48 protein-coding genes and 3 pseudogenes (1 of these 51 running past the window's edge) are annotated in these 57,671 nt (G+C 60.9%); 34 read left to right on the forward strand and 17 right to left on the reverse strand.

Annotated elements, in window-relative coordinates; all coding sequences use genetic code 11:
• Both N554_RS0122865 and N554_RS36250 read right to left on the reverse strand, forming a co-directional pair.
• Nucleotides 1-254: transposase (locus N554_RS0122865; protein WP_029585681.1), on the reverse strand; the 254-nt coding region annotated here is incomplete at its 3' end.
• 106 nt (nt 255-360) lie between these two features.
• Nucleotides 361-757 (reverse strand): annotated as a pseudogene (locus tag N554_RS36250) (5-carboxymethyl-2-hydroxymuconate Delta-isomerase).
• A gap of 427 nt (nt 758-1,184) precedes the next feature.
• Here N554_RS36250 and N554_RS0122880 point away from each other — a divergent pair.
• From N554_RS0122880 to N554_RS0122910, 7 genes are all read left to right on the forward strand, one after another.
• The gene (locus N554_RS0122880; RefSeq protein WP_029585625.1) at nt 1,185-2,330 is read left to right on the forward strand and encodes an ABC transporter substrate-binding protein; all 1,146 of its coding nucleotides are present in this window, start codon (nt 1,185-1,187) and stop codon (nt 2,328-2,330) included.
• Between the two features lie 157 nt (nt 2,331-2,487).
• On the forward strand, nt 2,488-3,363 hold the full coding sequence (locus tag N554_RS0122885) for a branched-chain amino acid ABC transporter permease (RefSeq protein ID WP_029585627.1): 876 nt from the start codon (nt 2,488-2,490) through the stop codon (nt 3,361-3,363).
• A complete protein-coding gene (locus N554_RS0122890) occupies nt 3,360-5,141 on the forward strand; it encodes a branched-chain amino acid ABC transporter ATP-binding protein/permease (protein ID WP_029585628.1) in 1,782 nt (593 codons plus the stop codon). Before N554_RS0122885 ends, N554_RS0122890 begins: the two co-directional genes overlap by 4 nt.
• Entirely contained in the window at nt 5,141-5,869 is a 729-nt protein-coding gene (locus N554_RS0122895) for an ABC transporter ATP-binding protein (RefSeq protein ID WP_029585630.1), read from the forward strand. The genes N554_RS0122890 and N554_RS0122895 overlap by 1 nt, the downstream gene beginning before the upstream one ends.
• A 114-nt stretch (nt 5,870-5,983) precedes the next feature.
• Entirely contained in the window at nt 5,984-7,069 is a 1,086-nt protein-coding gene (locus N554_RS0122900) for a malate/lactate/ureidoglycolate dehydrogenase (RefSeq protein ID WP_029585631.1), read from the forward strand.
• A gap of 120 nt (nt 7,070-7,189) precedes the next feature.
• Nucleotides 7,190-7,966: an HpcH/HpaI aldolase family protein gene (locus N554_RS0122905; RefSeq protein ID WP_029585633.1), complete on the forward strand. Its 777-nt coding sequence runs from the start codon at nt 7,190-7,192 to the stop codon at nt 7,964-7,966.
• Between the two features lie 101 nt (nt 7,967-8,067).
• The gene (locus tag N554_RS0122910) at nt 8,068-9,591 is read left to right on the forward strand and encodes a UxaA family hydrolase (protein ID WP_029585634.1); all 1,524 of its coding nucleotides are present in this window, start codon (nt 8,068-8,070) and stop codon (nt 9,589-9,591) included.
• 79 nt (nt 9,592-9,670) lie between these two features.
• On the opposite strand, the gene N554_RS0122915 is transcribed toward N554_RS0122910, so the two are convergent.
• Entirely contained in the window at nt 9,671-11,443 is a 1,773-nt protein-coding gene (locus tag N554_RS0122915; RefSeq protein WP_051677643.1) for a methyl-accepting chemotaxis protein, read from the reverse strand.
• 350 nt (nt 11,444-11,793) lie between these two features.
• Between N554_RS0122915 and N554_RS36255 the strand changes: the two are divergent.
• The 4 genes and pseudogenes from N554_RS36255 to N554_RS0122935 all read left to right on the forward strand — a co-directional run bounded on the left by N554_RS36255 (nt 11,794) and on the right by N554_RS0122935 (nt 18,267).
• Nucleotides 11,794-13,175 (forward strand): annotated as a pseudogene (locus tag N554_RS36255) (ethanolamine ammonia-lyase subunit EutB).
• 120 nt (nt 13,176-13,295) lie between these two features.
• Nucleotides 13,296-14,882, forward strand: coding sequence for a B12-binding domain-containing radical SAM protein (locus N554_RS0122925; RefSeq protein ID WP_029585636.1), 1,587 nt, complete (start codon nt 13,296-13,298; stop codon nt 14,880-14,882).
• Nucleotides 14,883-14,888: 6 nt separating this feature from the next.
• A complete protein-coding gene (gene eutC / locus N554_RS0122930) occupies nt 14,889-15,689 on the forward strand; it encodes an ethanolamine ammonia-lyase subunit EutC (RefSeq protein ID WP_029585637.1) in 801 nt (266 codons plus the stop codon).
• A 202-nt stretch (nt 15,690-15,891) separates the two neighbouring features.
• Nucleotides 15,892-18,267 carry an efflux RND transporter permease subunit gene (locus N554_RS0122935; protein ID WP_029585638.1) on the forward strand — a complete coding sequence of 792 codons (2,376 nt, stop codon included), beginning with the start codon at nt 15,892-15,894 and terminating at the stop codon, nt 18,265-18,267.
• Nucleotides 18,268-18,297: 30 nt separating this feature from the next.
• On the opposite strand, the gene N554_RS0122940 is transcribed toward N554_RS0122935, so the two are convergent.
• Complete coding sequence (locus N554_RS0122940) at nt 18,298-18,798, reverse strand: hypothetical protein (RefSeq protein WP_029585639.1); 501 nt, start codon at nt 18,796-18,798, stop codon at nt 18,298-18,300.
• Between the two features lie 517 nt (nt 18,799-19,315).
• Between N554_RS0122940 and N554_RS36260 the strand changes: the two genes are divergently transcribed.
• From N554_RS36260 to N554_RS0122975, 6 genes are all read left to right on the forward strand, one after another.
• Complete coding sequence (locus N554_RS36260; protein ID WP_036053860.1) at nt 19,316-19,552, forward strand: hypothetical protein; 237 nt, start codon at nt 19,316-19,318, stop codon at nt 19,550-19,552.
• A 195-nt stretch (nt 19,553-19,747) separates the two neighbouring features.
• The gene (gene hpnC, locus N554_RS0122955) at nt 19,748-20,626 is read left to right on the forward strand and encodes a squalene synthase HpnC (protein WP_029585641.1); all 879 of its coding nucleotides are present in this window, start codon (nt 19,748-19,750) and stop codon (nt 20,624-20,626) included.
• The gene (gene hpnD / locus N554_RS0122960) at nt 20,623-21,465 is read left to right on the forward strand and encodes a presqualene diphosphate synthase HpnD (protein ID WP_029585642.1); all 843 of its coding nucleotides are present in this window, start codon (nt 20,623-20,625) and stop codon (nt 21,463-21,465) included. Before hpnC ends, hpnD begins: the two co-directional genes overlap by 4 nt.
• On the forward strand, nt 21,465-22,718 hold the full coding sequence (gene hpnE, locus N554_RS0122965) for a hydroxysqualene dehydroxylase HpnE (protein WP_029585643.1): 1,254 nt from the start codon (nt 21,465-21,467) through the stop codon (nt 22,716-22,718). The genes hpnD and hpnE overlap by 1 nt, the downstream gene beginning before the upstream one ends.
• Before the next feature lie 32 nt (nt 22,719-22,750).
• A complete protein-coding gene (shc, locus tag N554_RS0122970) occupies nt 22,751-24,715 on the forward strand; it encodes a squalene--hopene cyclase (protein WP_051677650.1) in 1,965 nt (654 codons plus the stop codon).
• Nucleotides 24,712-25,446: a phosphorylase gene (locus N554_RS0122975; RefSeq protein WP_029585645.1), complete on the forward strand. Its 735-nt coding sequence runs from the start codon at nt 24,712-24,714 to the stop codon at nt 25,444-25,446. The genes shc and N554_RS0122975 overlap by 4 nt, the downstream gene beginning before the upstream one ends.
• On the opposite strand, the gene hpnH is transcribed toward N554_RS0122975, so the two are convergent.
• Nucleotides 25,387-26,535: an adenosyl-hopene transferase HpnH gene (hpnH, locus tag N554_RS0122980; protein WP_029585646.1), complete on the reverse strand. Its 1,149-nt coding sequence runs from the start codon at nt 26,533-26,535 to the stop codon at nt 25,387-25,389. The two genes, N554_RS0122975 and hpnH, sit on opposite strands and share 60 nt — an antisense overlap.
• A gap of 35 nt (nt 26,536-26,570) precedes the next feature.
• Nucleotides 26,571-27,497: a 4-hydroxy-3-methylbut-2-enyl diphosphate reductase gene (gene ispH, locus N554_RS0122985; protein ID WP_029585647.1), complete on the reverse strand. Its 927-nt coding sequence runs from the start codon at nt 27,495-27,497 to the stop codon at nt 26,571-26,573.
• Nucleotides 27,498-27,929: 432 nt separating this feature from the next.
• On the opposite strand from ispH, the gene N554_RS0122990 reads away from it, so the two are divergent.
• Nucleotides 27,930-30,518 (forward strand): hopanoid transporter HpnN, encoded by a 2,589-nt coding sequence (locus N554_RS0122990; RefSeq protein ID WP_029585648.1) that lies wholly within the window; start codon nt 27,930-27,932, stop codon nt 30,516-30,518.
• Here N554_RS0122990 and N554_RS0122995 read toward each other — a convergent pair.
• The gene (locus N554_RS0122995) at nt 30,486-31,145 is read right to left on the reverse strand and encodes a DUF2147 domain-containing protein (protein WP_051677644.1); all 660 of its coding nucleotides are present in this window, start codon (nt 31,143-31,145) and stop codon (nt 30,486-30,488) included. The genes N554_RS0122990 and N554_RS0122995 overlap by 33 nt on opposite strands.
• A gap of 91 nt (nt 31,146-31,236) precedes the next feature.
• Here N554_RS0122995 and hpnO point away from each other — a divergent pair, with 91 nt between their 5' ends.
• Nucleotides 31,237-32,628: an aminobacteriohopanetriol synthase HpnO gene (gene hpnO, locus N554_RS0123000; RefSeq protein WP_029585650.1), complete on the forward strand. Its 1,392-nt coding sequence runs from the start codon at nt 31,237-31,239 to the stop codon at nt 32,626-32,628.
• Nucleotides 32,629-32,635: 7 nt separating this feature from the next.
• Here the strand turns inward: hpnO and N554_RS0123005 are convergent, their stop codons facing one another.
• The 4 genes from N554_RS0123005 to N554_RS0123020 all read right to left on the reverse strand — a co-directional run bounded on the left by N554_RS0123005 (nt 32,636) and on the right by N554_RS0123020 (nt 35,356).
• Nucleotides 32,636-33,397: an anti-sigma factor family protein gene (locus tag N554_RS0123005; RefSeq protein ID WP_029585651.1), complete on the reverse strand. Its 762-nt coding sequence runs from the start codon at nt 33,395-33,397 to the stop codon at nt 32,636-32,638.
• Nucleotides 33,394-33,954 carry a sigma-70 family RNA polymerase sigma factor gene (locus N554_RS0123010; protein ID WP_029585652.1) on the reverse strand — a complete coding sequence of 187 codons (561 nt, stop codon included), beginning with the start codon at nt 33,952-33,954 and terminating at the stop codon, nt 33,394-33,396. The genes N554_RS0123005 and N554_RS0123010 overlap by 4 nt, the downstream gene beginning before the upstream one ends.
• A 91-nt stretch (nt 33,955-34,045) precedes the next feature.
• On the reverse strand, nt 34,046-34,393 hold the full coding sequence (locus N554_RS0123015) for a cupredoxin domain-containing protein (protein ID WP_029585653.1): 348 nt from the start codon (nt 34,391-34,393) through the stop codon (nt 34,046-34,048).
• 15 nt (nt 34,394-34,408) lie between these two features.
• A complete protein-coding gene (locus tag N554_RS0123020) occupies nt 34,409-35,356 on the reverse strand; it encodes a metallophosphoesterase family protein (RefSeq protein ID WP_029585654.1) in 948 nt (315 codons plus the stop codon).
• A 191-nt stretch (nt 35,357-35,547) separates the two neighbouring features.
• Here N554_RS0123020 and N554_RS40210 point away from each other — a divergent pair, with 191 nt between their 5' ends.
• On the forward strand, nt 35,548-35,796 hold the full coding sequence (locus N554_RS40210) for a hypothetical protein (protein WP_156042046.1): 249 nt from the start codon (nt 35,548-35,550) through the stop codon (nt 35,794-35,796).
• Nucleotides 35,797-35,935: 139 nt separating this feature from the next.
• On the opposite strand, the gene N554_RS0123030 is transcribed toward N554_RS40210, so the two are convergent.
• The 3 genes from N554_RS0123030 to N554_RS0123040 all read right to left on the reverse strand — a co-directional run bounded on the left by N554_RS0123030 (nt 35,936) and on the right by N554_RS0123040 (nt 38,221).
• Entirely contained in the window at nt 35,936-36,532 is a 597-nt protein-coding gene (locus N554_RS0123030) for a superoxide dismutase (protein WP_029585656.1), read from the reverse strand.
• 193 nt (nt 36,533-36,725) lie between these two features.
• Nucleotides 36,726-37,358, reverse strand: a complete 633-nt coding sequence (locus N554_RS37475; RefSeq protein WP_156042048.1) for a hypothetical protein — start codon at nt 37,356-37,358, stop codon at nt 36,726-36,728.
• 56 nt (nt 37,359-37,414) lie between these two features.
• Entirely contained in the window at nt 37,415-38,221 is an 807-nt protein-coding gene (locus tag N554_RS0123040) for a chromate resistance protein ChrB domain-containing protein (RefSeq protein WP_029585658.1), read from the reverse strand.
• A 286-nt stretch (nt 38,222-38,507) separates the two neighbouring features.
• On the opposite strand from N554_RS0123040, the gene N554_RS0123045 reads away from it, so the two are divergent.
• The 10 genes from N554_RS0123045 (at nt 38,508) to N554_RS0123095 (ending at nt 49,676) form a co-directional block, all read left to right on the forward strand.
• On the forward strand, nt 38,508-39,080 hold the full coding sequence (locus N554_RS0123045; protein WP_029585659.1) for a c-type cytochrome: 573 nt from the start codon (nt 38,508-38,510) through the stop codon (nt 39,078-39,080).
• Between the two features lie 117 nt (nt 39,081-39,197).
• Nucleotides 39,198-39,434, forward strand: coding sequence for a PepSY domain-containing protein (locus N554_RS0123050; RefSeq protein ID WP_029585660.1), 237 nt, complete (start codon nt 39,198-39,200; stop codon nt 39,432-39,434).
• Nucleotides 39,435-39,995: 561 nt separating this feature from the next.
• On the forward strand, nt 39,996-43,211 hold the full coding sequence (locus N554_RS0123060; RefSeq protein ID WP_081851368.1) for an efflux RND transporter permease subunit: 3,216 nt from the start codon (nt 39,996-39,998) through the stop codon (nt 43,209-43,211).
• 36 nt (nt 43,212-43,247) lie between these two features.
• Entirely contained in the window at nt 43,248-44,489 is a 1,242-nt protein-coding gene (locus N554_RS0123065) for an efflux RND transporter periplasmic adaptor subunit (RefSeq protein ID WP_029585662.1), read from the forward strand.
• Nucleotides 44,490-45,205: 716 nt separating this feature from the next.
• Nucleotides 45,206-45,592, forward strand: a complete 387-nt coding sequence (locus tag N554_RS37480; RefSeq protein ID WP_051677647.1) for a hypothetical protein — start codon at nt 45,206-45,208, stop codon at nt 45,590-45,592.
• A gap of 163 nt (nt 45,593-45,755) precedes the next feature.
• A complete protein-coding gene (gene ada, locus N554_RS0123075; RefSeq protein ID WP_036053864.1) occupies nt 45,756-46,862 on the forward strand; it encodes a bifunctional DNA-binding transcriptional regulator/O6-methylguanine-DNA methyltransferase Ada in 1,107 nt (368 codons plus the stop codon).
• 354 nt (nt 46,863-47,216) lie between these two features.
• A complete protein-coding gene (locus N554_RS0123080; protein ID WP_029585665.1) occupies nt 47,217-47,777 on the forward strand; it encodes a methylated-DNA--[protein]-cysteine S-methyltransferase in 561 nt (186 codons plus the stop codon).
• Nucleotides 47,778-47,856: 79 nt separating this feature from the next.
• Nucleotides 47,857-48,156 (forward strand): methylated-DNA--[protein]-cysteine S-methyltransferase, encoded by a 300-nt coding sequence (locus N554_RS36265; protein ID WP_029585666.1) that lies wholly within the window; start codon nt 47,857-47,859, stop codon nt 48,154-48,156.
• A 115-nt stretch (nt 48,157-48,271) separates the two neighbouring features.
• Nucleotides 48,272-48,724 carry an ester cyclase gene (locus N554_RS0123090; RefSeq protein ID WP_029585667.1) on the forward strand — a complete coding sequence of 151 codons (453 nt, stop codon included), beginning with the start codon at nt 48,272-48,274 and terminating at the stop codon, nt 48,722-48,724.
• A 475-nt stretch (nt 48,725-49,199) separates the two neighbouring features.
• Nucleotides 49,200-49,676: a hypothetical protein gene (locus N554_RS0123095; RefSeq protein WP_156042050.1), complete on the forward strand. Its 477-nt coding sequence runs from the start codon at nt 49,200-49,202 to the stop codon at nt 49,674-49,676.
• Here N554_RS0123095 and N554_RS0123100 read toward each other — a convergent pair.
• Nucleotides 49,651-50,574 carry an alpha/beta fold hydrolase gene (locus tag N554_RS0123100; protein WP_029585669.1) on the reverse strand — a complete coding sequence of 308 codons (924 nt, stop codon included), beginning with the start codon at nt 50,572-50,574 and terminating at the stop codon, nt 49,651-49,653. The two genes, N554_RS0123095 and N554_RS0123100, sit on opposite strands and share 26 nt — an antisense overlap.
• On the reverse strand, nt 50,571-52,199 hold the full coding sequence (locus tag N554_RS0123105) for a GMC family oxidoreductase (RefSeq protein ID WP_029585670.1): 1,629 nt from the start codon (nt 52,197-52,199) through the stop codon (nt 50,571-50,573). The genes N554_RS0123100 and N554_RS0123105 overlap by 4 nt, the downstream gene beginning before the upstream one ends.
• Before the next feature lie 139 nt (nt 52,200-52,338).
• On the opposite strand from N554_RS0123105, the gene N554_RS0123110 reads away from it, so the two are divergent.
• Both N554_RS0123110 and N554_RS0123115 read left to right on the forward strand, forming a co-directional pair.
• A complete protein-coding gene (locus tag N554_RS0123110; RefSeq protein ID WP_029585671.1) occupies nt 52,339-53,511 on the forward strand; it encodes a M20 aminoacylase family protein in 1,173 nt (390 codons plus the stop codon).
• A gap of 205 nt (nt 53,512-53,716) precedes the next feature.
• Nucleotides 53,717-54,220, forward strand: coding sequence for a YciE/YciF ferroxidase family protein (locus N554_RS0123115; protein ID WP_029585672.1), 504 nt, complete (start codon nt 53,717-53,719; stop codon nt 54,218-54,220).
• Nucleotides 54,221-54,371: 151 nt separating this feature from the next.
• Here N554_RS0123115 and N554_RS0123120 read toward each other — a convergent pair.
• Nucleotides 54,372-55,019 (reverse strand): annotated as a pseudogene (locus tag N554_RS0123120) (UdgX family uracil-DNA binding protein); the annotation flags it as partial.
• A 281-nt stretch (nt 55,020-55,300) separates the two neighbouring features.
• Between N554_RS0123120 and N554_RS0123125 the strand changes: the two are divergent.
• Together N554_RS0123125 and N554_RS36270 are read left to right on the forward strand one after the other, a co-directional pair.
• The gene (locus N554_RS0123125; protein ID WP_051677648.1) at nt 55,301-56,185 is read left to right on the forward strand and encodes an ImuA family protein; all 885 of its coding nucleotides are present in this window, start codon (nt 55,301-55,303) and stop codon (nt 56,183-56,185) included.
• A protein-coding gene (locus N554_RS36270) for a Y-family DNA polymerase (RefSeq protein WP_036053862.1) crosses the window boundary here: on the forward strand, nt 56,076-57,671 show its 5' portion. 60 nt of this gene lie beyond the right edge of the window; only the first 1,596 of its 1,656 coding nucleotides appear in the window; its start codon is at nt 56,076-56,078; the stop codon falls past the right edge of the window. The genes N554_RS0123125 and N554_RS36270 overlap by 110 nt, the downstream gene beginning before the upstream one ends.

Below are 57,671 nucleotides of genomic sequence, written 5' to 3' on the forward strand. Positions count from 1 at the left end.
CATTTGTAGAAGTAGTACTGAACCGTCGAACACGGCGGAAAGTCCTTCGGCAGCGCACGCCATTGGCAACCGGCGGTCGCAATGTAGAGGATCGCATTCATGACCGCTCGCAGATTGATCTCACGGGGACGGCCGCGCCGGGATGGCGCAGGCATCAACGGTTCGATCAATTTCCACTCCGCATCCGTGGTGCCGCTTGCATAACGCAGTCCGTCGCGCCGATATTGACGTCGGGTGATTTCAGTCCAACACATGTTGTGCTCCCTCGAGTCTTCGCAAACACGAAGGAATCACAACGGGCTGGAATCACTCAACTTTCTTTTTCGGTCAGGCTCTGAGGGTATCCCCAGGCGTTGAATCTTATCCATGCACGGCTTCTGTCTTCAGAACCTCGTGGATGTTGTTGCGCTTCCAGCTGGTTTCCTTGTCGTTGATCTGCATGTCGAACGACAGCGCGAACTGGCTTTGCGCAAACACGGGATCGAGATGGTCGGACAGGAGGCGGAAAATATGCTCGCCGGCTTTCTTGCGCGTCGCAAGATCGCGGCCCTCGCCAAGACGCAGCACCATGTCGAGAAACCCGAAATTCGCCCGGCCGTCGGCGATGGCGTAATGCTCGCAACGGATCGCACGGACTCGAATGCCGCCGAGCGGGAAAGATCCCGGTTTCCACCGCGGCTTTGCGGACGACCTCGACGACCTTGCCCATATCGATGCGGGCGAGATTGGCTGAATACTCTATCGTGAAATGCGGCAAGTTCGGATTACTCCAAACGATTGTTCAGGGAACGCATCAGGCGAAGTAACAGCTCACGCTCGGCAGCGACCATAGTCGGCTTGAATCGTGAAGGGAATGCCGAAGTCGGCACGCCCAGTGAATGCAAATATGCATGATGTCGTGAGCGCATCGCATAGCTCGCGTGATGCTGATGGTTTGAGCTAGGCGTCGGGCTCAATTTGACCAAACTGCGCCCGGAATTCATGCGGCTTCCGCAAGCGTTGATCGGTCGCTTGACGGGCGAACGCATCGGCGCGTGCGAACGGAATTTGACGCCTGCGAACGCGAATTTGATGCGATATCAATTTACTCTTGCTGCAACACGCCGTAGACACGCAAGCGGCTTTTCGTCAAAACTATAAACTTAAAAGAAGGCCAACACTGAAGTTGGCCTCGGGAGGACTAGATGAAGCTTACGAGACGCGACTTCGCGGCTGGGTTGGCCGTTGGTATTACCGCACCTTATGTGATTGGCAGCGCGCGCGCGCAGGGCGCGACCATCAAGATCGGGATGTGCGTGCCGGTGACCGGTCCCGCGGCCGAGCAGGGGCTTTGGGCGCAGAACGGTGCGAAGCTCGCGCTCGCCGCGGTCAATAAGGCCGGCGGCATACTCGGCAAGCAGGCCGAACTCGTCATCGAGGACGATCAGACCACCAATCCAGGCATCGTGCTGGCGTTCTCAAAACTGGCCGCGCAGCGAGACATCGTTGGATTCCTGGGGTCGATCCGCTCGACCCAGGTGCATGCGATGGCACCCGATGTTCTCAAGCTCGGCAAGCCGGTGATGATCGGCGGAACCGATCCCGCCCTCACCCACATGGGCAATCCATGGTTGTTCCGCTTCCGCCCCAACGACAGCTATTCCGGTCGTGTCATCGCCGACTACGGCGTCAACACGCTCGGCAAGAAGAAATGGGCAATCGTTCATTCGACCGATGCGTTCGGGACGGCAGGCGGAAAGGCCCTAGCCTCGGCGCTCGAAAAACTCGGCACCCCGGCGGTTCTTGATCAGGGCTATGCCAACCAGAGCCAGGATTTCACGCCGGTCGTGTTGGCCGTGAAGCAGTCCGGCGCGGATATTCTCGGCACCTATTTCACGTTCGAAAACGACCTCGGCATTTTCGCCCGGCAGTTGCGCCAGCTCGGTGTCAACATTCCCTGGGTGGGCTCGCCCTCGGTGGTGGCGGTTTCATCGACCAAGCTGGCAGGTCCAGCGCTGTATGGCACCTATGGGGTAGCGGACTACGCGGAAGATTCCAGCGAGGCTTCGAAGGCCTTCGGCAAGGCCTATCGCGACGCCTACAAGACCGCGCCGGATAACCAGAGCGCCTGGCCTTACGATGCCGTCACCGTCCTGGCGGCGGCGATCAACAAGGCGGGCTCGACCGATCCCACAAAAATCCGTGAGGCGATTCTCTCGCTAAAGAAATTTCCTGGCGCGGAAGGCGAGTATAATTTCGACCAGAATGGCGACGGTTTGCACGGCTACAACGTCGTGAGGAACGAGAAGGGGAAGATCGTTTACGACAAGCATATCGACTTCGACAATTGATCGCGTGGCCGGCTCCTCCTGATGCGGAGAGGCCGGCGCGTTTTCGATCCGGAGTCGATGAGCAGCGCGGTACCGCGTGGCCGGCGGCCGTCAAAAGCCCTCCAAGCCAATTCCGTAGCCGGAAACGGCTTGCAGCTTCTCTTAACCGAGCGTTTCAATGGATCTCGCACTACAACTGTTGTTCACTGGAATCGGCATTGGCGCGGTTTATGCACTGGTCGCGCTCGGTTTCGTGCTGATCTTCCGCGCCACCAACGTGGTGAATTTCGCGCAGGGCGAATTCTCGATGGTCGCGGCGTTTCTGATGGTCGTATTCGCCGTTGATTTGCAATGGCCGTACTGGCTGTCGTTCCTGCTGGCGCTGGCCGGCATGGCGCTATTGGGCGCGATCTTCAATCTCGGCGTCTACTATCCGCTGCGTCATCGCACGTTTTTGCCGGTCATCATCGCGACCATCGGCGCGTCGATCCTGCTCGCCAATTCGGTGCTGGCGATCTACGGCCCGCAGCCGCAGGTGCTGGAGGGATGGTTCGAGACCCCCGGCATCCAGCTCGGGCCGGTCTATCTCGACAGCCAGTACCTGCTGATCATTGCGGTGACGATGATCCTGGTTGTGTTCAATTACTGGTTCTTCGAGCATACGATGCTCGGCAAGAAGCTGCAGGCGACCTCACAGGACAAGGAGATGGCCTCGCTGCTCGGCATTTCCGTTTCGACCATGATCATGATCACCTTCATGTACTCGGCCGTGCTCGGCGGTCTCGCCGGCATTCTGGTGGCGCCGATCCTGTTCGTCTCGATCCAGATGGGCTCGACGATCGCGCTTAAAGCCTTTGCCGCCACCATCATTGGCGGATTCGGCGACGTCGCCGGCGCGATCATCGGCGGGCTAGCGCTCGGCATCATCGAAACCTTCGGCGCGGCGTATATATCGGTGCCCTACAAGGATGGCTTCGCCTTCCTTGTGCTGGTGCTTTTTCTGGTGTTCCGGCCTCAGGGCATCTTCGGCGAACGTGTTGCGGAGAAAGCATGAGCGCTCCCAGCGAGAATATGCCGGTCGCCGTGGCCGTGCCGCGTGCAAAGCCGCTGCTGTTGCGTCACCTGCCGTATTTCATCGGCGCCGCGATCCTGGTGGCGCTCACCGCCACGATGCAGTTCGACGGCTATATCCACAATATCCTGATGCAGGCGACAACCTTTGCGATCGCGGTGTTCGGTCTCTCGGTGGTGCTCGGCCTGTGCGGCCAGATCAATCTGGCGCAAGCGGCATTTTTTGGTTTGGGCGCCTATGCCGTCGGCTTGGGAACGTCGGACTACCAACTCAGCTATTGGCTGTGCCTTGTGGCCGGTTGCGTCATCGCGCTTTTGGCTGGCGCCTTGCTGGGCATGTCGACGCTGCGGCTCGGCGGGCATTATTTGGCGATGGTGACGATCTCGTTTCAGCAGATCGTCACGCTGGTCATGATCAACACGATCTGGCTCACGCATGGTCCGGACGGCGTATCGCGGATCGGCCGGCCCGACCTGTTCCAGTCCTCGCAGTCCTATCTTGCTTTCTGCGTGGCCATGCTGGCGCTGGTTGGCTATGTCGTCTGGCATCTATCGGACACGCGGCTCGGGCGCGCCATGCGCGCGGTGCGCGATAACGAGCTTGCCGCGGGCGTCGTCGGCATCGACGTATTTCGCACCAAGGTTTCCGCTTTTGCGCTCAGCGCGGTGTTGGGTGGATTGGCTGGCGGTCTGTTCGCGGGCGGTTTTGCTTACGTCAGCCCGGATCAGTTCTCATTCGCCGAGTCGGTCGTATTCCTCACGATGTCCTTGCTTGGCGGCGTCGCTTCGCCGATCGGTTCAGCGATCGGCACCGGCCTGCTGATCCTGATTCCGGAATGGCTGCGGTTTCTGAAAAGCGTTCCCGGGCTTTATCTCGCGATCTACGGTTTGTCCGTCATTCTCATCATCCGCTACATGCCCGACGGCATTTGGGGATTCGTCAACCTTGCAACCGAGCGCTGGCGCAGCCGGACCAAGACGCCCGCGGCGGCGGCAGCGCTGCAATTGAAGCCAGCCAACGTCGGCGGCGATATTGTGCTCGAAGTCAGGGGCCTTTCAAAATATTTCGGCGGCCTCAAAGCCGTCGATGGCGTCGATATCTCGGTGAGGCGCGGTGGCGTTCACGCGCTGATCGGACCGAACGGCTCCGGCAAGACCACGACGCTGAACGTGATCTCCGGGCTCTATAAGGCGACCGCCGGCAAGATCCTGCTCGACGGCACCGACATCACCGACATGCCGCCGCATCAGCGCGCAGCGGCCGGATTGGGACGGACCTTTCAGAATATCCGGCTGTTCCGCTCGATGACGGCGCTGGAAAACGTGGAGATCGGCGCCGAGCGGCCCGGCAACCCGCTGATCGGGCAGGGCGGTGAAGCCGCGCTGACCGAACGCGCGATGGAAGCGCTGACCTTCGTGGGCCTGGGCAGTCGCGCCAACGAACTGATCTCGAGCTTTTCCTATGGGCATCAGCGATTGATCGAGATCGCGCGCGCGCTCGCCGCCAATCCCACCTTGCTGCTGCTTGACGAACCGGCGGCCGGCTTGAACTCGAGCGAGAAGCTCCAACTCCATGAGTTGCTCAAGCGCATCGCAGCCCAGGGCCTGACCATCCTGATCATCGATCATGACATGACGCTTGTCTCTGAGGCGGCCCAGCACATCACCGTGCTCAATTTCGGGCGCCGCATCGCGGACGGCGAATCCATGGCGGTGCTGCGTCACCCCGACGTCGTCTCCGCCTATCTCGGGACCGACTAATGCCGTTGCTCGAAATCAACGATCTGATTGTGCTCTATGGCGAGATCGAAGCCTTGCGCGGCGTGTCGATCAGCGTCGATGAGGGGCAGGTGGTGACCTTGCTCGGCGCCAACGGGGCCGGCAAATCGACGACGCTGCGGGCGATCTCGGGGCTTGCAAAGCCGGCGGCAGGCGAAATTGTCTTCGACGGCAAGTCGATCGCCGGCCTTGGGCCTGAGGCCATTGTCCGTCTCGGCATCTCTCACGTTCCCGAAGGGCGACGGATTTTCCCAGGTCTGTCCGTGAAGGAAAACATCATGCTCGGCGCGTCAAACCGGCGCGTCGCAAAATCCGAATTGTCGCGCGAAGCCGACGCCATGTTCGATCTGTTTCCGGACATAAGGTCGTTTTCCAATGCGCTCGGCTGGACCTTGTCGGGCGGGCAATTGCAGATGGTCGCGGTGGCGCGCGGCCTGATGGCGAAGCCGCGGCTATTGCTGCTGGACGAGCCCTCGCTCGGCCTGGCGCCGGTCATCGTGCAGGCGGTGTTCCGGATCATCTCGGAGATCCGGCGCAACACCACGGTCTTGCTGGTCGAGCAAAACGCCCGCATGGGGCTTTCGGTGGCCGACCACGGCTACGTCCTGGAAACCGGCCGCATCGTATTGGGCGGCAAGCCCGACGAGTTGTGGGGCAACGAAGCCATTCGCGCCGCCTATCTCGGCGGTCATGCTAAAGTAAGCGCTTAGCGCACAATCCCGAAAAGTGATGCCGGTTTTCGGAAAAGATCATGCGCGAACAAAATGATAAACGAAGGGTCTAATTCAGACACTGAAGCAGACCCTAAAGCGGGCTAGGAATTCATGGTCACTGTACAGGTTCAAAATCTCATCAACTTCGTGGCGGACGTTTTCGCCCATGCGGACTCCTCACCCGAAGAAGCCCGGCGCATCGCCACATATCTCACGACCGCAAATCTTACCGGACACGACAGCCACGGCGTGATCCGGGTGCCGGTCTATATCAGATGGAAGAAGATGGGTTCGATCGTTCCCGATCAGACGGTTGAAGTCGTAGTCGATACGCCCTCGCTTGCGGTGGTCGACGGCAAATTCGGCTATGGACAGACGGTTACGCCGCAAGCCGTCAAGATCGGCATCGAGAAGTGCAAGAAATCGGGCCTTGCCGCGGTGGCGCTGCGCAACGCAGGTCATATCGGCCGCGTCGGCGACTGGGCCGAAATGGCAGCAACCGAAGGGCTGGTATCGGTCCATTTCGTCAATGCCGCCGGCTCGGTGCTGGTGGCACCCTATGGCGGCGTCGAGCGGCGGCTATCCACGGCGCCCTATTGCGTCGGCATTCCGCGCGACGGGCAGGGGCCGATCGTTCTGGATTTTGCCACCTCGATTGTCGCCGAAGGCAAGGTGCTGGTCGCCAGCCGCGGCGGCAAGAAACTGCCGAAAGGCGCGCTGATCGATCTCGACGGCACCTTAAGCGAAGATCCGGCGGTACTGTATGGGCCGCATCAGCCTGAGGGTCCGCGCGACCACGGTCAGGGCAAGGGCGCGATCCGGGCGTTCGGCGAGCACAAGGGTTCGGGTCTGGCGTTGATCTGCGAGCTTCTCGGCGGCGCGCTCACCGGAACCGGCGCGACCGGGCCGAACCGGCGGTTTGCGAACGGCATGTTCGCCGTTTATGTCGATCCCAAAGTGCTCGATCCCGGCAATTTCTTCGACGGCGAGATTTCGCGCTATGTCACCTACTTCAAGGATACCAAGCCGGCCGCCGACGTCGATGCCGTGCTGATCCCGGGCGAACCGGAAGCAAGGATGCGCGCCGATCGGACCAAAAATGGCGTGCCCTTGCCCGATGATACCTGGGCGGCGATAGTGAACACCGCCCGCGAAGTCGGCGTGAGCGAGGTGAGTATACAACGGGCAACGGCGTGACTTGCACCGTCATGGCGCGCGCAGCGAAGCAATCCAGAGCTGCAATCACAGCCTGCATGCTTCGTCGCTACGCGCCTCGCAATGACGGCGGGTGTGGATATAAAGGGAAGGGAACACAGAGTGGCAAATAACGTCAAGAAAGTCTGGGCTTCGGGCAAGGCCGTCGTGAACGCCTGGCTTGCGATCCCATCGGGGTTTTCCGCCGAGGTGATTGCGCAATGCGGTTTCGACAGCGTCACTGTCGACATGCAGCACGGCGTGCAGGATTACCAGTCCATGGTGCAATGTTTCCAGGCGATGAACGGGCATCCGGTGACGCCGATGGTCCGCGTGCCCTGGAACGAGCCGGGCATTATCGGCAAGGTGCTGGACGGCGGCGCTTATGGCGTGATCTGCCCGATGATCAACACCAAGGAAGAAGCGGAAAACTTCGTCTCCTACTGCAAGTATCCGCCGCGCGGCACCCGCAGCAACGGCCCAATCCGGTCCGGCATGTACGGCTCGGCAGGCGCGTATCAGGAAACCGCGAACGACGAGACGCTGTGCATTCCGATGATGGAGACCAGGACCGCGGTCGAGAACATGGAATCGATCCTCGATGTCGAGGGCATCGCCGGCGTCTATGTCGGCCCGTCCGATCTCGGCTTCTCCTACGGCCTGGTGCCGAAGCTCGATCGCGAAGAACCGGAGATCATGAAGATCTATGAGAAGCTGGTGAAGGAATGCGGCAAGCGCGGCGTCTATCCCGGCATTCACTGCAGCGGCGCGGTCGGCGCGGCCAAGGCGATCAACATGGGCTTCAAGCTCGTGACATTGTCCAATGAAAGCGGGTTGATGGCGACCTACGCCAAGATGCAGGTGGCGCAGACCCGCAAGGATGCCGGCGGTAAGGCGTGATAAGATGCGAGTAGCGAATGGCGAATAAGGAGTAGCGAGTAGGGGAGCCCTATTCGCCATTCGCTACTCGCCATTCGCCCACTTCAGCAAGGAGACTCCCCATGGCCCCAGCACCGGTCATCCGACTGCATCCCGATGATGGCGTGCTGATCGCGCGCTCGAGCCTGCCGTCTGGCACTGTCGTGGCGGAGGGCGTGGCCACGGTCGAACGCATTTCGGCGGGCCACAAGGTGGCGATCCGCCCCATCGCGGTCGGCGAGCCGATCCGCCGCTATGGCCAGATCATCGGCTTTGCGACGTCGCCGATCGCGCCGGGCCAGCATGTCCATACCCAGAATTGCGGCATGGGCGATTTCGCCAAGGACTATGCGTTCGGTGTCGACGTCACGCCGACGCCGAACTTCGATCTGCCTGCGACCTTCGACGGCATCCGCCGCCCCGATGGCCGGGTCGCGACCCGCAACTATATCGGCATTCTCACGTCAGTGAATTGCAGCGCGCATGTCGCCGGCATGGTCGCGGATGTTTTCAAGAAGAATCCGTTCACCGGCGACAATCCGCTGGCCGATTTCCCCAACGTCGATGGCGTGGTCGCGCTCACCCACAAGACCGGCTGCGGGATGACGCAGGACGAACCGCTGACGATTTTGCGCCGGACGCTTGGCGGCTACGCACGGCACGCGAATTTTTCCGCCGTCGTCGTGCTCGGGCTCGGCTGCGAGGTCAACCAGATCGGCGGGCTGATGAAAGAGCAGAAGCTCGCCGGCCGCCTGCGCGAACTGGAAATTCAGGAAATCGGCGGCACCCGCAAGACCGTGGAAGCCGGCGTCGCCTTTGTGCGGGAGGCGCTGACCGATGCGAACAAGGTCAAGCGCGAACCCTTGTCGGCCAGCGAATTGACGGTGGCGCTGCAATGCGGCGGCTCCGATGGTTATTCCGGCGTCTCGGCCAATCCGGCGCTGGGCGCGGCGAGCGATCTGCTGGTACGGCACGGCGGCACCGTGATCCTGTCGGAAACACCGGAGACCTATGGCGCCGAACATCTGTTGACTCGCCGCGCGGTGAGCCGCGAGGTCGGCGAGAAACTGGTGGCGCTGATGCGCTGGTGGGAAGAGTACACCGAGCGTGAAGGCGCCGAGATGAACGCCAACCCCAGCCCCGGGAACAAGGCCGGCGGCCTCACCACGATCCTGGAAAAATCGCTCGGCGCGATGGCGAAGGCCGGCAGCACCAACCTAGTCGATGTCGTGAATTACGCAGAAGCCGTCACCAAGAAGGGTTTTGTGTTCATGGACACGCCGGGCTACGACCCGGTCGCGGCGACCGGCCAGGTGGCGGGCGGCGCTAACCTCGTCTGCTTCACCACCGGCCGCGGCAGCGTGTTCGGCTGCAAGCCCGCGCCGTCGATCAAGCTTGCCACCAACACGCCGATGTACAAGCGCATGGAAGACGACATGGACGTCAATTGCGGCACCATTCTCGACGGCGAGGAAACGGTGCAGCAATGCGGCCAGCGCATTTTCGATCTGATGCTGAAGACAGCATCGGGACAGCCGACCAAGAGCGAAAGTTTTGATTTCGGCGGCGCCGAATTCGCACCGTGGGTGCTCGGCGCGACGATGTAGTTGCCGCGGGGCATTGTGGCGCGGGGGATTTGCACTCGGCATAGCAATCGCTGCCCGTCGTTAGCGCGTTCGCCCTTCCTCACCTAGCTGCGCTAACAGTCCGCAGTGGGGCATCGCCAGGGCGGGCGAGCGGGTCGGCCCGCAGGTTTTGAAAGAATTTTTCTACCTCGCGCGACAGAATTTCCGCGGTAGAATTCAGTTCGCTGGACGCCGAGAGCACTGATGTCGCCGCCTTGTTGGTCTCCCCGATGGCGTCGCTGAGCGAACTAATGTTGGTAACCAAAGTCTCGTTGCCCTGAGCCGCCAGTTGCGCATTCGCAGAGATCTCGCGGGTCGTAGCATCCTGTTGCCCAACGGCACTAGCGATCGCCGACGTCACGTCATTGATGTCGCGCACGGCGTTGCCAATTTCGCGTACGGCATCGACGGCATTCCGCGTCGACGCCTGGATGTGGCTGACGTTCTGGCCTATTTCGGAGGTCGCCTTGGCTGTCTGTTCAGCGAGAGCCTTGACTTCGTGGGCAACCACCGCGAAGCCGCGACCAGCGTCGCCAGCGCGAGCCGCTTCGATCGTCGCATTAAGCGCCAGAAGATTGGTCTGCTCGGCGATCGTCTGGATCAGATTGAGCACGCCGTCGATGCGCTGGGTCGCTGCCGCGAGACTTTCAATTTCGGCGATCGACTTTTCGGTCCGAAGACCGGCCTGTTCGACCACGGCAGCCGATTGACGGACCTGGCGGCCAATCTCCTCGACCGAAGTCGATAGCTCTTCGGCGGCACTGGCAACGGCATAGACATTGCTGGAAGCCTGCTCGGTAGCACCGGCGGCGGCCGCGGCGCGTCCAGTTGCATCTGACGCTACTTTGGTGATCGACTGCGCCGTATCGCGCATCGCGGACGCACTGTCGGTGACCGCGCACAGCACGCCTCCGATGGCGCCTTTGAATGCTTCGACCGAGGCTTCAATGTGCTGGGCCCGTCCTTCGCGCGCCTGGGAGTCGAGCAAGACCTGCGAATTAAGATTGCGGTTGCGCTCCATCGCCTCCTGGAAGACGCGGATCGCGCGTGCCAGCGAACCGATTTCGTCGGCCCGATCGATATGCGGAACCTCGACGTTTTCGGAGCCCTCGGCGACGCGCTTGATGGTGGCGGTGATGACGGAGAGCGGGCGGGCCACCGAGCGGGCGATAATCAGGACTCCCATGCCGACCAAAATCAGCGCCAGGCCGCCGAGGCCAGTCAGAACGAGGGCCATTGCGCGGTTGATCTCGGCTTGCTCGGCGATCTGCTTACTGCGTTCCGCGTAGATATTGGAAAGCGCTTCGAGGTCCTTGTTGAGGGTCGAGCGAACGGCGCGATTTGCGTCGTTGTCGCCCCATTCGCGGCCCGCTGCGCCACTAATCTCGATGCCCCGGCGAACCAGTTCCTTGCGGAAGTCGACGAACTGCTCGATGCGCTTTTTGAAAAGGGCGAACTGTTCGGCGTCATCTGCCTGGACAATGAATTCCCACTCCTTGACCACCGCAAGGATCTTGTCATTGAAGTTGAGAAGCCCATCACCAAACTTCTTCACCTGGGCGGGTTCCGTCGACATATAGACGCCCCGGGATTCCATCACGACGGCATAGACCAGCGAATTGATGCGTTCGACGTTGAGTGCCTCGCGGCTTGCAGTCTCGATCGCTTCCGTGAGTTCCGCGCTCCGGCGCGTGTTATAATGGGATAGGCTGGCGATCGCCCCTATCAGAACAGCGAACAGGGCGAAGATCGAATACAGCTTGGTTGCGAGCGAAAACCGGGACGCAATGGCGTAGCCGGAAGAAGGGCTACCGGATTTCGACGTTTCAGACATCGCACGGCCTCTTCAGAGAGGCCGGTCAGCACCGCCGGCCGCCCAAGAATTATGCAAAATGTTCGTGTATAAGTGCTTAAAATCTTACGTAATTCATACCGCTGCGCGAAATTTGTGTGGCCGATATAGCCGCTGGCGGGAAACGCCAAGGCGCCGTACTGACCTGTAAATTGCTGGTTGGTTTCAATCGCTTGTGCAGTAATTCTAAACCACAAACTCTCGGGGAAAATGTGGATGCGCTCTCGAGTTAAGAACCTCGCCTTCAACCTGAATTAGAGCAGCCAAGTGCGCCTCGCTGCGTCTAATCTTGCGCGGGCTTTGCGCACCAGCGCTGATGGCCTGGAGCCGCCATGGTCTATCGCCATACCATCGATGCCACCACGTATGTCTTCAATGATCTGCGCGAACTTTTGGCCAAGGCCACGCCGCCACGCTCCGGCGACCGCCTGGCAGGGATCGCAGCCGAAAGCGCGGAGCAGATGATTGCGGCGCGGATTGCGCTGGCCGACGTTCCCTTAAAGCAATTCCTGCATGAGACGGTCATTCCCTATGAAGCGGACGAAATCACCCGCCTGATCGTCGATACGCACGACGTCTCAGCTTTTGCCGCCATATCCTCGCTGACGGTTGGGTCGTTCCGCGATTGGTTGCTTTCGGATGCGGCTACCGGTGAAGTTCTCAAGCAATTGTCGCGCGGGGTTACGGCCGAAATGGCCGCGGCGGTGTCGAAGCTGATGCGCAATCAGGACCTCATCCTGGTGGCGAAAAAGTGCGAAGTAACCACCGCCTTTCGCAACACGATTGGCCTGCGCGGGCGGATGAGCGTGCGGCTGCAGCCCAATCATCCCTTCGATGACGCCAAGAGCATCACCGCGTCGATCCTCGACGGCATCCTGCTGGGATCCGCGACGCCTGCATCGGCATCAATCCGGTGAGCGACGATCCGGCTGTCATCGGCGGACTGTTGCGTCTGCTCGACGAAATCATCATGCGGCTGCAGATTCCGACCCAGAGCTGCGTCCTGGCTCATGTGACGACAACGCTGGGATTGATCGAGCAGGGCATGCCGGTCGATCTGGTGTTTCAATCGATTGCGGGCACGCAAGCGGCCAACCGGAGTTTTGGCATCGATCTCGCGACCCTGAGGCAGGCTCATCAGGCGGGATTGTCGCTGCGGCGCGGTAGCGTCGGTAACAACGTGATGTACTTCGAAACCGGGCAGGGCTCGGCGCTTTCGGCCAACGCCCATCACGGCGTCGACCAGCAAACCTGCGAGGCCCGCGCCTATGCGGTTGCGCGCGCCTTCGATCCGCTGCTGGTCAACAGCGTGGTGGGCTTCATCGGCCCGGAATATCTCTACGACGGCAAGCAGATCATCCGTGCCGGGCTCGAGGACCATTTTTGCGGCAAGCTGCTTGGCCTGCCGCTCGGCGTGGACGTCTGTTATACCAATCACGCCGAGGCCGACCAGGACGATATGGACAATCTGCTGACGCTGCTCGCCGCCGCCGGCGTGACCTTCATTATGGGGGTGCCCGGAGCGGACGACGTCATGCTGAACTACCAATCGACCTCGTTCCACGACGCGCTCTATGTCCGCGATCTGTTCGGCCTGAAGCGGGCCCCCGAATTCGATGATTGGCTGTTTCGCGCCGGGCTCGCCGACGCCGACTTTCGCCTCGCCGGCAATACGGGTTTGCTGCCGGATTTTGCGGTGCGATTGCTTGTCTGAGGCATCGCGGAACGCAATTATCCGGCTGCTCAGCGATGGAGCGGTTGCCACAATCTTGAAGAATTTGTAGCCCAGCCTCCAAGGCCATGCTTAGGTTGCGGGTCGGGTAGAGGAAGTTCGATGAGAGCTGAGGGCATTGAGACGGTACGGCGCATTTTGTGCATCTTCCCGCGCTACACGTCTTCTTTTGGCACGTTCGAATATGCCTATCCACTGACCGATGGCGTCCAGGCCTTCATGCCGCCGCAGGGGCTGCTGCTGATCGCAGCCTATCTGCCCGCGCATTGGCCGGTCCGTTTCATCGACGAAAACATCCGCGCCGCCACGGCCGAAGATTTCGAATGGGCGGAAGCCGTGCTGGTCAGCGGCATGCATATCCAGCGTCAGCATATGAACGATATCTGTCGCCGGGCGCATGCGTTCAATCTCGCCGTTGCGATCGGTGGACCTTCGGTCAGCGCCTGCCCGGATTACTATCCTTCGTTCGACTATCTCCATGTCGGCGAGCTCGGCGATGCGACAGACGAACTAATCGCGCGGCTGGCGCGCGATCCGTCGCGTCCTGAGCAGCAGGTGGTCTTGAAGACCGCCGATCGTATCTCCATGACGGACTTTCCGATTCCGGCCTATGAACTTGCCGAGGTCAAAAGGTATTTCCTCGGCAGCATCCAGTATTCAAGCGGCTGTCCTTATCAGTGCGAATTTTGCGATATCCCGGGCCTTTACGGCCGCAATCCGCGCCTCAAGACGCCGCAGCAGATCATTGCCGAGCTCGACAGGCTGCGCGAATGCGGAGTGACCGACACGATCTATTTCGTCGACGACAATTTCATCGGCAACCGGAAAGCGGCGCTCGACCTGCTGCCGCATCTGGTCGAGTGGCAGAAAAAAACCGGTTACGTGGTTCGCCTGGCCTGTGAGGCGACGCTCAACATCGCCAAGCGGCCCGAGATCCTCGAAAAAATGCGCGAGGCTTTCTTTGTCACGATCTTCTGCGGCATCGAGACACCCGATCCCGACGCGCTGAAGGCGATGCACAAGGACCACAATATGATGGTCCCTATTCTGGAAGGCGTCCGCACCATCAACAGCTACGGCATGGAGGTCGTCTCCGGCATCATCATGGGGCTTGATACTGACAAGCCCGAAACAAGCCAGGCGCTGCTCACCTTCGTCGAGGAATCCCGGATTCCGCTGCTGACAATCAACCTTCTGCAGGCACTTCCCAAGACGCCGCTGTGGGATCGACTGGAACGTGAAAATCGTTTGATCCACGACGAGGGCCGGGATTCGAACGTCGATTTCCTGTTGCCTTATGATCACGTCATCGGTTCGTGGCGCAAATGCATGGAGATCGCTTTCGAGCCCGAAAAGCTGTATGCGCGCTATCAGCATCAGTGCGATTTCACCTATGCCAACCGGCTGAAGGTGCCGGTGAGCGCGGAAAAGAGGAGTTGGGCCAATATCAAGCGCGGGCTGATCATGCTCCGGAACCTTTTTTGGCAGGTCGGCGTGTTCGGCGACTACCGCAAGGTGTTCTGGAAATTTGCGCTGGGGCGTCTGCGGCGCGGCGATATCGAAGGCCTGATTGGCTCGGCGATGATCGCCCATCACCTGATTTTGTTCGCGCGCGCCGCCTCGGTCGGTCAGCAGAATGCATCGAATTATTCAATCCGGCTGCGCGAGGCGTCTGTCCCTGCCGAGTAGCAACAAATGAAAACGCCGGCGCCGCCGTCCCGTTCGACTATCGATTTGCGGGACCTCACGCCGGCGCGAGTAGGGCTTGGCCGGACCGGCGCGAGCATGCCGACGAAAGCGTTGCTTGAATTTACGCTCGACCATGCGCGTGCCCGCGACGCGGTTCATGCCGCCTTCGACGCGCCCGCCATCGTTTCCGGCCTCAACGACCTTGGTCTTGAGGCATGTAATGTCTCCAGTCGTGCCCGCAATCGGAACGACTATCTCAGGCGTCCCGACCTCGGACGAACGCTCGATTCGGATTCGCAGCGTTTGCTGGCGAGCCGCGCCGGCAGCGCGTGTCAGCTTGCAATCGTCGTCGGCGATGGCCTGTCGCCGACCGCGGTCCATGCCCACGCAATCGAACTTTTCCGAAGCCTCATTTCGCGACTGGCCATCGAGCGGATCGACATCGGCCATGCCGTGGTTGCGTCGGGCGCACGGGTCGCGCTGGGCGATGAAATCGGCTCTATCCTTGGCGCCCGCATGATTGTCATGCTGATCGGCGAGCGGCCGGGCCTGTCAGCCCCGGATAGTCTCGGTGCTTATCTCACCTTTGGGCCCAGGGTGGGCCTCACCGACGCCGAGCGCAATTGTGTCTCCAACATCCGCGGCTCGGGCCTCGGCTACGATGACGCGGCTTTCAGGATTGCCTGGCTGGTCCGCGAGGGCCTGGCGCGGAAAGTCACCGGCGTTTCGTTAAAGGATGAGAGCGGCGGAGGAACGCCCCAGCGCGTCATCACAAATTCAAGCCAGCCTGACAAAACCGAGAACTGAGACCCATATTGCCGCATCAGCGGTGATTCTGCACTGCGGTGCGTGCTTGCGAGACGGCGTAAAGACCTGCTACACCTCGGGCGGCAATTTTATTGTAATGTTTTCAAGTACTAGCGCCGATCATGTAGCGTTGATTGAGGGCCTCATTGCGCCCCGGAACTTAAGCTATACAAATTGAGCCGATGTGAGAAATGGACGAGGCATGCTCGAAAAGAACAGCGACAGTGAGGTCCATGTCGAGAAGATTGAGCAACGGCCGACGGCGAGCATTGCCTTCGGACTGGAGCGATTAGGGCTTATCGCGGTCCAAGCGCCGATCCTGTCCTGCATCGTTCTCGTCGCGCTGATGATCGGCGCGATCTTCGGAATCCAGCGCATCAAGATCGATGATTCGCTTAGTCAGCTGTTCCGCTCCGATTCCAAGGAATACCGGCAATACGAAGCCGTCACCAAGCGCTTTCCGGCGACGGAATTCGACGTCCTGGTGGTGGTCGAAGGCAAAACGCTGCTTGCGCGCGACAATCTGGAAAAGCTGCGCGATCTCGTTACCGATCTGCAGCTCGTCGACGGCACGCGCGGGCTGATTTCGCTGTTTTCGGCGCGCCAGGCGCCGGCGCCGGGCAAATTGCCGGCGGCGCTGTTCCCGTCGGACCTGCCGCAAGGCGCCGACTACGACAAGTTCATCGAGACTGTCAAAACCAACGAGATCATCCGCGGCAAGCTGTTGTCCGAAGACGGCACGCTGGCCCTGATCGTGCTCTCGCTCAAGCCCGAAGTTGTCGGCAGCAACCAGCTCACCAAGGTGGTCGGCGACATTCGCAAGCTGATGGCAGATGATCTGGCGGGCAGCGGACTGAAGGCCGAACTATCGGGCGTTCCCGTCATGCAGCTCGAAATCCGCAACGCTGTCGAGCGCGATGGGCTCACCTACAACATCCTCGGCATTGTGGCCGGCTGCATCATCGCGATCATCTTCTTCCGCAAGATATCGTTCATGGTGGTCGCCGCCTTCCCGCCGATGATCGCGATTTTACTCGCGCTCGGTGGGCTTGGATGGGCCAATTTCAACCTCAACATGTTCTTGAACGTGATGACGCCGCTGATCATGGTGATCAGCTTTTCGGACTCGATGCAGCTGACCTTCGCGGCGCGCGACCGCCTGATCGCGGGCCAGGATAAATACACCGCATTCAGGAATGCCGTGCTGGTGGTCGGGCCGGCCTGCGTGCTCACCCATGGCACCGCGGGGATATCGTTTATCGCCCTGCAATTTTCGGATTCTGACCTGATCCGCAAATTCGGCGAGGCGGGACTTGCCGCCACCATTATCGCGTTGATCGCGGTGCTCTCCCTGGTGCCGGTGTTCGGAGTGCTGTTCGTCCGCAACGAAAGACTTTTCGCGGTGAAGTTCCAAAGCGCCGACGCCGGGGTTCAGGCGTTGCGCAATTTTTGTTACTGGATCGCGGTGCGCATGGTCAGCCGTCCCGGGCTGTTCAGTCTGCTGGCGGTAATCCTTGTCGGCGGTCTGGCCGTTGTCTATGCCAGCCTTGAGCCGCGCTATCGGCTTGCCGACCAGGTACCGGACAAGCAACAGGCAGTGGCGGCAAGCGGGCGTCTTGACGCCAAGCTGACCGGTGCCAATCCGATCGACGTTCTGATCGAATTCCCCAAGGGCGCATCGCTCTATGCGCCGGAGACCTTGCAGACGATCGCGGAGGTTCATTCGACGCTCGAGAAACAGGCCGGCGTCGGCAATGTCTGGTCGCTGGAGACGTTGCGCCGCTGGCTCGCCGAAAAGGTCGGCACTGCCGATGTTGCGACGTTGAAGGAATATGTCAACTTGCTTCCGGAGCATCTGGTCCGGCGCTTTATCTCAGCCGATCAAAATGCGGTCGTGGTTTCGGGCAGGGTGCCGGACCACGATTCGAGTCAGATCCTGCCGGTGGTCGAGAAGCTTGACGCAGCGCTGAACGATGTTCGCAAAAAGCATCCGGGCTATGAGATCGCCGTCACCGGCCTTTCCGTGATCGCCGCGCGCAACAGTGCCAACATGATCGAGAAGCTAAATCACGGACTGACGATCGAGTTCGCGCTGGTTGCGATCTTCATCGGGCTGGCGTTCCGCTCGGTGGTCGTGATGCTCTCGTGCATCCTCCCTGGCATCTTCCCGGTGGTATTGTCGGGCACGGTACTGTGGTTGCTTGGGGAGGGGCTGCAGTTCGCAAGCGTTGTCGCGCTGACGGTGTCATTCGGCCTCGGTCTCAGTGCGACGATTCACTTCCTCAACCGGCTGCGGCTTGAGACCAAGCCGGGCGTCAGTCCGGCACTGGCGGTCGAGCGCGCGACCGTCCTGGTTGGTCCGGCGCTGATCCTGACCACTGTGGTGCTGGCCTGCGGGCTCGTGGTGACGGTGTTTTCCGACCTGCCGTCGCTGCGGCTATTTGGCTGGCTCAGCGCTTTCTCAATGGTCGCGGCACTGGTTGCGGATCTCTTTATCCTGCGGCCGACGGCGATGTTCCTGATCAACCTGTCGGAGCGGCTTCGCGGGACGTCAGGTCACGCAAAGCCGGCGGAGTGAACTCGAGCGGAATAACTGGCCGGGCCGGCGTCAGCTCTTTACCATCGTAATCGACACGCCTCTGATCTCGCCCTTCGAGTTGATCTGTACGGTCTGCTTGTTGCCGTTGGCCCGCAACGTCAGGTTGGCGGCAAATCCCGAAGCCTCGACGAACACCTCGATCTGGCCGCCACCCGCTGTGCCCTGAAGATAGCCGAAAATATTCCGGCTCGCTTCGCTCCAGTTGCCGGAGATGCGCTCACCGTGGCTCGTCACATCGCTGGTCAAATCGAATTTATAGCTATCGCTGGCGCAATGGAGATTTTGCTTTAAACCAAGGCCAGTGCCGTTGACCTTGTAGTCGGCCTTGCACCGGATGCGCTCGGTCGTTCCGTCGGAAAGGGCTACCGTTCCGTTGCCGGACCATGCTCCTTCAAAACCGGCAAACGGACCGGACTGGGCATGGCCCGCCGACAGCGACAACAAGAGGATGACGCCGACACCAGCAGTTCTGATCGCCTGTCCAAACAAGCTAGAATCAAACAGTTTCATATCGGATTTCCCCATTCGAATTGACGTTCTTAATGCAAGATCCGTCGCGCCGCATCGAAGACTTAGTATCGCCGCAGTGTTTAAGGTTCAAACGACCATCCGCTACCTGTAATTGCCTCACCGGTCGAAGCCGATCGATCAATATCTGCAAAATACACAAACCTAACGGCACAGGCGACCGATCCTCCAGTTTAGCGAAATCAAAAAAGCTGCGGAGATCGCCAAGTCTGTTCCGGGAAAACATCTAGCTGGCGCCTGCGCTCATCTGCAATACATAATTGCGAAAAACAAACAATTACTAAATCCGTCGTTATATCAAGTGGTTGCATGCACCATTAAGTTCCGGATCAAGGCCCCGGTATTCAGGATCGTACCGCCGCAAATTTGGCCGCATTTGCCAGCGCTTCTGGTTCGCTCGCTGCTGCGGTTCGCGGCACTTGCAATCTGAAAATTCTGTTCCCGGTCATGCCGTGCTATTTGGGGATGGGATTCTCTGCCGTCAGAATGAAGGAACACGATGAATAAGCTTTTCCTGCCCCTTACCCTGTTGTCCCTATCGATTTCCACCGCAGCCGTCGCCCAGCAGCAGCGCAGCGGCACACCAGAGGAGCAGGCGGCTTGTTCGCGCGACGTTCAGCGCTTCTGCCGTCCGGTGATCGATCAGGGCGACTTCACGATTCTGGCTTGCCTTCAGCAACACCGTCCCAAGCTGAGTGCGGCCTGCAATCAGGTGCTGAAAAACCACAGGCAATAAACGCAGCATTCGCATCCGATAATTGCCGCTGCGGGCCGTTCATTGGCTTGATTTGGCCGGTCGGCGTGTGCGAGCGGCCGCTAACGGCATTGGTTTTAGCAACGTATTCCCCTATATGGGGATCGCGACCTGTGGGCATGCGCGGATTACCAAAGCATCCGAAGTCGCGGTGCCCAGATGAATGTAGCCAGTTTGATGACAAGCGCGAGCGAACTGCGATCCGGTAAGACTCACCGTGACGAGAATTTTCCGGTTGCGTCGTGGATCATTCATCCGCGTCACCGGGCGCTGATCCTCGCGTTCTACAATTTCGTCAGAACTGCCGACGATATCGCTGACCACGCGACGCTTAGCGAGGGCGACAAGCTTAACTATCTCGATCTGCTTGAAGCCGAACTGCTGGGGCAGGGCGACAGCCAGCCGGAGGCTGTCAATCTGCGGCGTGCGCTGGCGGAGCGGTCGATGCCGCCGCGCCACGCGCTGGACGTTCTGACCGCGTTCCGGATGGATGTGACCAAGCTTCGCTACGAGAACTGGGACGAAGTGATCCACTATTGCCGCTATTCGGCGATGCCGGTCGGACGCTTCATGCTCGATGTCCACGGCGAAAGCGCGTCGACCTGGGCGGCTTCCGATGCGCTCTGCGCCGGTCTGCAAATTAACAATCACCTTCAGGACTGCGGCAAAGACTATAGAGACCTTAATCGCGTCTACCTTCCGCGAGAAGCGCTTGCAATTCACGGGGCTTCCGTCGAGGAGCTCGGGAAACAGCGCGCATCGGCGGCGCTGCTGCAATGCCTGCATTCGCTCGCGGCGCGGACAGAAGGCCTGCTCAATGAAAGCAAATCGCTCAGCGGCGAAGTGAAAGATTTTCGGCTCGGGCTCGAGATTTCGGTGATCCAGACTTTCGCCGACAAAATCGTTCGTCTGCTTAAAGTGCGCGATCCGCTCAGCCAGACCGTGCATCTCGGCCCGGTCGAACTGCTCGGGTACAGCCTCGCTGGGGTAGCAAGCGAGATGACCCGCCGGGCGACGGGACGGCGGCCCGTGTCAAATCCGGCGGCCGGCGCATGACGCTTGAGGCGGCGGCAGCCAACGCAAACTACGGGACATCCGCGTCCGGCAGTTCGTTCTACGCGGCGATGCGCATTCTGCCGCGCGCGCAACGCGAGGCGATGTTTCAGATCTACAGCTTTTGCCGGCAGGTCGACGACATCGCGGATTCCGATGGCCCGCGTCCCGAACGGCTCGCCGCGCTTCAACAATGGCGTGACGATATCGACGCGTTGTATCAGGGTCGCCCGCCGGCGCGACTGCGGGACTATGTCCCCTCGGTTCGAAGATTTGACCTGCAGCGGGAGGATTTTCTGGCCATCGTCGACGGCATGGAAATGGACGTGCCGCAGGACATCCGGGCGCCGGATTTTGCGACGCTCGATCTTTATTGCGACCGCGTGGCCAGCGCGGTCGGACGTCTCTCGGTGCGGGTGTTCGGCCTCGCGCGGGATGACGGCATTTTGCTCGCGCATCATCTTGGCCGTGCGCTGCAATTGACGAACATCCTGCGCGACATCGACGAAGATGCGGCCATCGGTCGGCTGTACCTGCCGCGCGAAGGATTGCTGCACGCGGGGATCACCAATTTTTTCGATCCTCTGCAGGTCATCTCCAATCCGGCGCTGCCGAAAGTGTGCGCTGCCCTCGTCGAGCGGGCGCGGGCACATTTTCAGAAAGCCGACGAAGTCATGAGTCGCAACCCGCGGCGCGTGGTGCGCGCACCGAGGATCATGTCGAAATATTATCAGGCGATTCTCGAATTGCTGGTCGTCAGGGGCTTCACACCGCCGCGCGGTCCGGTTCGCGTCAACAAGGTGGCCCGCATCGCCATTCTTCTTCGCTACGCTTTCATCTGATGCAAAAGACTGTTCACATCATCGGCGCTGGAATTTCGGGCCTCTCGGCAGCCGTTCGGCTGGCGAATGAGAATTTCAATGTGCACGTCCATGAGGCCACGCAACAGGCCGGCGGCCGCTGCCGTTCGTATTTCGACGCCGCCACTAACCTGACGATCGATAACGGCAATCATCTCTTGCTGTCAGGCAATCGTCACGCGTTGGCTTACGCAAGGTCGATCGGTACCGAGGCAGGGCTGGTCGGGCCGAAGCGCGCGCAATTTCCATTCGTCGATTTGACGACAGGACAGCGATGGCAGCTCGATCTCGGAGACGGCCGGCTGCCGCTATGGGTGTTCGATGAGGCCCGTCGTGTGCCTGACACCGGCTTGCGCGACTATCTCGCATTGATGCCCCTGATCTGGGCAGCGCAAGGCAAACTGGTCCGCGATGCGATTCCCTGCAAGGGAACGCTTTACGAGCGACTGGTGCAACCGCTCTTGCTTGCCGCGCTGAACGTCGATCCGCCCGAGGGCTCCGCAGGCCTTGCCGGCGCGGTGGTGCGGGAGACCCTGCTGGCGGGTGGCCAGGCTTGCCGGCCGCTGATTGCGCGCGAAGGCCTAAGCGCGGTTCTGGTCGAACCCGCCATCAAGCTCTTGCAGGACAAGGGCGCCAGCATCCGGCTCGGGCATGAGTTGCGCGGGCTCGTTATGTCGGCCGATAGCGTCGGTGAATTGAAGTTTGGCGACGACACCGTCACAGTCGAACCCGGCGATGCCGTGGTGATGGCGGTTCCACCGCGGCCGGCTTCCACCCTGCTTCCGGGCCTGAAGACGCCGTCCAAATTCCGCGCGATCGTGAATGCGCATTTCCGCTTCGATCCGCCGAAGGACATGCCTCCGATTCTCGGGGTTGTCGGTGGACTGGTGGAATGGCTGTTCGCGTTCCCGCAGCGCCTGTCGGTCACGATCAGCAATGGCGACCGCCTGGTGGACATGCCCCGTGAAGAACTCGCGCAAGCGATCTGGCGCGACATCTGCAAGGCGGCGGGCGTACAGGGCGAACTGCCGCCCTGGCAGATCGTGCGCGAGCGTCGCGCGACATTCGAAGCGACCCCGGAGCAAAATGCGCTAAGGCCCGGCGCGTCCACGAGCTGGAAAAACCTGTTTCTTGCGGGCGATTGGACTGATACGGGGTTGCCGGCAACCATTGAAGGATCGGTGCGATCGGGAAACCGCGCAGCGGATCTGGTCCTTGCCATGCGGCAGGCCTGATCGGGACGGACAAGCAGGGGATGTCGAGCGAGATGCATTCCACCATTGACACTGTCGGAGTTGAGACCGGTGGCTCCCTGGATGCGAGCATCGCGTCGGCGACGCGCGGCTTGCTCGACTACCGACGACCGGACGGACACTGGGTGTTCGAACTGGAAGCCGATAGCACCATCCCTTCCGAATATGTGCTGCTTTGTCACTATCTCGGCGAGGCGGTCGACGCGGTCCTGGAAGGCAAGATCGCGAATTACCTGCGCCGGGTTCAAGGCGCCCATGGCGGCTGGCCGCTGGTGCACGACGGCGATTTCGACATGAGCGCCAGCGTGAAATCCTATTTCGCGCTGAAGATGATCGGCGATTCGCCCGACGCCCCGCACATGGTGCGGGCGCGCGAGGCGATCCGGTCGCGCGGCGGCGCCATCCACAGCAACGTTTTCACGCGGTTCATGCTGGCGATGTTCGGCGTGCTGACGTGGCGGAGCGTGCCGGTGCTGCCGGTCGAGATCATGCTGCTGCCGATATGGTCGCCGTTTCATATCAACAAGATGTCGTACTGGGCGCGGACCACGATCGTGCCGTTGATGGTTTTGGCGGCGCTGAAACCGCGGGCAAAAAACCCCAGCGGTGTCGGCATCGATGAGCTGTTTTTGCAGGAGCCGCATTCGATCGGAATGACGAGCAAGGCGCCGCATCAAAGCTGGGGCTGGTTTCTCTTTTTCCGGGCCCTCGACAGCGTATTGCGGGCGATCGAGCCTTTGTTTCCGAGGAAACTGCGTGCCCGTGCGATCGATACCGCTGTTGCGTTCATCGAAGAACGGCTGAACGGCGAAGATGGTCTAGGCGCGATCTATCCGCCGATGGCCAACACCGTGATGATGTATGAGGTGCTCGGCAAGCCGGCGGATTATCCGCCGCGCGCGGTCACGCGAAGGGGGCTCGAAAAGCTTCTGGTAATCGGCGAAGACGAGGCCTATTGCCAGCCTTGCGTCTCGCCGGTGTGGGACACCTCGCTGACCTGTCATGCCCTGATCGAAACCGGCGGCACGGAGGCATTACCTCCGGCCAAACAAGGTCTGGACTGGCTGCTGCCGAAACAGGTGCTGGATATCAAGGGCGACTGGGCCGTGAAGCGGCCCGACGTTCGCCCTGGCGGTTGGGCCTTCCAATACAACAATGCCTACTATCCCGACCTCGACGACACCGCCGTCGTGGTAATGGCGATGGATCGCGTGCGGCGCGCCAGCCAAAGCCATGAATACGATGCCGCGATCGCCCGCGGCCGCGAATGGATCGAGGGCATGCAAAGCCGCGATGGAGGCTGGGCGGCGTTCGACGTCAACAATCTCGAATATTATCTCAACAATATTCCTTTCTCCGATCACGGTGCGCTGCTCGATCCGCCTACCGAGGACGTCACCGCCCGCTGCGTCTCGATGCTGGTCCAGCTCGGCGCGACCGCGCAAAACAGCAAGGCGGTTGCGGACGGGGTCGACTATCTGCGCCGGACCCAGCTTGCGGAGGGATCTTGGTATGGCCGCTGGGGCCTAAATTACGTCTACGGCACATGGTCGGCACTATGCGCGCTCAATGCCGCAGGCGTGGACCACCAGGACCCCGCGATTCGCAAGGCCGTGCACTGGCTTGTATCGATTCAGAACAAGGACGGCGGCTGGGGCGAGGATGCCACGAGTTATCGACTCGATTATAAGGGCTACGAGGGTGCCCCCACGACAGCCTCGCAAACGGCATGGGCCTTGCTTGGATTGATGGCAGCAGGCGAGGTCGGGCATCCAGCGGTCGGGCGTGGCGTGGAGTGCCTAATAGCCACACAGAACAAAAAAGGACTGTGGGACGAGCAGCGTTACACGGCAACAGGCTTTCCTCGGGTGTTTTATCTGCGCTATCATGGATATCCGAAGTTCTTTCCGCTCTGGGCGTTGGCGCGGTACCGGAATCTCAGGAACACCAACAGCAGGGTGGTAGGGGTCGGAATGTGAATTTGGGGGCGGGGGACGATTCGTCCGTGGGGAGCTCAATTGACCCGCGGCCGGTACTAATTGTTACCGGTCTGGTCCAGGAGGCCCGCATTGCGGCCGGGCCTGGGATGACCGTTATCTGCAGCAGTAGCGATCCACAGCAATTGCGTGCGCTTCTGACGGTCTTTGATCCATCGACGATCAGGGGCGTGATCAGCTTCGGCGTTGCGGGTGGACTGGATCCCACCTTGAAATCAGGCGACGTCGTGGTGGCGACCGAGGTGCTCGCCGGCGATACCCGCTGGCTGGCCGGTCTGGCGCTGAATGAAGAGTTGATCGCTAGTATCGCGCTGGGGGGCCGGCGCGTCGTCCGGGGCGGTCTTGCCGGTGTCGAGGAGGTTGTCGCCGCCCGGTCGGTAAAGGCTGCGCTGCGGTCGGAGACGGGCGCGGCTGCGGTCGACATGGAGAGCCATATCGCTGCAGCCTATGCCGCCGAGGCGGGCCTTCCGTTCGCGGCTCTGCGCGTCATCAGCGACCCCGCCAGCCGCGCGTTGCCGGCGCTGGCGATGACCGCGATCAAGCCGAACGGCGATATCGATCTGCGCAAGGTACTGAGCGGGGTCGTGCGGAACCCGCTCACGCTCCGTTCGCTGGTCTCGACAGGCATCGACTTCAATCGCGCACTGCGCAGCCTACGCGGCTGTCGAGGCTTTCTGCTGGGCGGCGAGGGCCTCGTCGCGGCGGATCTCTGACAGACGCTTCTGCACTTCCGCCGAGAAGATGTACTGCGCGGGGCGCTGGTTTTCGAGACTGATCTCGGGAGCCATCGGACCTGTGGTCCGAACGCCGCGCAGCGCCACCCACATCGCCTTTAGCGGATTGAGCAGGGCTGCCTCCGCAGCAGTCGGCTCGTAGCCGCAATGGGCCATGCAGTCGGCGCATTTCTCGTACTTGCCGGTGCCGTACGAGTTCCAATCCGTCGTCTCCATCAGCTCCTTGAAGGTCTTGGTATAGCCTTCGCCGAGCAGATAGCAGGGCTTCTGCCAGCCGAAAATGTTGCGCGCCGGCATGCCCCACGGTGTGCATTCGTAAGCCTGATTGCCCGCCAGGAAATCCAGGAACAGGCCGGAATGCATGAAATTCCACTTCTTGCCCTTGCCCAACGCGAACACGTCGCGGAACAGCTTCTTGGTCTTGGTGCGGTTGAGGAAATGCTCCTGGTCGGGCGCGCGCTCATAGGCATAGCCCGGCGACATTGAAACGCCGACCCCGAGCTCGGTCGTGAAGTCGAGGAATTTGGCAATGTCCTCGGCCGCATGTCCGTCGAAGATCGTGGCGTTGACGTTGACCGTGAAGCCCCTCGCTTTGGCGGCCTTGATCGCCGAGACGGCGCGGTCGAACACGCCCGCTTGCGAGACCGCCTTGTCGTGGTGGTCTTTCAGACCGTCCAGATGCACCGAGAAAAACAGATATGGCGACGGTTCGAACAGGTCGAGCTTCTTTTCCAGGAGCAGCGCGTTGGTGCACAACGACACGAACTTCTTGCGCGCCACCAGACCGCGCACGATCTCGCCGATTTCCTTGTGGATCAGCGGCTCGCCGCCGGGGATTGCCACCATCGGCGCGCCGCATTCGTCGGCGGCATCCCAGCATTCCTGCGCCGACATGCGGCGATTGAGGATTGCGTCGGGATAGTCGATTTTGCCGCAGCCGACGCAGGCGAGATTGCAGCGAAACAACGGTTCGAGCATCAGCACCAGCGGATAGCGCTTCCGGCCCAGCAATTTCTGCTTGATCAGATAGCTGCCGATACGCAGTTCCTTGAAGAAGGGTATTGCCATTACAAGTTTCTTTCTGGACTCACGAGAGAGGTGGATCAGCCCGCCGCCAATTCAGCCGGAAGCCGGAATTCGATATTTTCTTCCCGCCCGGGCACTACCGACACCGTGACCGGCCCGATACGCCGCAGGGCCTCAATCACGTCATCGACAAGAACTTCGGGCGCCGAGGCGCCGGCGGTGATTCCGACGGCTTTGGCATCCTTCAGCCAATCCGGGTTCAGTTCGCTGCCATCGGCAATAAGGTAACTCGCGACGCCGACCTCGGTGCCGATTTCGCGCAGCCTGTTTGAGTTGGAACTATTGGTGGCCCCCACCACCAGGATGACGTCGACAAGCTTGCTAAGGTCCCTTACCGCAGATTGGCGGTTTTGTGTCGCATAGCAGATATCCCGGATGTCAGGGCCTTGAATATCTGTAAAACGCTGCTGAAGGGCCGAAATTATGTCCTTGGTGTCATCCACGCTGAGGGTGGTCTGGGTGATATAGGCCACCGGGGTGTCCGCGGGCATGGTTAAGGCCGCCACGTCGTCCACATTCTGGACCAGAAGCACGGGGCCGGGAACCTGACCCATGGTTCCCTCGACCTCGGGGTGGCCGGCATGCCCGATCAGAATCAGCGCCCGTCCTTTCGACATGTAGCGCTTGCCCTGATTGTGGACCTTGGTCACCAGGGGACAGGTCGCATTGAGGACCGGCAGGCCGCGCGCGGCGGCTTCCTCCTCTACGCTCCTGGCGACGCCGTGAGCGCTGAACACGGTGACGGCGAGCGGTGGCACTTCCGACAGATCCTCGACGAAGATGGCGCCCTTATTCTTCAGGCTTTCGACCACGTATTTGTTGTGCACGATCTCATGCCGCACATAGACCGGCGGGCCATACTTTTCGAGCGCGCGCTCGACAATCTCGATCGCCCGCACCACGCCCGCGCAAAATCCGCGGGGCTGCGCAAGATACACTTCCATGGGACGCCCGTTAAAACTCATTCAGTATCTCCGCGCAGCTTAAGATAGTTGCAATATCCGCACCGCCAACCGCTTTCCCGTCCTAAACCTGCCAAGTGCATGGCGGGACAGGGCTTTGTGTCAAAAAATGATCGCTTAGCAAAGCCGGATGGCGAGACGACCCGTCAAAAGCGCAGGGTGGTGGAGGTATTATGATATGTATTTAATGGAATTGCGGCAAAACGGGCCGCGGAACCCTCACTTCTTCGTCACTTTACCGCCATCAATCGGGTTATATCAGCCCCAGCGCGGTCTCGGCCTTTTTCGCGCCGTTGCTCCGTGCTCTGGAAGAAAAACCGCTCAAAACAACGTTACGTCATTACCTCGGCCCGTGGAACTCCGGTAGATAACGGGCGTTTCCGGCATGCCGCCCAACATGAGAAAGAAAAAACTGTGCTGACAGGTATTGTCGTATCGATTGTCAAAGCTTGCACGCGGTTTGCCCTTCTCACGGTTCTGGTCGCGCTCATCCTTGCGGTAGCCGGGGGCTTCTATACGGCCCGCCACTTCGCGATCAACACCGACATCAACACGCTGATTTCGCCCGATCTCGATTGGCGCCAGCGCGATATCCAGTTCGAGCAGGCATTCGATCGGGAAAGGACCATCCTTGCCGTGGTCGAGGGCCCGACGCCGGAGCTCACCAACGCGGCGAGTACCGCGCTCGAACGGAAATTGTCCGGCGATACCAAGCATTTCGAATCGGTTCAGCCTCTCGGCTCCGGCGAATTCTTCGAAAAGAACGGGCTGTTGTTCCTTCCGGTGTCGGAGGTCGCCCGGCTGACCGGGCAATTCGAATCCGCCGCGCCGCTGATCGAAATCATGGCCGGAGATCCCAGCATACGGGGACTGACCGGCGCGCTGGAAACCGGCCTTGCCGGCGTCAAGCGCGGGCAAATCAAACTGGACAGCACCGAACGCCCCTTCAACCTGATCGCCCAGACGGTCGAAAACGTGTTGAGCAAAGGTAACGGGACGTTCTCCTGGCGCGAACTCGTCAGCGACAAGCCCTTGACCGATTCCGATCGCCGCTCCTTCATCGAGTTCAAGCCGATCCTTGATTACAACGCGCTGGAGCCTGGCAAGGAGGCGACCGATGCCATCAGGCTGGCGGCCTTCGATCTCAATCTTGCCGGTGAATACGGCGCGCGGGTCAGGCTGACCGGGCCGGTTCCAATCGCCAACGAAGAATATGCGACCGTTCAGGACGGCGTCATCGTCAATGGCATCGGTACCGTGCTCGTCGTGTTGGTCATTCTCTGGATGGCGCTGCATTCATCGAAGATCATCTTCGCGGTATTCGTGAATCTCTTTATCGGCCTTTCCATCACCACCGCCATCGGATTGATGATGGTGAGTTCGCTGAATCTGCTCTCGATCGCGTTTGCGGTTCTGTTCGTCGGATTGGGCGTCGATTTCGGCATTCAATACAGCGTTCGTTACCGCTCGGAGCGCTTCAAGAGCGACGATCTGCGGGCCGCGCTGGAGAGGGCCGCCGAACGCTCCGCAGTCCCGCTTTCACTGGCCGCCATGGCGACGGCGGCGGGTTTCCTCTGTTTCCTGCCCACCGACTACAAAGGCATTTCGGAACTCGGCAAGATTGCCGGCGCAGGCATGCTCATCGCGTTCATATCCAGCATCACCGTGCTGCCGGCGTTGCTGAGGTTGCTCAACCCTCCCGGGGAAGGCGAGCCGGTGGGATATGCGTTCCTGGCGCCGCTCGATGAGTTCCTGGAGAAGCATCGCGTCGTCATTATCGTCGGAACGCTCCTGGTCGTGGTCGCCGGCCTGCCGCTGCTTTATTTCCTCCGCTTCGACTTCAATCCGATAAATCTGCGCAATTCCAAGGTTGAGTCGATCGCAACCTTCCTCGATTTGAGGAAGGATCCGAACACCGGCGCCAACGCCATCAATGTGATGACGAACTCGGATGCCGACGCCAGGAAGATCGAGGAGCGGCTGTCCAAGGTGCCGGAAGTCCTCCGCGTCATGTCGCTGGAAAGTTTTGTGCCCGAAGACCAGCCGGCAAAATTGAAGCTGATCGCCCAAGGCGCCAAGGTTCTCAATCCCGCGCTCAATCCGGAGTCCATCGACGCACCGCCAAGCGATGAGGAGAATGTCGAGGCCTTGAAGGGATCGGCAAGCAGTCTGCGCAGGGCCGCCGGCGACGCCAAGGGTCCAGGTGCCGTGGCGTCGCGGCGGCTCGCGGATGCGCTGTCAAAACTTGCCGAATCCAATCAAGTCACGCGGGACAAGGCACAGGCCATTTTCGTCACGCCGTTGAAGTTGGTGCTCGACCAGCTCAAGAACTCGCTGCAGGCGCAGCCGGTCAGCGTGAAAACCCTGCCGCCCGAACTGATGCGTTCGTGGAAAACCAAGGACGGTCTGCAGCGCGTCGAGGCCCTGCCGCTCGGCGATCCCAACGACAACGATACGCTGCGCAGGTTCGCCAGCGCGGTCCTCGCCGCCGAGCCGACGGCGATCGGCGGACCGGTATCGATTCTCAAATCCGGCGATACCGTGGTGAAAGCCTTTGTCCACGCGGGCATTTGGGCGCTGCTGGTTATCAGCCTGCTGCTGTGGCTAGCGCTGCGGCGAATAACCGACGTGCTGCTGACGCTAGTTCCGCTTTTGGTGGCGGGGGCGGTGACGCTGGAAATCTGCGTGCTGATCGGAATGCCGCTCAACTTCGCCAACATCGTCGCGCTGCCCCTAATGCTCGGCGTCGGCGTGGCTTTCAAGATCTACTATGTAACCGCATGGCGATCGGGCAAGACCAATCTGCTGCAGTCGAGCCTGACGCGGGCAATATTTTTCAGCGCGATGACGACCGCCACGGCGTTCGGAAGCCTGTGGCTGTCCACTCATCCCGGTACCGCGAGCATGGGCAAGCTGTTGGCGCTCTCGCTTCTCACGACGCTCGCGGCGGTGCTGCTGTTTCAGCCAGCGCTAATGGGTAAACCGCGCGATGTCGGGGAGTAGACAGATATCGCCGACCGGGTCGGCCGGCTGTGCGGCCGTTGCCGGTTTCTGAGCTGATGCCTTGGGGGGCGGGTTGACGGAGCCGGTGGTCTTGGGCGTGGCTGTCGTGGTCGGCGCGGCGGTTTTCGGGAGCGTACCATCCGTGCTCTTTGGCGCGCCCTTGGCCATGCTGTTGCTCGGGCTGGAGGGAATCGGACCGCCGACGCGGGTCCAGGTTTCGCCGCCGCAGAGAAAGCCCAAAACGCAGCCTTGAATCTCCAGTTGATCGGAACCGATCGCCTTGATCGTCGAACTGTAGGATTGTCCGTCTTTGGCGTTGTAGACTTGGCCTTCCCATTGATCGAGACCAGGCTTCTTCTTCATGTCGATCAGAATCGGCATTCCCAGGCTCGGCCTGTTCTGTTTCGAGACATCGGGATTGTTCTTGTCGCGGCCGCCCGGCGTTTTCTCCCAGGCAACCGCGCCCCACATACTTCCCTTGCATTCCGCAACCCGGATGTTGGCGACGCCGTCCGCCACTCTCCAGTCGCCCGTCGGATCCGCCGCCAAAGCCGACGTTAGGCCTGTCGCCAAAAAAATTCCGGAATACAATATGGTGCGCGTGACATCTCGTGGGCAGTGCAACATGATTCAGACCTGTGCTTAAGTAGCTGAGGGCAAAACGCCGCATTGAGCGTTTTCAGTTGACGAAACGGCCATCAAACGAAGTATGTAGCTGATGTTGTATTCAAATCTAGACGTTTCCGAGATGTTTGTGGACCGCCAGTCGCAGCGCAGTTCCATGCATGCGCGCCATTTGAATGAGCAGCTTGTACGGGTCCTCAAGACAATTGGTTACGATGTCGGTTTTCAAAAGGGTCAAGGCCAATACCTCTTCGATCGCGACGGGGTGCGCTATCTCGATTTACTGAGCGGTTTTGGCGTTTTTGCGATTGGCCGGAATCATCCGGCGCTGCGCCACGCATTGAAGAGCGTCCTCGATAGCGATCTGCCCAACCTTGTGCAACTCGATGTTTCGACGCTGGCCGGCGTGTTGGCCGAACGCCTGCTGAGATATGTGCCTTACCTGGACAAGGTGTTTTTTGCGAATTCCGGGGCGGAATGTGTCGAGGCTGCGATCAAATTCGCACGCGGCGCGACGGGCCGTCCGGGCATCGTCTATTGCGCGCACGCCTATCACGGATTGACCTATGGTGCGCTTTCGCTCACCGACGATCCCAACTTTCGCGGCGGCTTCGAGCCGCTGCTGCCCGGGTGCACGACTGTTCCCTTCAACGATCTTGCTGCCCTGGAACAGGCGCTGTCGTCCCGCCAGGTTGCCGCCTTCATCGTCGAGCCGATCCAGGGCAAAGGCGTCAACATACCAGCGGACGAATTTCTGCCGGGCGCCGCAGCGCTGTGCCGTAAGTATGGCACGTTGATGGTCGCCGACGAAATTCAGACCGGAATGGGTCGAACGGGGAGGTTCCTCGCAGTCGAGCATTGGAACGTCGAACCGGATATCGTTCTGCTCTCCAAGGCGCTGTCTGGCGGTCACGTCCCGGTCGGTGCGCTGCTCACGCGCAAGAGCATCTTCGACAAAATCTTCAATCAAATGGACCGCGCGGTCGTGCACGGCTCGACCTTTGCGAAAAACGATCTCGCGATGGCGGCCGGCATCGCGACGCTTGAAGTGATCGAGTCCGAGAAATTGGTCGAGGCGGCCGCCAAACGCGGCGCCGAACTTCGGCTGGCGCTGACGCGCATGGTTCCCGGCTACGAATTGCTGAAAGAAGTTCGCGGCAAGGGACTGATGATCGGCGTCGAGTTCGGCGCGCCGAAGTCGCTGCGGCTGAAGGCTTCGTGGAACGTGCTCGAGACCGCCAGCAAGGGACTGTTCTGCCAGCTCATCACGGTGCCGCTGTTCAAGGATCACAAGATCCTGACCCAGGTCTCGGGCCATGGCAGCCACACCATCAAGCTGTTGCCGCCGCTGACCATCACCGAAGAGGATTGCAGGTGGATCGAGACGGCGTTCGACAGCGTCATCGCTTCCAGTCACAAGGTCCCCGGCGCGATCTGGTCACTGGGCAAGACGCTGGTCGACAACGCGGTGCGCAAATCGGCGTAATCCTGGTCTAGCCCGGAGTGCTGGTCCGCAGCGCGGTTTCGAATTTCTCGCCGAAATCGGCGAGTTCGTCGGCAGCGAGATCGCTGATCGCCCAGTAGTTCAACCCCCGTTCGCTCCAGCGCCTGATATTGAAGCCCTGGATCGTTTCGATCTTGGCTGCGTGGCGTTCGGCGCTGGCGGTCTGGGCGACGAACAAATTGATCACGTGCGAACGCCGGCGGTAGAGGATGGCGCCGATCGGGCGGGTATCGACATAATCGAGCCGGCCGCCGATCAGCGTAAAACCCTGCGCGGTCAGGTCGACCACCGGCGGCGCCACGTCCAGCTTGCCGTTGAACCACGGCTTCACCGTATGCTGGTCGGTCGAAAGCACGTCGGTGAGATGTCCCGGCTGCAGCGAGCGCAGATGCGCCGAAACAACTTCAGACATAATGCGCTGTTCGTCATCGCTGCGCAGCACGATGGCGACGAGACCGGTCGCTGCAATCGCGGAAACCGCCGATCCCATCGCAAAGCCCCTGAGTACCGCGCGCCGGCTCGGCGCCTGCGTTTTCGGCAGTGACGCCTCGATGCGCCGGCGCAGCTCGGGCGGAGCCGTGTAACGCAGATCGGAACCTGCAATGGCCTTGCTCATCTCGCGATAGGCGGCAAGCTGCGCGCCACAGTCCGGGCAGTTTGCAATATGCTGTTCGACCTCGCGCGCATGCCCGGCGTCGAGTTCGCCGTCGATCATTGCGTGAAGAAGAATTTCAGCCTCTCTGCAAGTCATTTCCGTTGCTCCTCTTCCGCTATCCATGCCGACCGCAGCATGGCGCGGGCCCGCGCGAGACGGGACATCACAGTGCCAACCGGCACTTCCGCGACATCGGCGATTTCGCGATACGAAAGATTGTTGATTTCACGCAGCACGAAGGTCTCCCGGAAGGGTTCGGCGAGCGCGGTGATGAGCCGCCGGATCGTGTCCGCGTCCCAGCGGCGCAACATCTGCGCTTCCGGCGTTTCCTGCGCTTCGTGCCACAGCGGCGCCTGCTCCTCCTTGTCGGCCACGTCTTCGATGGTGCCGGTCGGCGAACTGGCGCGCCGGGCAAATTCGGCGTGACAGACGTTGCGCAGGATCGCGAACAGCCAGGGCTTCATCGCCGGCCCGCGATAGCTGTCGAAATGCTTGAACGCGCGCAGATAGCATTCCTGCACCGCGTCCTCGGCGTCGGTGGCGTCGCGAAGCAGATAGCGCGCCAGCGTATAGGCATCGTCGAGATACGGCAGCGCCGCGTCGCGAAAACGGCGTGCCTTCTCGGGATCGTCGTTTGCAGCGCTGACCCGCATCGCCCTTTGCCCGGCTTCTGCAGAAGATGCGCGTGCCCGGCCGGCTTCGATCCACCGGCCGGGCATCGTTGTGCCGCCTTGGTTTTGCCCGCTACTCAACCTTGATCATACCTGTCATATGCGGGTGCAGCGAACAAAAGTATTTGTAATCGCCCGCTGCCGTGAACGTGAACGAATAGCTGTCGTCGGTATCCAGCGCTTTCGATCTGAACTTACCCGCGGAGACCACGATGTGCGGAATGTCATCGCGGTTCTTCCAGGTGACTGTGGTGCCGACCTTCACCGTGAGCTGTGCCGGTTCGAAGGTGAAATTGTCGATCATCACGTTGGTCTCTTCTGCATGAGCATGAGCGCCGCCGAGTTGCAGAAGTATTGCCGCAGCGACGGCCAGTCGAATGCCAAGGCTTCTAACATCAAGGCTGCGAAGAGTTACTGACATCATCATGAACTTCCTCTAGCCCTGCAGCGGCGTGTCGATGATCGCGAGGCGCTGATCGCCAGGTTTGAAGTTGATGCTGGCGACGCCGAGCAGACCGCGAAGCTTGCCGTCGGCCACCTTCATCGGACCGGGCGAGGGGGCGGTGCCCGGCGCCGGCTGCGGGAAAGCGGTCGAGCGCGCGGTGTGGAATGTGACGTTGCCCTCGACCTTCTGCATCACCTGGTGGATATGGCCGTTCAGCACGGTCACCGAGCCGAAGCCCTTGAGGTAATCCAGCGCACGGGCGCCATCTTCGGTGCCCCAGCCCCAGGTCGGATAAACCGTCCACAGCGGGATATGCGCGAAGACGACGATCGGTGTGGATTTAGAACGCCCTTTGAGGTCGTCCTCCAGCCATTCGAGCTGCTCGGTGCCGAGATTGCCGAGGCCGCCGGCCTTGAGGTTCACTACATTGACAAGGCCGATGAAGTGCACGCCGTTGGCATCGAACGAGTACCACCCGACGCCTTTGGTGCCGCGCCCATAGCGCTCTCGATAGAGTCTGACCTCTTCATCGATGAAATCGTGCTCGCCCGGCACGTAGTGCACGTCGAGCTTGGCCTGCGAGATGATGCGTTCCGCGTTGTCGAACTCGGATGCCTTCGACAGATGGGTGATATCGCCGGTGTGAATCATGAACGACGGCTTTGCAGGCATCGACTTGATCTTGTTGATCGCTTCCTCGAGCGTTCCGATCGCGTTCGGATTGGCAGGTTTGTCGAAGCCGATGTGGCTGTCGCTGATCTGCAGGAATGTCAGGCCAGCCGGCGCGGCGGCTTGCGCGGAACCGACAAGTCCCAGCGAACGGGGCACGCCGCCCGAAATCGTCCAGAGTACGCCGGTGCCGGCCCACGTCATGCATTCCAGCACCCGGCGGCGGCTGACGCCGCGGCCTTCATCGTGATCGTGATCGAACTCGCTCATCGCCAATCTCCTTTGGACCCGTGATTGGGTTCCGGAGACTTGATCGGGCGAGGGCACGGATTATTCCCGGGAATTTATCGCAATTCGAGAATCGTAGCCCAGATGGAGCCAACGGGTCGGCGCGAAGCGCCGCCCGATGACAGGCTCCGCGAAATCCGGGCTCGAACGGGCACCGGCCCCGGATTTTCGCTTTGCTCCAGCCGATCGTTCGCGCCATCAAACCATCGTGCATGAGCCTTGGCCTCAATGAACGCCCGCATACGGTCGTGAATTTTCCGAATGAAATCATTCGGCGGAACGATAGTGATGCAAATGCAAACGCCATCGGGCCGGAGATAGCTGACCCAATGGGAGCTGTCGGTAATGTCATTGCCGACCACTCTCGCGCCGATTTCCTTCTCGCCAAGCAGTTTGAAGTTTTCCTGTGCGTGTCCGGGTGATCCAGAAATCGTCGCAGGCACCAGAATTGTCAGTGCAAGGATTTGTGACGTTCGGCAGCTCATGATCGAATTCCGACGTAAGCGTGCCGCACCGTCAGCCAATTGTGCATCTCTGCGCAGGGTATCTCGCACGCAGCCACTAGCTTTCGCGGCTGTACTGATCGTACAGCTTCACAGCGTTGTCCCAGCGGATTGCCTCCATATAGATGTCGACATAGCGCGCCGCCGCCGCACCATAGTCCATATGATAGGCGTGCTCGTACATGTCGAGCACCAGCACTGCACGGCCGCCGGCAAGTGTCGTGGTGTGGTCCGCCGCCCATTGATTGACGAGGCGTTTGTCGCGTGGCGAGTAGGACAGGATCACCCAGCCGGAGCCGCCGCCTTCTGCCTTGCCCATCGCGACAAATTCCGCGCGCCAGCGCTCGAGGCTGCCGAAATCGCGGGCGATAGCCTCCGCCAGCGCGCCGCTCGCACCGGCGCCACCACCGAGCCCGTCGAAATATATCTCGTGCAGGATCATCGAGTTCGCAGCGATCAACTCTTCACGTTTCAAGCCGTTGATCATGAAATTCGGCGCCTTCGCGAAATCAAGCTCGGCCAGCTGTGTGCCGATCGCGTTGAGGCGCTTTACGGCGCCGACGTAGTTATTTTCATAATGGCTTAGGAGAACCTTCTCCGAGATGCCCTTGATCGACTTCGGGTCGAGTGACAGGGGTTTTGCTTGATACGGCATCGTTTTGGCTCCGCTCGGTTGGTTGGTCTGGGCGAATGCAGGGCTCGCCGCCAGCGTTGCTGTTGATGCGGCGGCAGCAACGAGTCCCGCTCCCTGAATGAAACTTCGGCGTTCGGTTGTGATGGTCATGGCAATCTCCTGGTGTTGACAGCCCCGAAAGGTGCGCGCGGCAGATGGCTAGTTCATTGCGGACTCATGGCAAGGGTGCGATCTCGATCTGGTCGAAGCGAGTGACGCTGTCGCCTTTGGTCCAAAGTGCGATGCGTCCCGCCTGGGATAGAGTCTTATCGAATCCCGTGAAGACCCAAATCCCGTCGAGCGAGACGACAAATTCGTCGTCCTTGGCCCGAACTGTCAGCGTATGCCAGGCGTGCGAAGCTACATCCGCATCGACGCCTACGATCTCCTCTGATACGCCGGTGTGCACGAGCGAGAGAAGAACTCTGTCCCTCAAGGCATCTAGCTGGACGAGGTAGTAATCTTGCGGGCTGCTCAGCCGCACGGCGACCCCGCCGCCCTGATTTGACTTGCCGCCGGCTGCGTTGAGGCGAAGACTGATCTCGGCATTCTTGAGCGACGCAGGCTTGTAGATTGCGAGCGGGAATCGGTCTTCGGCGGACTTTACGCCGGCCTGCTCGATAGCGACGCCGGTTTTGGCCGTTGCGTCACGGACGACTGTCCACGACCCTTGTTTGACTTCGCCTGATGGCGACAGATCGAATTCGCCCGGCGGAGCGCCAATTTCGCCTTGTTCGAGGTCGATTTTCGTTGCTGTGTCTGGCGCGCTTACGCCCGATTCCGGGCACATCACGCATGCGATCGCCAAGAGCACGCCAAAAGTGCATGCTCGCCTCCACATAGGTTCGCGTCTCGGTGTCACCTTCAGGCCCCCACGGCGCGCGCCGGCCAATTGTGCGTCTCGGCTTGCAGAGAGCGGCACCAGGTGTAGAGCGCGTCATAGATCACCATGCCGTGCTTCAGCATTTCGTGGTCATCCGGGAAGTTGGCGGAGAGGCCGAGCGAGATCGCAAACAGGCCGCCGCGTTGTCGGCTTAGATCGTGCCGTGAGGTATCGGCGCCCCGGACAATCGTCGCCAGATGATCGAGCGCCGGATTCTTGATCTCGTAGATGCGCAGGATAGTGTCGAACGAGCAGCGTTCCCCCTCATGCGTGAATTCCACGCCGTCGATGTCGTAAGGGACCCCGCCGGTTTCTTGGGCAACGGCGAGGACTTGATCCTTCGGGACGTAGATGAATTCTGCATTCGGATCGATGAAGCGACGGATCAGCCAGGGACAGGCAATTCGGTCGATCTTCGGGTGTTCGCGTGTCACCCACTTGCTCGGGGTCGAGCCGATGTTGCGACGGGTGGGCAATCCCTGCTCAGTCCAGTCAGCAATACCGCCCTCCAGAAAATCCGCCTCCACGCCCATGAGGCGCAGTGCGGCGGCCACCCCCTGGCTGACTTCGCGTCCGTGAATGCAGTAGGTGACGATTTGGCGGCCGTTCGGCAGGTCGGTTCGCCATTGTTCGACGAGATCCGGCGAGCGATGAAACGCATCAGCCACAAGTGTCTCGGCACCGGCGAAATGGGCGTCGCGCCGCACGTCGACGATGATCGGCGCCGCGTCGGAGCCAAGCCGCGCGTAGAGGATTTCTGGTGAAATGGAATGTTTACGGTCGTCCATGCGCAAATCTCCTCGACAAGTCGAGTGTTGCGCAGTGCTTGGACCGTGGTCTCAAGGGGAGACTGCATTTTCCCCTGCGAGCTTACTAGTTTCGCTTCCTCGAGAAAGCAATAGGAACAGAAACGCAAACGGTCGGAAGCAATTGAGGAGAATATCACAAATTCGTGCGGATCGGGCCGGGCACCTTCCGCGATGAAATTTGTTTGAGCACTTCGGAACCTCCATCAGTGTGCGCTGCGATACCGCGTGAAGGTCAGCCATGAAAAGAATTCGTTGGATCGCTGAGATGCACATCAGCTTGTTACCTGCCGCGGTACTTATGCTGTTAGCAGGATCGGCCGATGCGCTGGACGATGCGGCCAAGGAAAAGGCGTCTCTCTGCACGTCTTGTCACGGTGAGGGAGGTGTATCCCAAACCGAAAACACCCCGTCGTTGGCGGGGCAACCAGATCTCTTCCTGCAGTGGCAATTGGTCTTCTTCCGTAGCGGCTCCCGGAAAAATGAGGTGATGCAGCCGATCGCCGAACAACTCAGCAATGAGGACATCCGCAATCTCGGTGGCTATTTCGCCTCGCTGCCGCCAGCTGCGGCGACAAAGCCCAAGGAATCCTCTCAAGCGGAGGCCAACGCAAAGATCGTGGCGGAACGCAGCTGCGCGTCATGCCACACCGATACATTTGCCGGAACGAAGGGGACGGCCCGCATCGCCGGGCAGCGCGAGGACTATCTTGTCAAAGCGCTACATGATTACAAATCCGGCGCAAGATCGGGCAGCGGCGTCGCCGCTATGGCGTCCGTCGCGTACTCTCTCAGCGACGATGAGATCAGTGCTTTGGCACATTATCTCGCGCACCTTTAGCTGTTGGCGCGGACGTAGCGCGGAACGGCATGCCCCCGTCGGCGGAACCGCTGTGTCGAATAGACATTGAAGTCTCGGAGAATGTTTGCGGTTAACACAATTTAGGGAGCACAGATCATGTCGGCGCGAGCAGTCCCTCAAGCAGTCCTTTTCGCTCTCCTGATGGTTGGCGTCTTCTCGCCTGCCCATGCCCTGACCCAGCAGGAGCTTGTAGCCAAGCTTGAAGCCGCGGGTTATTCGCAAATCCGAGAAATCAAATCCACCGCCGAAGGTACAGCCGTCAGGGCGATGAAAAACGGCAAGGAAGCGTCCCTCGTCGTCGACAGCAGCGGCCAAATCCAAGAGCGGCGCTAGAGACTGGTTCTCGTCGCGACAACCCAGTGCGAAGATGTCTGCCGCTTAGGCGAGTTCGCGGCGCAATCCAGTTGCCCCGTCTGCGCTGGCGAGTGGCCGGACGGCGTTAGCAACTACGATTAGCACCACGCTTCCGAATCCCTGCGTGAAGGGAGCATCACAAATTCGTGCGGGTGTTCCTCGCCTTCGTCGACCGAATCCGTCGTGAGCAGGGCCGACCGCAGTGAATGCATGTCGCTTGGATGGAGCATCATGCAGAACGTAGGCTCACAATTTGTTGTCCGCCCCATTAAATTGGATTTCAGAAAGCTGAATTTAATTTTAGTTGAGAAAATCGAACTTGATTGCCATGTCTGGGTGTCGGGGCCAGCAGACCCCCGGCCTTCCCAAGACGGTTCGCCGTCCAAGTTCTGCTCACCGCTCGAGATCGTTGGACCTCGGGTGTGAGCGTTTGGACGGAACTATGAGCTGCATTTCTCCAAAATGTCCCAGTAGCGTTTGTTGCTGCCGTCGAGGCGCGTTGGGTTGCTCCGACGCGGCAGAACAGGCTGAGGCGGCACGATGAACTTGGTTTCATTTGCATTGCGACGCCCGATCTCGCTTTTGACGATGGTCGTAGCCGTTGCACTAGTGGGTTTTCTGGCGATCGATCGCATGTCTCGGGACATCTTCCCGGATCTCGGGGTGCCTGTGCTGTATGTGGCCCAGCCGTACGGCGGCATGGACCCGGCGCAGATGGAAGGGTTCATCGTCAACTATTATGAGTACCACTTCCTCTACATCACCGGCATCGAGCATGTCGAAAGCAAATCGATCCAGGGCGTAGGGCTGATCAAGCTCCAATTCCATCCCGGCACCGACATGGCGCAGGCCACGGCGGAGACGGTCGGTTACGTCGACCGCGCCCGCGCCTTCATGCCCACGGGAACCGTGCCACCTTTCGTGATGCGGTTCGACGGTGGCAGCGTTCCAGTCGGCGACCTCGTCTTCTCCAGCAAGACCAAAGCAGTCGCCGAACTTCAGGACGCGGCGCTCTTCAAGGTGCGCCCATTGTTCGCGACCTTGCCGGGCGTGTCGGCACCGCCGCCCTTCGGCTCGAGCCAGCGCACCATCCTCGTTCGCGTGGATCCCGACAAGCTGCGTTCCTACAACATGTCGCCGGACGAGGTGGTGCAGGCGCTGGCTGCTGGCAATACCGTCAGCCCGTCGGGTAATGTCCGCATCGGTGACCTCATGCCAATGGTGCCGGTCAACTCCGTTGTCGGGGATTTCAAGGGCCTGAACAACATTCCCATCCGATCGCGCGGAACGCAGACGATCTTCATACGCGACGTCGCATCGGTCGAAGACGGCGCCGACATCCAGACCGGCTACGCGCTGGTGAATGGACGCCGCACGGTCTACATTCCCGTCACCAAACGAGCGGATGCCTCGACACTCGCGGTTGTCCAGGCCGTCAAGGCCAACTTGCCACGCTTCCAATCCGTACTTCCCGATGATGTTGAGGTCAGCTACCAGTTCGACCAGTCCCCTTATGTGACGCGCGCCATCCAGGGCCTGTTTGTCGAAGGGGCTCTCGGCGCGGTGCTCACCGGCCTCATGGTGCTGCTGTTTCTGAGGGATTGGCGCAGTTCGCTCGTCGTGGTCCTGAACATTCCGCTCGCGATCCTCGCTTCGGTGACGGCGCTCTGGGTATCGGGTCAGACCATCAACATCATGACCTTGGGCGGGTTGGCGCTGGCCGTCGGCATCCTGGTCGACGAAGCGACAGTCACCATCGAGAACATCCACACCCGCCTTGCCGACGGCCGCAGCCTTGCCCGGGCCGCGAGCGAGGCCACGGCCGAGACGACGTTGCCCCGTTTCGTGGCCATGCTCTGCATTCTGGCGGTCTTTATTCCCGCGTTCTTCATGACCGGCGCTGCGCACAACCTGTTTGTACCGCTGGCCTTGGCAGTCGGCTTCTCGATGGTGGGGTCGTACCTGCTTTCCAGTACCTTTGTGCCGGTATTGTCGGTCTGGCTATTGCACAATCTCAGCACACACCAAGAGCCGCAGGAGACGTTTTTCGATCGGCTGCGTGCGAGGTACGATCGGTTCCTGCGCGCCGTCGTGAAACGGCGGCGCATCGTCGTGCTTGCCTATCTCGTTGTCAGCGGCGCAGTCATTTTCCTGGTCGGCAGTTCGCTCGGTACCGAGATTTTTCCGAGCGTGGATACCGGCCAACTCCAATTGCATCTCCGGGCTCCGGCGGGAACGCGCATCGAGCGAACCGAACAGATCGCGCTGCAGACACTCGAGGCGATCAAGCGCGAGGTAGGGCCGGACAACGTGGAGATCAGCCTCGGTTTTGTCGGCACGCAGCCGCCTAATTACCCCATCAATACCATTTATCTCTGGAGTTCCGGCTCCGAGGAAGCGGTGCTGCAGGTGCAGGTTAAACACGGCGCCGGAATCAGCATCGAGGATTTGAAGGAACGGCTGCGCCGGAAATTGCCCGAGGAACTGCCGGGTGTTCGCTTCTCATTCGAGCCAAGCGACATCGTCAGCCGGGTGATGAGCTTCGGTGCGCCGACACCGATCGAAGTGGCAGTGGGCGGGCCGAACCTCGCCGATAGCCGCCAATACGCCGATAAGTTGCGAGCGAAATTGGCACAGGTGCCGACGCTGCGAGACCTGGGATTCGAGCAGGAACTCGATTACCCGACCGTAAAGGTCAGCGTAGACCGCGAGCGAGCCGGCGTTCTGGGGGTGACGACGGATGACGTGGCGAAGTCGGTCGTCGCGGGCACGTCGTCCAGTCGTTACACCTCCGCGAACTATTGGCCCGATCCCAAGAGCGGTATTGGCTATCAGGTGCAGGTTGAGATCCCCGAGCGCAAGCTGAATTCCCTGGAGGAGGTGAAGAACCTCCCCATTGCTCGCCGGTCAGGCGGACAGATCGACCTCCGCAATGTTGCCGGTGTCACCGACGGCACGGCGCTAGGCGAATACGACCGCTACAACATGCAGCGCATGCTGACACTGAGCGCGAATATCCGCGGCGAGGATCTGGGACGCGCGGCAGCCCGCGTGCAGCAGGCGATCAACGATACGGGCAAGCCGCCCGATCGGGTGAACGTCACGGTGCGCGGGCAAGTCCAGCCGATGGCGGAGATGTTCGAAGGCCTGCGTCTGGGGCTCTTGATGGCCGTGGGTGTCATCCTTCTGGTACTGGCGGCCAATTTCCAATCGATCCGGCTTTCCCTGGCGGTGGGGTTGACGATTCCAGCCGTCATCGCCGGGGTCGTACTCATGCTTTGGCTCACCCGGACCACACTCAACATTCAATCCTTCATGGGCGCGATCATGGCGATTGGCGTGGCCGTGGCAAACGCCATCCTGCTCGTGACCTTCGCTGAGCGCAGCCGAATCGAGGGCCGCGAACCATGGGAGGCAGCGATCGAAGGCGCGCGAAGCCGTCTGCGTCCGATCCTGATGACCAGTTTCGCGATGCTGGCCGGGATGATGCCAATGGCGCTGGGCCTGGGCGAAGGCGGAGAGCAAAGTGCGCCGCTTGGGCGGGCGGTGATCGGCGGTCTCCTCGGCGCGACTTGCGCCACGCTCATCATCCTGCCGGCGATCTTGGCCACGCTGCAGTCGCGGCATGCCCGAATGTCCGCGTCGCTCGATCCTGACGACCCGCATAGCCGTTATTTCGAACCGGAGCCGCGGCTCGCCTCGGTGTTGGAACGTGGCGATGGACGCGGTGAACACCATGCTCACGCGGCGGAATAAGCGAGCAGCCCAAACGGAATTTAGAGGCGCAACACCATGAATTTCATGAGTCGAACGGGCATCAAGACCTTGACAGTCGTCATCGGCGTCGGCGCGGCGGGCATCTTTGCCGATTGGCATTTGGCAGCATCGCCATCGCCATCGCTCGTGAGTCCGTGGAAGCCGGATAACCTCCCGCGGGTCGAGGTTCTGCGCCCGCGCCGCGTCACGGTAGCTCAACGTCTCCAAACCAACGCGAGCCTCGAAGCCTTTGAGGAAGCGGATCTCTTCGCCAAAGTCTCCGGATACCTGTCCGATGTTCGGGTCGATATCGGCGATCACGTGAAGGCGGGTCAAGTGCTCGCGGTGATCGACGTTCCCGAAATGGTGCAGGAGCTTGCCGAAGCCAAAGCCCAGCTCGAATCCAGGCGAAGTTCGCTCGAGAGCGCGCGGCACCAACTGGACCACAACAAGGCGGACGTGGCGCTTCAGAACGCCTTGGCGAAAGACCGGGAGCAGCTGGGCGAGGGACGGGGGTTCCTCAGCGACCGGACGCTTGATCAGGTGCACGCCAACGCGGAGATCGCCAAGGCGGATCTCGGAGTTGCGGAAGCGAACCGTGCCCTCGCGGCCAATCAGGTCGACGTCGCCGCCGCGACCGTGGAGAAGATCAAGACTCTGCTTGCCTATACGCAGATCGTGGCGCCCTTCGATGGCGTGGTGGCGCGGCGCCGGGTGAACCGGGGCGATTTGGTCCAGGCCGCCACAGCCACGCGGACGACGCCGTCCGCAGGGTCACTTTTCACGCTGCAGCGGATCGACACGATCCGGGTGTTTTGCGACGTTCCGGAAAACGACGTACCTCACCTTCGCATCGGCGATCCCGCCATCGTCAAGCCATCGGGTTTCGACGGTAAGCCGTTCATCGGCAAGGTAACCCGCTTTTCCCTGCGTCTCGATCCCGAGACCCGCAACATGCGCACCGAAATCGACCTGCCAAACCCCAACGAACAACTTTATCCGGGCGCGTACGCGCAGGTTTCACTGGAAATGAACCGGCGCCCCGATGCGCTTACCGTACCCACCGGGGCTGTAGGTTCGGATGGCGAGGGCAACTTCGTGTACACCATCACTGACAATCGGATCACACGCCTCGCCGTCAAGACGGGTCTCACCGATAACGGTCGTATCGAAGTGACTGCGGGCCTATCGGAGCAGACACCGGTGGTGGCAAGCACGAAGGGCGTCCCGCCACTGACAACGGCGGTTCAGCCGCAAACGGCTCGCGAGAGCTCCTAGTTAAAGATATATGACGCCAGCAAAGGCGCTCTTATATGGACTCGCAGTTTGCTTTCGTTGCGCCACCGGCCCGGCAAGCCCTGGGCGGCCCCGGAGCGACGACGATTCCGGGCGGGGTTTATTCCCGCCCGAGAGGGATCATCTGGCTGGAGCGATGACGATTTCGTGAGCGGGAAGCAAGAGGCAACTTAGGTCGCCTAATGCGACTGTGCAGGCCTTGGCATTCCGGCGCCTCCCGAGCGCGCAAAGCTGCTCACGGTGCCGACTTTCGAGACTCCAGAATCTCCATCTCGTACGCCGAAGCGGCACGACGTTTTTTCATGCGGGGATGATGTTACGGTCTGGTGCAATGCCACCGTCTCCGAAGCCGGATTCGGTCCGGCCTGTAGCATGCCATCATGGCGAATCGAGACCTCCGAAAAAGGAGAGGCGGCCGCGCGCTCGAGCAGATCCCGCAGCTTTGGATGCAAACCCTCACCACGTGAGGCCGCAAATGCGTTGAATTGGTTTGAAGTGGTCATTTTTCCGGACTTTCATGCGTTGCCGCCACGGTCTTTAGCCTGAACCGTTGGCGGAGCGTGGCCACTCCGATTTCTGCTTTCGAATTGACTTCTTTGTTTCGGCGAGTCCGTCGCTTTCGGAGTTTGAAGCTAAGAAGCGGATTGTGATCTCTGCACGAAGTCCTCATCCGTTGTTGGACAGCGGGAGTATCACCGGTGGCAACCGACATCCAAGTCCACAGACTAATCAACTTCGAAACCGCCACGGACGGAACAGCGGTCAGGTTGCTGGTCGACGACGTCGCAGGTCGTACGGTCGGAATTTTCTTCACGATCGAGACATTGTCGGCGCTGCTGATGACTTTGCCGACGATGGCGACCAGCGCGATCAAGCGCGCGCATAACGATCCAGCGATGCGCATATATCCGGCGACGGACTTTCGGATTGAACTCAGCCCGGGCAATGTCCGCATTTTGACCATCGGAACGCCGGACGGCTTCTCCGTTTCTTTCAGTCTGACAGAGGAATTCTCGCAAGAGCTTGGCGAGGCGCATCTGAAAGGCAATGTGCCCGGAACGCCGTTCGTGCGGCTTGCGGCCTGAATCGGGAATCGGGTGGCCGGCGCCAATTCGCGATCTAATGTGCTCCTACTTCGGCGCCTTCGGCGCCCCTCACGCTGCGTTCGAAAGCAAGACCCGGAGTGAAGGAATGCCTGCTCCGCCGAAGATGGCGCCAATCAACCTGGTACGGAAGAGAGTTTCAATGATGAGCGGGATGACCTCAGAAGATGTACGCAAGCCGGCCGAACTCGGCGTCGTCAACGATCCACGCTGGACGCGTGTGCTCGCGCGAGACCGCACGGCGGACGGGCTGTTCTGGTACTCGGTCGCGACGACGGGTATCTATTGCCGGCCGTCGTGTGCATCGCGAGCCGCCAATCCGATAAACGTGCAGCTGCACGATACGCTGGCCGATGCCAAGGCCACAGGCTTCCGGCCGTGCAAGCGCTGCCATCCAGACGGCCCTTCGATCGACGCAGAGAAGGCGGCAATCGTGGCACGCGCCTGCCGGCTGATCGAGGGGCGCGACGAGGAACCGTCCTTGAATGCTTTGGCAAAGGCGGTCGGCCGCAGTGCAAGCTACTTTCATCGAAGCTTCAAGGCGGTTACGGGGCTTACGCCGAAGGATTATGCGGCCGCGCATCGCGCGAGGAAAGTCCGCGAGGGGCTTATCAGCGGCAGTAGCGTCCCTGAGGCGATCTATGACGCTGGCTATAATTCTAGCGGACGCTTCTATGAGAAATCGACCGACATGCTCGGCATGACCCCGACCCAGTTTAAGAAGGGCGGGACCAATGAGGAAATCCGGTTTGCTCTCGGACAGACGTCGCTCGGCGCAATCCTGGTCGCATCGAGCAAAAAGGGGGTGGCGTCAATCCTGCTCGGGAACGACCCTGACGCTCTGCTTCGCCAACTTCAGGACCGCTTTCCGAAGGCCAGATTGGTCGGCGCCGACGAGGACTATGAAGCATTGGTCGCTCGAGTCGTCGGACTTGTCGAACTTCCCCAAATCGGCCTGGATCTGCCGCTCGACGTACGAGGCACAGCCTTCCAATGCCGTGTGTGGCAGGCGTTGCGGGAAGTTCCGGTGGGCCAAACAGTTTCTTATATGGAAATCGCGCTGCGGATCGGGTCACCCAAGGCTGTGCGTGCTGTTGCCGGTGCCTGCGCGGCCAATAACCTCGCGGTCGCGATCCCATGTCATCGAGTGGTCCGGAACGACGGAGCCTTGTCGGGATACGCCTGGGGCATCGAGCGCAAGAAGGCCTTGCTCGATCGCGAAGCGGCGGTGACCGTGCAAATGTCGAAATGATCGTCGGTTCCCGCTGCGGCGGACGCTGGCGCCGAGGGCATGCTTTCAGACGATCATCTCCCCACCGGCGCTGTGGTGGTTATCTCGCGGCGACATCGCTCTCGTTCCTGAAACCGCGCTTCAAGCGTTTCCTTATGCCATTTTCAGCTCGGCTGGCGCGCGCCGGCACGAGCAATGGAATTGATGCTCGCGACCGGCGAGGTATTCCGCTTGGGGTAAGCGACCGTGACGCGCGTCTTCTGATGCCTGCTTACCGATCCGCGATCCCCTGATTTGAAAGGAAGGACCGGAGTGAAGGCCGTTCTCCGTGCTTCTATTCTTGATCATCGAATGGATTCATACGGGAGACCAGCGATGAACATTATCGCCCGCAACAATCTCTTTGAGCATGAGGCTGTCAACGCAGCCGAGGCTATCCAATTTGCGGTTACTGACTGCGACGTTGGCAATGCCCTCGTTGCCCGCAGTAGAACGGGTGTATGCGCCATCTTGCTGGGCACCAATGCGGAGGAACTGGAAATCGAGCTTGGGAGGATTTTTCCGGACGATGTGTTCACCCGCAACGAGCGCGCCGTGAAGGAAGATATGTTCGAGATCCAGCGTTTTCTGTCCTCTCCGAATACCGGGCTCGATATTACGCTCGATATCCGCGGGACGTCCTTCCAACGCAAGGTCTGGGAGGCGCTCCGCACGATTCCCGCGGGTCGGCCGCTCACCTTCGCGCAGTTGGCTCGTCGCATTCGGGGTTCCAAGTCACTCCGGGCGATAGGCCAGGCCTGCGCCGACAATCCGATCGCCCTCGCTATTCCCTGCCATCGCGTGATCGGTAACAGCGGGTCGCTGCGGAACTATCGATACGGCGCGCGTTGCAAGCGATCTCTGATCAATCGCGAAGTGGCATCTTGTTTGCCTTGAATTCAAAAGCAAACATCGGATCGTTACGCGCTTGGTCGGGTAATGCAGTGTAGGCCCTCTGAATCGACAAGGTGCTGCAATGAGCGACGTTATTAGATACGCATTCGGCAAGATGTCTCTCGGCGATGTCATGGTTGCTGCGTCCGGTAGGGGCGTCGCCGCGCTCGAGTTCGTAGACGATCGCGGTGTCGCGGCGAAGTTGGGCACGCGCGACGCCCGCGACGTGACTGTAGCGATCAGTACTAATCCAATCGCGGTTCAAATGCCGTGTCACCGTGTTCTCAAGAAGAACGGTTCGATCTCTGGGTATCGCTGGCCTGCGCGCCGCAAGCGCGTGCTGCTCGAACCCGAGCGATTGGCTCTGCGTGGTAGAAAGTAAAAATGGCCTCGATGCAGTTCTAAGACAACAAACGGAGTGCCGGCGCTAGGATCCAATCTTACTGTCCACGCGTCCCTAAATCGGACTGAGAATAACCAGTATAGGAGATGTCGATATGTCGAAGGAAAGTGACAATAAGGCGATCGTGGGTCGTTGGTTCACGGATTTTTGGGGAAAGACCTGCAATCTGAGCATCGTGGACGAACTCGCGTCACCCGACATGCTGTTGCAGTACTCGCTTCACGAACCCCGCCGCGGTCGCGACGACATAAAGGCCTTCATGACCGACTTCCGGCAAGCCTTCCCGGATCTCAACTTCTGGGGCGCCGCCGACTTGATAGCGGAGGGCGACTACGTCGTCGGCCGTTGGGAAGGTGGCGGTACGCACACTGGGCCTGCATTCAACGATTTCTTGATGGGATCACTGCCCGCCAACACCGGTCGCAAGATGAAGTTCACCGGAACAACCGTGCTCAAACTCAAGGACGGCCAAATCGTTGAGGAGATCGGTCTCGATGACGGCGTTTCGGCCTTGACGCAACTCGGTCTTATCAAGACGGCGGCGTAATTCATCGGGTGGAATCGATTAGAGGCGGCACTCTCCGAAGTGCCGCCTTACTTTATGTGGAACAAGCGACCTACAGTCGTCGGATCAGCGTGTGTTTGCGAACGCACCGAGCCGCTCGTGCGCTAGTCGCCATTTTCTTCATGGCGGCGCCGGGCATTGTCGACCATTTCCTCGGTCCAAAACAATCGCCGATAGCAAAGCAAGGATCGGAGTGCGTGACTCGTGCCGCCCTATTAATCTGGGAGACGATATGGTGTAGCAGATCGGGAAATGACCTAACTCTCGGATTCTGGATCTGCGACAACCCGCGCGCACTCACGTGTAGCGTTGGAACTGCAGGCAACAGCGATCGCTTCCAGCACTGTTTCGATTGCAGCGCTCGGACCGCCCGTTTCGATTCGAAGACAGCAATCGAGATTCGCTGCGTCCCCTCCTGATTATATTGCGGGAACATCAATCGATAACGGAGGACAAGATGAAGCTCGTGCGATTTGACGACTGGAAAACGGGATTGCTCGTCCAGCTCCCGATCGGGCTACGCGTGATCGACGTTGTTGAGAGCCTCGGCGCACTTTCGTTCGAGGCCCCCATTTCCGGCGTGCTCAACGGCATCCTCAAGGACAGAGGCAGTTGGGGTCCGCTGATCGAGCATTGGGGGCAGGCAAGCGTCGGACTGAGACGATTGGCTCTATTGGCTGCGGTTGGCCCTGGTAATTCACGCCTCGTCATTCGCCGTATTGACGAAATCCATTTTGGCTCTTCCTCCGTTAATTCGAATGATGTCGCAGCTCTAGAGATCGCGGAATTGTGCGAAGTTGCGCATGATCCTGCCTGGCGCGAAGCGATGCGTCGACAGCCAGCGCTGCCGCAGCGCGCGGATGAATGGATTGACGGCCGTGTCGTGAGCCTAGACGCGCATCGAAGGCTCAAATCAGACGCGAGGGGTCCGTAGATCTCTCGAACGCCTCCAGAGCCTGGAGCACGAGTGCAGGCGCTTCCTGCGCAACACAGTGACCGACACCGTCGAACGTCCACTGGCTCGCGGCCGGAATCAGCGCGGCGGCGCGCGCCGACATCTCCTTGTAGATCGGCCAGGACCGTTCGGCGGTGGCAACACGCACGGGACAACCAATCTCAGACAGCCAGCCAAAGGGATTACCGCGGTGGTCTCCGGTGTAGACCTGCTCCATCGCCTCGAAGATCGGCAGCAGCATCGCTGCTTCGATCTCCGGCCTGCAGCGCAGCCGCACCCGGCCGTCAGGCAGCGGCTCGAAACCGTGCCGCACATAGGTCCAGAGCGCGCCCTCGGACCAATCCGCAAATGCGGGCGCCATGCGAAAGCGTTGGAATGCAGCCGCAGCACTTTCAAACTCTGCCTGGCGGCGCAACACTCCTTGCGCCGAGGCCGCTGCTTTGTCGCTCAACCCTGAGGCCGCATTCCGGTCCGCCCGTGGATCCATGACGGTCGGCTCCATCACGAACAGACGCGAGAAGCGCCGGGGAAGCAACTTTGCGGCGAGCATAAGGTCGGTGGCCCCGGCGCTGTGGCCGATGCCGAAGATCTCAGAGAGATCGAGCGCCTCGACCACCGCACACACATCCATCGCGAAATCCACGAAGTGATATCGGTCGGTGGCCGGCTTGTGGCTGGCGCCGTGACCCCGGCGGTCGAGCGCATAGACCGTGTATCTGGAGGCGAGCACGCTCGCGACCTCGTCCCAGATCTCGCCGACGAAGCTCGTGCCGTGCACGAGAAGCGCAGGCGGCTTGCGCGAATCCGGCTCGCCCCAGCGGGCAAGCGCGATCCGGGCACCGGCGTGTTCGACCCAAACTCGCTGCCGGTCCGTCATGAAACGAGACCGCGCGCATCCTCGAGAATCATCGCCGCGCCTTTCTCCGCTATCATCGCGGTCGGTGTGTTGGTATTACCCGAGGTGATCGTCGGCATGATAGAAGCGTCGACCACGCGCAGGCCTGCAAGGCCATGAAAGCGCAACCGTTCATCGACAACCGCCATCGGGTCGTTGGCCGTGCCCATCTTGGCGGTGCCGACAGGGTGGAAAATCGTGGTGCCGATATCGCCGGCGGCTTTCGCCAGCGACGCATCGTCGTCGCCGACCGATGGCCCGGGCAGAAACTCTTCCGGACGATACGGTGCCAGCGCCGGTTGCTTCATCAGCCGCCGCGTAGCGCGGATGGCGTCGGCGGCGACCTCGCGGTCTTCGCCGGTCGACAGATAGTTCGGCGCGATCGCAGGCGGCTCGTCGGCCTGCGCCGAGCGAATCCGCACCGTGCCGCGCGACGTCGGCTGCAGATTGCAGGCGCTCACCGTGATCGCGGGGAAGCGGTGCAGGGGATCGCCGAACTTATCGAGCGACAGCGGCTGCACGTGGAACTGGATGTTGGCGCGCTCGCGGTGCGGATCCGAGCGCGTGAAAATGCCGAGCTGCGACGGCGCCATGGTCAGCGGCCCACGGCGGCGAAACGCGTAGTCGAGGCCCATCAGGCCGCGCCGGGCCAGCGAATAGTAGGTCTCGTTGAGCGTGCGAACGCCTTCGACCCTGTAGATCGCGCGTTGCTGCAGATGGTCCTGCAGGTTCCGCCCGACGCCTTGCCGGTCGAGCGCGATGTCAATCCCGAGCGGCGCCAGCCAGTCCGCCGGACCAATGCCGGAGCGATGCAGCACCTGCGTCGACCCGATCGAGCCGGCGCACAGGATCACTTCGCCCCTGGCACGGGCCTCGACAACTTCGCCGCCCCTGACAAAGCGCACGCCGACGGCGCGCCCTTGCTCGACGATCAGCCGATCGACCAGCACGTGCTTTTCCAGACGCAGATTGGGACGCTTCAGCGCGTGCTTGAGGAACCCTCGCGCGGCAGACCAGCGGCGTCCGCGCTTCTGGTTGACGTGGAAATAGCCGACGCCCTCATTGTCCCCGGTGTTGAAGTCCGGAATTTTGCGGATACCCATTTCTTCCGCCGCGGTGCCGACCGCATCCAGAATGGTCCAGGACAGCCGCGGCGCTTCGATGCGCCAGCCGCCGCCTGCGCCATGATGCTCGCTCTCGCCAAGAAAATGATCCTCTAGCCGCCGGAACGCGGGCTTTACCTCATCCCAGCCCCAACCCGAGAGGCCGAGCTGACGCCAGTGGTCGTAGTCGGCGGCCTGTCCGCGCATCGAGATCATGGCGTTGATGGCGGACGAGCCGCCGATCACCTTGCCGCGGGGATAGGCCAGCGAGCGGCCGTTGAGGCCGGCTTCGGGTTCGGTTTTGAACATCCAGTCCGAACGGGGATTGCCGATTGCGAAGAGATAGCCGACCGGGATGTGAAACCAGATCCAGTTGTCGCTGCCGCCGGCCTCCAGGATCAGCACGCGCTTGGCGGGATCAGCCGACAGCCGGTTGGCGACGATGCAGCCGGCGGTGCCTGCGCCGACGACGATGTAGTCGAAATCACCTTCAATCTGCTTCATAAATCATCACCGCTGAACCGGTCTTGGGCGCTAGAGCCCATAGCGTTGCCATCGCCCGCTGTACAGCGCCGGAGAGTGTTGGGCGGATCGCGGCTGCGTGCTAGACAGGTAAGAGTGTTCAACCGGACCGAGAATGCCCATGCCCATCGTTAACCGCGTCGCCGATCTGCAACCCGATATCCAGGCTTGGCGCCAGAATATCCATGAACATCCCGAGTTGATGTACGACGTGCATCGCACTGCAGCATTCGTCGCGGACAGGTTGCGGGAATTTGGCTGCGACGAGGTTGCGACCGGTTTGGGCCGCACCGGCGTCGTCGGCGTCATCAAGGGCCGAAAGCCTGCGGCCAACGGCGACATCAAGGTGATCGGGCTGCGCGCCGACATGGATGCGCTGCCGATCAAGGAAGAGACCAATCTCGCTTACGCTTCCAAGGTGCCGGGCAAGATGCACGCCTGCGGCCATGACGGGCATACCGCAATGCTGCTCGGCGCGGCCCGGTATCTCGCCGAGACCCGGAATTTCGCGGGCGAGGCGGTCGTGATCTTTCAGCCCGCGGAAGAGGGCGGCGCCGGCGCTGTTGCGATGATCAAGGACGGGCTGATGGATCGCTTCGCCATCGACCAGGTCTATGGCATGCACAATGGTCCGGGCATTCCGGTCGGCTCGTTCGCGATCCGCTCGGGTCCGATCATGGCCGCAACCGATTCCATCGACATCCGGATCGAAGGACTGGGCGGGCATGCGGCGCGTCCGCACAAATGCATCGATTCCGTCATGGTCGGCGCGCAGCTGGTCACGGCCTTGCAGTCCATCGTGTCGCGTAGCGTCGATCCCCTGGATTCGGCGGTTATTTCGATCTGCGAATTCCACGCCGGCAATGCGCGCAATGTGATCCCGCAAACCGCCGAGCTGAAAGGCACCGTGCGCACGTTAACCGAAGAAGTGAGGGAACTGATCGAGAAGCGGGTGCGCGAGGTGGTCGCGGGCGTGGCGCAGATCACGGGCGCCAAGATCGATCTGGAATACCAACGCGGCTATCCAGTGGTGGTCAACCATGTCTCGCAAACCGATGTCGCAACCCGGGCGGCAAAGGAAATTGCCGGCGAGGCCAACGTCCACGAGATGCCGCCGCTGATGGGCGCCGAGGATTTCGCCTATATGCTGGAACAGCGGCCGGGCGCGTTCATTTTCTGCGGCAACGGCGACAGCAAAGGCCTGCATCATCCCGCCTACAACTTTAACGACGACGCGATCGTTTACGGCACGTCGTACTGGATCAAGCTGGTCGAGAACACGCTGGCGGCGTGAGGCTGACGGCCGCCTTTACCGGCTCTCTTCCGGCGGCCTGGTATCCCGGAACATTTTCAGCAACGCCAGATCGCAGCCTATCTCCGGGCATCCGCACACCACGAGCGGCAGCGAGAGACCGCTTTGGATTATTGTCGGAACATTGCACGTCAGGTGGCGTTGAGAGGCGACAAACGTCCCTTAAATCCCACCAATGGAGTGCGCCATGGCCGCAAAGGAAAAAGACAAGGACCTCAACGACCTCTTCCTCGATACGCTGAAGGACGTCTATTACGCCGAAAAGCAGATCTTGAGGGCGCTGCCGAAGATGGCGAAGGCCGCACACTCCGACAAGCTGCGCGCCGCGTTTGAGAAACATCACGGCGAGACCGAAGATCAGGTCGGGCGTCTTGAGCAGATTTTCGAAATGATCGACAAACCCGCGCGCGGCAAGACCTGCGACGCGATCCAGGGCCTCCTCGACGAGGGCAAGGAGATCATGGAGGAGTACAAAGGCTCCGAGGCGCTCGATGCCGGCATGCTGGCAGCGGCGCAGGCCGTCGAGCACTACGAAATCTCGCGCTATGGCACCCTGAAACAGTGGGCACAGCAACTCGGCATGAACGACACCGTTCGGCTGCTGGACGAGACCCTGCAGGAGGAGAAGAAAACCGACGAAGCGCTGACGTCGCTCGCGGAAGCTTCCGTGAACCTCGCCGCGGCGGCTTGATTTCTTTCTTGGCCCGGACGCGGCGCAGCGCCCCTTCGCGCTGCGCCGAGCCCGGATTCATTGGTCGTTAAATAAAAATGCACCCCGGATCAGCAGCGCATCACGCCGCTGGCGGCGTTTGCGCAGCATCCGGGGCACGCGTCCAGACGACTTACGCCGCGCGGGCCGACTTTCTCAAGAGGTCAGCGGCGATCCTGAGATCATCGACGAAGCGCTTGTATTCCTGCGCCTTGGCGTCGGCATCAGGCAGCCGCAACAGATAGGATGGGTGCACCGTCACCAGCGCCTTGATCTCATCCTCGAGATCGATCAGGCGTCCGCGATTTTTGTTGATCGGCGTGATCTTTCCAAACACGCATTGCGCCGCGGTAGCCCCCATTGCCACCACCAGCACGGGTTTGAGCGAGGCCAGTTCGCGTTCGTACCATTGCCGGCACGCTTTGATCTCCGATGTACTCGGCTTCTGGTGCAGGCGGACTTTTCCGCGCGGCACGAATTTGAAATGTTTTACGGCGTTGGTGACGTAGACCTTGTTGCGATCGACGCCTGCTTCTACCAGGGCGCGGTCGAGCATCAGCCCGGCCGGTCCCACGAACGGTTTGCCGGCAAGGTCTTCCTTGTCGCCAGGCTGTTCGCCGACCAGCATGATTTGCGCGGTTTGCGGACCTTCGCCGAACACAGTCTGCGTTGCGCCTTTCCAGAGAGGGCAGGCGCGGCAGTTGCTGGCTTCCTCGCGCAGGATTTCGAGGCTGGTGCCGGACCTGCGTGACGCAGTTGGCATGGGCGTTTCCAATCGCCGAATATCGTTGTCCGCCGGGGCTCAATGCGGGCAGGGCACTCAGGTTCCCTCGATCTCATTGGGATTGCTTGCGAAAAACATAACCCTGGATCCCGATTGACTCCTCAGGGGATGTTAGCTTTATATTAGAACATATCATGAACAAATGAGCCGGCCGCGAGTTCTCTGGGAGCCGGCGAGGCCCACACTTCCAGAAGGGAGCGGCGCATGCGAGCGCGCGATCAGCAAAAGCGGAAGCCGGTTTTGCGTCCGATCGCGCGCTCAATTTATGGAAAAAGCGCATGATCTGGTCGCCAAACCGCACACACTTTGGCGGATCATGCGCCGCACGCACGAGCACGCTTACGACCCTGCGCGGCAGCATCGAACGCATCGAGGCGCATGGCGATGCCTATACGCCAGGCAGGGTGGCGCTCGGCCATGCCGACGCGGATGCGACGCTGCAGGGCGGCCTCGCCGTGGGTGCGGTGCATGAAGTGTTCGCCGAGGCGGGCCGGCAAAGTGCGGCGGCGACGGGCTTTGTCGCAGGCCTTGCGGGGCGGGCGGCGGCGCGGCGGCCGCTGGTTTGGGTGCGTCAGGATTTCACCGAAATTGAAACCGGCGCGCTGTCGATGAGCGGATTGGCCGAACTCGGTCTCGACCCGCGCCTCTTGGTGACGGTGCATGCCGCGGATGTGGACACCGCGTTGCGGACCGCCGCCGACGCGTTCGCCTGCGACGCGCTTGGCGCCGTCGTGCTGGAAGTCTGGGGCGAAGCGCGACCGCTCGATCTCGTCGCCAGCCGCAAGCTGACGCTGGCAGCCCAAGCGTCGGGCGTCACCGGCCTGTTGCTGCGGCTGGCGGCCGAGCCGTCGCCCTCGACGGCGGAGACAAGATGGATCGTGCGCGCGGCGCATTCGCCGCCGGCGCCGTTAGGGCCTGCGGCGTCTTTAATGCCTGCGGCGTCTTTAGGGCCTGCGGCGCCCTGGAGCGCCTGGGGCGCGCCGGTGTTTGACGCGGAACTTGTCCGCAACCGTCATGGCCCTGTTGGGCGGTGGATCATGGAATGGAAATGTGATGAGTGCCTTTTCAGTAAGCCGGCGGCGTATCCTCAGCCTGTGGCTGCCGCGCCTGCCCATCGACCGTATCAAACGTCAGCCTTGGCGCAGCAACGTCACGCCAGCTAAAGCGTTTGCAAGCGAAGTGGGCACCGGTTCGCGTGAAGAAAACGCGTCACAACAGAACTCCAACAATCATCCCAGCATTGTCGTCGCCAGGCAAAACAACGCGCTGCAGATTTTTGCCCTCGACGACGCGGCCGCGCGTCTTGGCCTTGCGGTCGGCCTGCCGCTCGCCAATGCCCGTGCCATCTGTCCACAATTGCAAGTGTTCGATGCCGATGAAGCTGCGGATGCCAAGACGCTGAATGCCATTGCCGAATGGTGCGATCGCTTCACGCCGCTGGTGGCGCTCGACTCTCCGCATGGCCTGTTCCTCGACATCACCGGCTGTGTCCATTTGTTCGGCGGCGAGGCCGCGATGATGCGGCTGGTGTGCGACGTGTTGACCGCGCAAGGTTTTACCGTCAGCGCCGCCATCGCCGGCACCTCGGTGTGCGCGCGGACGATGACCCGTCATGTCCATGGCCGCATCGTCCGTGCTGGCGAGGAAGTCGATGCGATGAGGCCGCTGCCGGTGTCCGCGCTGGGCACTGACGATGCGATCATCACGGGCTTGCGCCGCGCCGGGCTGAAAACCATCGGCGATGTCGCCTCCCGTGCGCGTCATGAAATCACGGCAAGATTCGGCGCCGGCTTCACCACCCTGCTCGAACAGGCGCTGGGACAAAGCGATGCGCCGATCAGCCCGCGCAAGCCGCTGCCGGATTACATCGTGGAGAAGCGTTTCGCCGAGCCGGTGGCGACCGATGGGGTGATCTCCGCAACATTATCCAGGCTGGCGGAGATGCTGGTCGCGGCGATGGCGCAGCAAGGCAAGGGCGCACGGCGGCTGGAAGCCGGTTTCTTTCGCACCGACGGCGCGGTGCGCACGATCATTGTCGACACCGGACAACCCGTGACCAAAAGCGAGGTGATCGACCGCCTGTTTGGCGAGCGGCTCGAGGCCTTGAGCGATCCGCTCGATCCCGGTTTCGGATTCGATCTCATTCGCCTGTCCGCCAGCCGCACCGAAATCGTCGTGCAGCAGCAGCGCGATCTCGATGCCAATGTGCACGACAATGACGAACTGGCGGCATTGATCGACCGCATCGCCGCGCGCATCGGCGGTCGGCGCGTGGCCGTGCACCTGCCGCAAGACACCCATATTCCGGAGCGCGCGGTGCTGACGGCGCCGGCGCAGCATCATCTTGCTGCGGCAGCGCAGGCGGTCTGGCCGGCGCGGGTGGAGGGGGAGCCGCCGTTACGGCCCTTGCGGCTGTTCGAGCGGCCGGAGGAAATCAAGGTCATCGCGCAGGTGCCGGATGGCCCGCCCGCCCGGTTTGTCTGGCGCCGCGCCACCCATGCCGTGGTCCGCGCCGAAGGCCCCGAGCGGATCGCCATGGAGTGGTGGCAATCGCAAGGCGAGAGGCTGACGCGCGATTATTTTCGCGTCGAGGACGAGGCCGGCTTGCGGTTCTGGCTGTATCGCGACGGACTTTACGATCGGGAGATC

Origin of the sequence: Bradyrhizobium sp. URHD0069 (assembly GCF_000701345.1) — a bacterium.
Classification (GTDB): Bacteria; Pseudomonadota; Alphaproteobacteria; order Rhizobiales; family Xanthobacteraceae; genus Bradyrhizobium.

What these genes read in the sequence shown, in the direction of transcription:
- N554_RS0122880 (WP_029585625.1), top strand. Translation starts at nt 1,185, where the DNA reads ATGAAGCTTACGAGACGCGACTTCGCGGCTGGGTTGGCCGTTGGTATT.
- N554_RS0122885 (WP_029585627.1), top strand. Translation starts at nt 2,488, where the DNA reads ATGGATCTCGCACTACAACTGTTGTTCACTGGAATCGGCATTGGCGCG.
- N554_RS0122890 (WP_029585628.1), top strand. Translation starts at nt 3,360, where the DNA reads ATGAGCGCTCCCAGCGAGAATATGCCGGTCGCCGTGGCCGTGCCGCGT.
- N554_RS0122895 (WP_029585630.1), top strand. Translation starts at nt 5,141, where the DNA reads ATGCCGTTGCTCGAAATCAACGATCTGATTGTGCTCTATGGCGAGATC.
- N554_RS0122900 (WP_029585631.1), top strand. Translation starts at nt 5,984, where the DNA reads ATGGTCACTGTACAGGTTCAAAATCTCATCAACTTCGTGGCGGACGTT.
- N554_RS0122910 (WP_029585634.1), top strand. Translation starts at nt 8,068, where the DNA reads ATGGCCCCAGCACCGGTCATCCGACTGCATCCCGATGATGGCGTGCTG.
- N554_RS0122915 (WP_051677643.1), bottom strand. Translation starts at nt 11,443, where the DNA reads ATGTCTGAAACGTCGAAATCCGGTAGCCCTTCTTCCGGCTACGCCATT.
- N554_RS0122925 (WP_029585636.1), top strand. Translation starts at nt 13,296, where the DNA reads ATGAGAGCTGAGGGCATTGAGACGGTACGGCGCATTTTGTGCATCTTC.
- eutC (WP_029585637.1), top strand. Translation starts at nt 14,889, where the DNA reads ATGAAAACGCCGGCGCCGCCGTCCCGTTCGACTATCGATTTGCGGGAC.
- N554_RS0122935 (WP_029585638.1), top strand. Translation starts at nt 15,892, where the DNA reads ATGCTCGAAAAGAACAGCGACAGTGAGGTCCATGTCGAGAAGATTGAG.
- N554_RS0122940 (WP_029585639.1), bottom strand. Translation starts at nt 18,798, where the DNA reads ATGAAACTGTTTGATTCTAGCTTGTTTGGACAGGCGATCAGAACTGCT.
- N554_RS36260 (WP_036053860.1), top strand. Translation starts at nt 19,316, where the DNA reads ATGAATAAGCTTTTCCTGCCCCTTACCCTGTTGTCCCTATCGATTTCC.
- hpnC (WP_029585641.1), top strand. Translation starts at nt 19,748, where the DNA reads ATGACAAGCGCGAGCGAACTGCGATCCGGTAAGACTCACCGTGACGAG.
- hpnD (WP_029585642.1), top strand. Translation starts at nt 20,623, where the DNA reads ATGACGCTTGAGGCGGCGGCAGCCAACGCAAACTACGGGACATCCGCG.
- hpnE (WP_029585643.1), top strand. Translation starts at nt 21,465, where the DNA reads ATGCAAAAGACTGTTCACATCATCGGCGCTGGAATTTCGGGCCTCTCG.
- shc (WP_051677650.1), top strand. Translation starts at nt 22,751, where the DNA reads ATGCATTCCACCATTGACACTGTCGGAGTTGAGACCGGTGGCTCCCTG.
- hpnH (WP_029585646.1), bottom strand. Translation starts at nt 26,535, where the DNA reads ATGGCAATACCCTTCTTCAAGGAACTGCGTATCGGCAGCTATCTGATC.
- ispH (WP_029585647.1), bottom strand. Translation starts at nt 27,497, where the DNA reads ATGGAAGTGTATCTTGCGCAGCCCCGCGGATTTTGCGCGGGCGTGGTG.
- N554_RS0122995 (WP_051677644.1), bottom strand. Translation starts at nt 31,145, where the DNA reads ATGTTGCACTGCCCACGAGATGTCACGCGCACCATATTGTATTCCGGA.
- hpnO (WP_029585650.1), top strand. Translation starts at nt 31,237, where the DNA reads ATGTTGTATTCAAATCTAGACGTTTCCGAGATGTTTGTGGACCGCCAG.
- N554_RS0123005 (WP_029585651.1), bottom strand. Translation starts at nt 33,397, where the DNA reads ATGACTTGCAGAGAGGCTGAAATTCTTCTTCACGCAATGATCGACGGC.
- N554_RS0123010 (WP_029585652.1), bottom strand. Translation starts at nt 33,954, where the DNA reads ATGCGGGTCAGCGCTGCAAACGACGATCCCGAGAAGGCACGCCGTTTT.
- N554_RS0123015 (WP_029585653.1), bottom strand. Translation starts at nt 34,393, where the DNA reads ATGTCAGTAACTCTTCGCAGCCTTGATGTTAGAAGCCTTGGCATTCGA.
- N554_RS0123020 (WP_029585654.1), bottom strand. Translation starts at nt 35,356, where the DNA reads ATGAGCGAGTTCGATCACGATCACGATGAAGGCCGCGGCGTCAGCCGC.
- N554_RS0123030 (WP_029585656.1), bottom strand. Translation starts at nt 36,532, where the DNA reads ATGCCGTATCAAGCAAAACCCCTGTCACTCGACCCGAAGTCGATCAAG.
- N554_RS0123040 (WP_029585658.1), bottom strand. Translation starts at nt 38,221, where the DNA reads ATGGACGACCGTAAACATTCCATTTCACCAGAAATCCTCTACGCGCGG.
- N554_RS0123045 (WP_029585659.1), top strand. Translation starts at nt 38,508, where the DNA reads ATGCACATCAGCTTGTTACCTGCCGCGGTACTTATGCTGTTAGCAGGA.
- N554_RS0123050 (WP_029585660.1), top strand. Translation starts at nt 39,198, where the DNA reads ATGTCGGCGCGAGCAGTCCCTCAAGCAGTCCTTTTCGCTCTCCTGATG.
- N554_RS0123060 (WP_081851368.1), top strand. Translation starts at nt 39,996, where the DNA reads ATGAACTTGGTTTCATTTGCATTGCGACGCCCGATCTCGCTTTTGACG.
- N554_RS0123065 (WP_029585662.1), top strand. Translation starts at nt 43,248, where the DNA reads ATGAATTTCATGAGTCGAACGGGCATCAAGACCTTGACAGTCGTCATC.
- ada (WP_036053864.1), top strand. Translation starts at nt 45,756, where the DNA reads ATGAGCGGGATGACCTCAGAAGATGTACGCAAGCCGGCCGAACTCGGC.
- N554_RS0123080 (WP_029585665.1), top strand. Translation starts at nt 47,217, where the DNA reads ATGAACATTATCGCCCGCAACAATCTCTTTGAGCATGAGGCTGTCAAC.
- N554_RS36265 (WP_029585666.1), top strand. Translation starts at nt 47,857, where the DNA reads ATGAGCGACGTTATTAGATACGCATTCGGCAAGATGTCTCTCGGCGAT.
- N554_RS0123090 (WP_029585667.1), top strand. Translation starts at nt 48,272, where the DNA reads ATGTCGAAGGAAAGTGACAATAAGGCGATCGTGGGTCGTTGGTTCACG.
- N554_RS0123095 (WP_156042050.1), top strand. Translation starts at nt 49,200, where the DNA reads ATGAAGCTCGTGCGATTTGACGACTGGAAAACGGGATTGCTCGTCCAG.
- N554_RS0123100 (WP_029585669.1), bottom strand. Translation starts at nt 50,574, where the DNA reads ATGACGGACCGGCAGCGAGTTTGGGTCGAACACGCCGGTGCCCGGATC.
- N554_RS0123105 (WP_029585670.1), bottom strand. Translation starts at nt 52,199, where the DNA reads ATGAAGCAGATTGAAGGTGATTTCGACTACATCGTCGTCGGCGCAGGC.
- N554_RS0123110 (WP_029585671.1), top strand. Translation starts at nt 52,339, where the DNA reads ATGCCCATCGTTAACCGCGTCGCCGATCTGCAACCCGATATCCAGGCT.
- N554_RS0123115 (WP_029585672.1), top strand. Translation starts at nt 53,717, where the DNA reads ATGGCCGCAAAGGAAAAAGACAAGGACCTCAACGACCTCTTCCTCGAT.
- N554_RS0123125 (WP_051677648.1), top strand. Translation starts at nt 55,301, where the DNA reads ATGATCTGGTCGCCAAACCGCACACACTTTGGCGGATCATGCGCCGCA.